The following is a 56848-nucleotide window of genomic DNA, read 5'->3' on the forward strand; positions in this document are numbered from 1 at the left end:
CACCGTTTTTCTGTTCGTTTCCGAGATCATAAGGATCGACCTTTCCGCCATATTGGTTCTGGTTCTCATAGGCTTGCTCAGCTACGCGCCCGGGCTGGAAAATTTGGCGGATGTCACCCTTCTGTTCGACGGCTTCGCATCCAATGCCGTCATCTCGATCATTGCGGTTATGATCGTCGGGGCCGGTCTGGACAAGACGGGGATCATGAACAAGGTGGCTGCCGTCATACTCAAATACGGCGGCAAATCCGAAGGCAGGGTTGTACCAATCATTTCCGGCACCGTTGGCGTCATATCCTCGTTCATGCAGAATGTCGGCGCCGCTGCTCTGTTTCTGCCGGTTGTCAGCCGAATTTCCACACGGTCAGGCATACCGCTGTCGCGCCTGCTCATGCCAATGGGATTCTGCGCCATTTTGGGCGGCACAATGACGATGGTCGGGTCGTCTCCTCTTATCCTGCTGAACGATCTGATCCTGACGGCAAATGACAGTCTGCCAGCCTCTCAGAAAATGGAGCCCTTCGGCCTGTTCTCGGTCACGCCGATCGGTGCGGTTCTGATCCTGACGGGAATTGGTTACTTTCTGCTGTTGGGACGCTGGGTTTTGCCCGAGGCTGAAGGACCTGACAATACGGGTACCGGACAAGGGACACAGGAATACCTGCAAAGGGTCTATGGCCTCAAAGCTGATGTGTTCGAAGTCGTGGTGCCCGAGGACAGCCCCCTGGTCGGCGAGATTCTGGCCGACATCAACCACGAAAACCACCTGTACATCATTTCAACCTTCTATCGCGGTAAAACCTCGATGGTTCAGGTTTTGACAGCGGAAATTGCAGCGCCGTGTCGGCTGGCCATCGTCGGCCGCCGTTGGGAGGTCGAGAAGTTCGCCGAGAAATACGGGCTGACCGTTCTTCCGGACTTGGACATTTTCGTCGAAGAGTTCGCCCCAACCAATGCAGGCGTGGCCGAGGTGGTCATCACGCCTGACAGCAAGCTGATCGGCAAATGCCCCCGCGAGCTTTTGTTTCGCAAGACCTACGGGATGTCGCTGCTGGCCATTCACCGCGGCGAAGAGACGCTGAGCCATGTCGAGACCGAGGATCACGAATCCACACAGATCGGGCTCGAAAAGTTTCAGGCGGGCGACATGCTTGTGGCCCATACCAGATGGGACAACCTGATGCGGATCAAACGAGATCCGGATTTCGTCGTTGTGACGACAGACTTTCCTCAGGACGAGCTGAGGCCGCAAAAAGTCGGCTGGGCCCTGGCATTCTTCGCCATTTCGCTGTCGTTGATCCTGTTCACGGACGTCCGGCTTTCACTCTGTCTTCTTACCGGCGCGGTGGGCATGATGCTGACCCGTGTGCTCAGCGTGGACGAGGCGTACCGCGCGGTCGGATGGAACACCGTATTCCTGCTCGCCTGCCTCATACCTTTGGGACAAGCCGTGCAGAACACAGGCACGGCCGCGTGGATCGCCCAGCAGATCATGATAATTCTGGACGGCTGGCCGCTCTGGTCGCTGCAAACCGGCATCGCCATTCTGGCGACGGCCTTTTCTTTGGTCATGTCCAACGTGGGGGCCACGGTCCTGCTGGTGCCTCTGGCGGTATCGATTGCGGTGGCTGCGGGTGGAAACCCGGCCGTCTTTGCCCTGACGGTCGCCATATCGACCTCGAACAGCTTCATCATCCCAACCCATCAGGTAAACGCGTTGATCATGGGTCCGGCCGGATACAAGGTGATGGATTTCGTCCGCTCCGGCGGAATAATGACGGCGCTGTTTCTGGTCGTCTCGCTGCTCATGATCAACGTCATCTATTAGCGCAAGAGGATCCGGGGTGTTCGGTGGTCTTTCCCATCATCTTGACACGTTCAGTCAAGGCACCCGTTCACCATAGTCTACGCCCCTTGCTAACATACCGTTCGTCGCCCGGCCCATCTCGGGCTGGGTCCCGGTACGCCATGCCGCCCATCGACGCCCACAGGTCGCTTTCCATGCCTCTGCATCATTGTTGCGCGCGACTCGCTTGACAAGCAGGCCAGCGGTGCCGCATGTCCCTTTCGTTGGTGTCGGTGACAGCCGATGAAAAGGGAATGCGTCAACGGTCTTGCCGCCAAACGCAGCCGCCCCCGCGACCGTGAACGGAGAGGATGCCCAATGCCACTGGCCCAAAAGCCGGGAAGGCGGGACATCCGACAGAGGCCCGCCTTTGGCATCCGCAAGCCGGGAGACCTGCCAACAACCGAAGTTGAAACCGGGCGGGGTGTTCCGGTGTCGGGTCCATGACCATTCGTGGCCCGCATGAAACCCCGTCCCCCGCGAAGAGGATTTGGGGGGATGAGAGACATGACCGATACCGCACCAGTCGAGTTGCTGGTCTGTACCACCTGCCGTCGCGGCCTGCCTGTGGAAGATGACACGCAACGCCCGGGCGCTTTGTTACACAAGGCTCTGGAACAGGCGGACCTGCCCGACGGTGTCACCCTGAAAGCCGTTGAATGCCTGTCAAACTGTGATCAAGGCTGTTCGATCGTGTTGCGCGGGCCGGGCCGCTGGACCTTCGTGTATGAAAACCTGAACGAAACAGATCATGTCGACGTCATCGTCGACGGCGCGACCAAGTATCTGGCCACCGAAGATGGTTTGGTGAAATGGCGCGAACGCCCCGAACATTTTCGCAAGAACTGTGCCTCGCGCATTCCCCCCATTGGAGCCTGACATGTCGAACCTCGAAAAACTCCCCGTCACAGTGATCACCGGCTTTCTGGGCTCGGGCAAGACCACTTTGGTGCGTCACCTGATGCAGAACCCACAGGGCAAGCGCCTTGCTGTCGTGGTCAACGAGTTCGGCGATGTAGGCGTCGATGGCGACATCCTGAAATCCTGCGCCATTCCTGATTGCCCGGCGGAAAACATCATGGAACTGGCCAATGGCTGCATCTGTTGCACCGTGGCAGATGATTTCATTCCCACCATCGAGGCCCTGATGGCGTTGGAGCCACGCCCGGATCACATCCTGATCGAAACCAGCGGTCTGGCCCTGCCGAAACCGCTGCTCAAGGCATTCGACTGGCCTGACATCCGCTCGAAGATCACCGTCGACGGCGTGATCGCCCTGGCCGATGCCGAGGCCGTGGCCGCAGGCCGCTTCGCGCCCAATGTCGAAGCAGTGGATGCGCAGCGCATGGCCGATGACTCGATCGACCACGAAACGCCCCTGTCCGAGGTGTTCGAGGATCAGATCTCCTGCGCTGACATCATCCTGCTGACCAAGCCCGACCTCGCCGGCCCAGAAGGCGTGGCCAAAGCGCGCGAGATCATCGCCGCCGAGGCGCCGCGCCCCCTGCCCGTCGTCGAAGTGGCCGAAGGTGCCGTGGACGTGCGCGTTGTGCTGGGTCTGGAAGCCGCCGCCGAGGATGACATGGACGCCCGACCCTCGCATCACGACGGCCATCACGATCACGAGCATGACGATTTCGAAAGCATCATCGTCGAGCTGCCCGAGCAGACCGATCCGGCCCAACTGGTCGCCAATATCGAACGCCTGGCAAATGAACTGAACATCCTGCGCGTCAAAGGGTATGCCGCCGTTCAGGGCAAACCCATGCGCCTGCTGGTCCAGGCAGTGGGTGCCCGCGTGCGTCACCAGTATGACCGCCCGTGGGAACCCGGTGAAGAACGCCGTTCGCGTCTGGTCGTCATCGCCGAGCATGACGATATCAAAGAGGCGGAAATCCGCGAAATCCTCGTAGGTGTGCGTGAGGCCGCCGAGTAAGCCATGCACGTCGTCTTTCGTGAAAGCCACGGGCTCGAGGAAACCGAGACCCCAACCGATCTGGGCCAGAGCCCGGCGGACCTGATGGTGCTGTCCTTTTCGGACAGCGACCTAGGCGCTTTCGCGGCGGGCTGGCATCGTGGTGGCGGACCGGAAGGGCGAATGCCGACCCTGCGGCTGGCGAATTTGACGGCTCTGAAACACCCGCTGTCGGTCGATACCTATGTCGAACAGACGCTTCAAGGCGCCAAGGGCATTCTGATCCGTCTGATCGGCGGGGTGCCCTACTGGGCTTATGGGTTGCAGCAGGTTCTGGCGCTGGCGCAGGCCAAGGGCATCGCACTGGCGGTGCTGCCCGCCGACGGGCGCGCGGACACGCGGCTGGATGACTATTCCACCCTGCCGGTCTCGACCCTGCGGCGTCTGGCGCATCTGTGCGATACCGGCGGCGAGGTCGCGGCACAGGCCGCGCTGGCGCAGATGGCTTTGGCGGCGGGGCTTTATGCCGGTCCGGTGATGGGCGCCAAGACCTTGCCCGAATGTGGCGTGTGGTGTCCGGATCGCGGCGTAATCCCGGTGGAAACCGCATTCGAAGGCAAGACTAAACGAATCCTCGTCACCTTTTACCGCGCTTACCTGACCTCGGCAGACACCGCCCCGATCGCAGCCCTGATCCGCAGCCTGCGCGCCCGTGGATACGCGGCGGTGGGCCTGTTTGCCCCGTCTCTCAAGGCGCCTGTAGCCGCCGAATGGTTGCGGGAACAGGTTGTTGCGCTGAACCCATCTGCCATTGTCAACGCCACTTCGTTTTCGGGAAAAGGCGCGTCGGGAACGTCGCCTCTGGACGCTGCAGGCGTGCCGGTGTTTCAGGTCGCTCTCGCCACCTCGCGCCGCAAAGCCTGGGCCGAGGCGGAACGCGGTTTGTCCCCGGCCGATCTTGCCATGCATGTGGTACTGCCCGAGGTGGATGGACGGATCTCAGCAGGAGTTGCGTCTTTCAAGGAACCCGGAAAACGCGATCCGCATCTGGAATACGCGCGCTTTGCACACCGTCCCGAACCGGACCGGATCGAAGCGATCATCGACCGTGTATCGGGCTGGCTTGCACTGAACGACAAACCCAAGGCAGATCAGATTCCTGCGTTGGTCCTGTCCACCTATCCCGGCAAAGACTGGCAGATGGCCCATGCGGTTGGCCTCGACGCGCTGGCCTCGGCCCAGGCGATGCTGTCCGATCTTGACGAAGAAGGCTATGACATCGCGACTGGCGAGCCGATTGCCGACACTCTTCTGGACGCACGGATTTCGTGGTCGCTTGGGGATTATCAGGATGCGCTTGCGGAATTGCCCGAGACCCTGCGCGCTGATCTGCACACCGTTTGGGGCGCGCCCGAAGATGATCCGGCCTGTGCCGATGGGGCCTTCCATTTCGCCGCGCTTCGGCGCGGCAAGGCGCTGGTCGCGCTGCAACCCGAACGCGGCACGCCCGAGCTGCGGGATGACGACTATCATGACCTCTTGCGCACCCCGCGCCACGGTTATGTCGCCTTCTATCTGTGGCTGCGCAAAGGGTTGGGTGCCGATGCGCTGATCCATATCGGCGCGCATGGAACGCTGGAATGGTTGCCCGGAAAATCGGTCGCCTTGTCTGCCGATTGTTGGCCCGAGGCGCTGATCGGCGATCTGCCTGTAATCTACCCGTTCATCGTGAACGACCCGGGCGAGGCCGCGCAAGCCAAGCGCCGGATCGGAGCCGTCACACTGGGCCACATCCCGCCCCCGATGAAGGAAAGTGGCACGCCGGATCGGATGGTGCGGCTTGAATCGCTGCTGGATGAGTTTTCGAACGCCGACGGGCTTGACCCCAAACGCCGCGACCGCTTGCAGGAAGATATCCGTGATGAGGCGCAGGCGATAGGGCTGGAAAGCGATCTCGGCCTCGATCAGGCTACCTGCACCGCCGAGGCCATCACCCGCATCGACCGCTTTGTCTGTGACATCAAGGAAAGCCAGTTTGGCGACGGGCTGCACATCTTTGGGCGCGTGCCGGAGGTGACGGGCAGTTTCGATCCGGCCCCTTCGGCCCACGCCGAACGCGACGCGTTGATTAAAACGCTCGAAGGCAAGCGGATTGATGCCGGGCCTTCGGGGTCCCCCTATCGTGGCCGGTCAGATGTTCTGCCCACCGGGCGGAACCTTTACACCACCGATCCGCGGTCGGTTCCGACCCGTGCGGCCTATGCTCAGGGTGTGAAACTGGCCGAGGAACTGGTGCGGCGCCATCTTCAGGAAGAAGGCGATTACCCGAAGGGGCTGATCATCGATCTGTGGGGGTCAGCCACCATGCGCACGGCGGGCGAGGAATTCGCCATGGCCTTGCACCTGCTGGGCGTCAAACCCGTGTGGGACAAAGGGTCCGAGAGGGTTTCCGGCATCGAGGTTCTGCCGATCACCGACCTGAGCCGCCCGCGCCTGGACGTGACCCTGCGGGTCTCGGGCCTGTTCCGGGATGTTTTCCCGACGCTGTCCGCTTTGTTTGGCCAAGCGGTTCGCGCATTGGCCGCGCGCGATGAAGCGACGGATTGGAACCCCTATGCCGGGCAGGCGCCGGCAGCGCGGGTCTATGGACCTGCGCCCGGAAGTTACGGCGTCAATATGACCGAACTTTCCGAAGTGTATACCGACGAGGCCCGTGCGCAGGCCGGTGAAGCGTGGCTAGAGGCCAGCTCTTTTGCATTGGAAGGCGAACACATCTCGCAGGACAAGGACGGCATCACCCAACGTGTTGCAAATGCGGACAGCTTTGTCCACTTGCAGGACCTGACCGAAACCGATCTTCTTTTGGCCAACGATTATGCCACGCACGAGGCAGGCTTTGCCGCCGCCAAGAAGATCGCCGGCGGAACCGCGCAGCTGTACCATCTGGACAACACCAACCCCGAAAACCCGCGTGCCCGAACTTTGCGTGAAGAAATCAGCCGAGTCGTCCACGCCCGTGCCGCCAACCCCTGCTGGATCGCCGGAATGCAACGCCATGGTTTCCGGGGGGCGGCCGAAATCGCGGCAACGCTGGATCATATGGCTTCTTTCGCGCATCTGTCTGGCACGGTCGCACCGCATCTTTTTGACCTCTACCACGATGCCACTCTGGGCAACGAAGAGGTCGACGCGTTCCTGCAAGAGGCCAATCCCAAGGCGCGTCAGGCCATGCAGGACCGGTTTCGCGCGCTGCTTGAGGCCGGGCTTTGGAACACGCGCCGGAACTCTATCAGGGCTGATCTGGAGGGATTGAGATGAGTGCACCGATCGTTCAGGGCTGGTGCCCGGGCGCCCATCGTCCGATGATGTCCGGTGACGGTCTGGTCGTCAGGGTCAGGCCCCGGCTGGCGCGTCTGGACGCCGATCAGGCACTGGGACTGTGCGATCTGGCTGACCGCTTTGGCAACGGCTCGATCGATTTGACCAATCGCGCCAATCTGCAATTGCGGGGCGTGGAAGAGGAAGACCATCAGCCTCTGCTCAAAGAGCTTGCCGCGCTGAACCTGCTGGATGCGGAACCCGGTATCGAAATACGCCGCAATATTCTGGTTACACCGCTCTATCAGGCGGGCGATTTGACTGCTCGGCTGACCCATGAACTGATTGACCGGCTTGCGGAGCTGCCGGCCCTGCCGGCAAAGTTCGGTTTTGCAATCGACACGGACCCCGAACGTCTGCTGGCGTCGGATTCGGCTGATATTCGTCTGGAAACCAGTGCAGGCGGCCTGATCCTGCGCGCCGATGGCTGCGAAACCGGGCGGAGCGTGACCGAGACCGACGCCATTGACCACGTGATCACGCTGGCGATGTGGTTTGCCGAAACCTACACGCCCGAGACACGCCGCATGGCGCGTGTCATCGACGCCCTGCCGCAGGAATGGCAAGGATGTGCGCCCGGTTCTGTTGGCGCAAAGCTTCAACCGGGCCCCTGTGAACTGGGTGCCCTTTACGGCGCGGCTTTTGGGTCGCTGCCTGCGCGCAATCTGTATGACCTGATCGAGGACAGCGGCGCTTGCGCCCTGCGCGTCACCCCGTGGCGGCTGATCCTGCTGGAAGGCGGGGCGGCGATACCTGCCCCGGCCTTTGTCGAAAATGGAACCGATCCGTTGATGACCACCGACGCCTGCCCCGGCGCGCCGTTCTGCCCGCAGGCGCAGACCGAGACGCGCGACATCGCCCGGGCGTTGGCGTCGCGGGTGGCCGGACGCCTGCATGTTTCAGGCTGTAGCAAGGGATGCGCTCGCATGGGTCCTGCCGACATCACATTGGTGGGCGCAAACGGACGATTTGATCTTGTCAAACAGGGCCGCGCGGGGGATGAGCCCAGCCAACGCGGGCTCGACCCGGAAACACTCATGACTATGGACTTCACCTGATGCCCTATACATACGAAACCGATGGCGCGGCGATCTACAAGGAAAGCTTCGCCACCATCCGGTCAGAGGCTGATCTGGCCCGGTTTGATGCCGATGAAGAGCAGGTTGCCGTTCGCATGATCCACGCCGCGGGTATGGTCGGACTGGAAGAGTTCGTGCATTTCTCGCCCGGCTTCGTGCAGACGGCCCGCACTGCTTTGGAAAATGGCGCACCGATCCTGTGTGATGCGCGCATGGTCAGCGAAGGTGTCACCCGTTTCCGCCTGCCCGCCGACAACCAGGTGATCTGTACCCTGCACGATGAACGCGTACGCCCGCTGGCTGCCGAGATGAGCAACACCCGTTCCGCCGCTGCGCTGGAGCTGTGGCGGCCGCATCTAGAGGGCGCGCTGGTCGCCATAGGCAATGCGCCCACCGCACTGTTCCATTTGCTGAACATGCTGGAAGACCCGGATTGCCCGCGCCCTGCCGCGATCATCGGCTGCCCGGTTGGCTTCGTCGGCGCGGTGGAATCCAAGGATGCGCTGTGGCAGGCGCAACCGGCGCCATCCTGCATCGTCAAAGGTCGTCTGGGCGGCAGCGCCATCACGGTGGCGGCCATCAACGCCATCGCAAGCCGGGCGGAATGAAGATGGGCACCATATACGGTGTGGGCCTTGGCCCCGGCGACCCGGATTTGATGAGCGTCCGGGCTGATCGCCTGCTGCGCAATGCAAAGCATGTGGCGTATTTCCGCAAACCAGGTCGCAGTGGTCAGGCCCGCAAGATCGTCAACGGGATGATCCCTGAAGGCGCGGTCGAGTTTCCGATGGAATATCCCGTAACCACCGAGATCCCGGTGACAGACCCGCGCTACAACGAATTGCTGGCAGCTTTCTACGAAAACTGCACCGCCCATCTCAAGGCCCTGTCCGAACAGGGCGAGGATGTGGTGGTCTTGTGTGAGGGAGATCCGTTTTTCTACGGCTCGTTCATGCATCTATACAATCGGTTGCGTGACGAAGCTCCGGTCGAGGTTGTGCCAGCCATCACCGGCATGTCCGGTGCGTGGACGGCCACGGGCGATCCGATCACCTGGGGTGATGACGTGCTGACCGTGCTGGTTGGCACCCTGCCCGAAGAAACGCTGGCGGAACGCATGGCTCTGACCGATGCGTTGGTCGTGATGAAAATCGGACGCAACATCGACAAGGTGAAGCGCGCTCTGAAGACCGCTGGCTTGTATGACCGGGCGTGGATCGTGGAATATGCGCAGATGCCGAACCAGACAGTGACCAAGCTGTCCGAAGCCTGCGAGAAGATCACCCCGTATTTCTCGATCATCGTCGTGCACGGTCAGGGGCGGCGACCATGAGCGGCTGGGTCAAGATTGCCGGTCTGGGGCCGGGTGATGAGGCGCTTGTTACACCAGAAGTAACAGCCGCGCTGGCCGAAGCCACCGAAGTTGTGGGCTATATCCCATATGTGGCGCGTATTGCCGAGCGCCCCGGCCTTACACTGCATGCCAGTGACAACCGGGTCGAAATCGACCGCTCGCAACACGCGCTGCAAATGGCTGCCGATGGCAAACGGGTGGTCGTTGTATCCTCGGGCGATCCCGGCGTGTTTGCCATGGCGGCGGCCGTCTTCGAAGCACTGGAAAACGGCCCTGCGGAATGGCGTGACCTTCAGATCGATGTGCTGCCGGGGATCACGGCGATGTTGGCTGCATCCGCGCGCGCGGGTGCCCCGATGGGACATGATTTCTGCGCCATCAACCTCAGCGACAACCTCAAACCATGGTCATTGATCGAAAAACGCCTGCGCCTTGCCGCACAGGCGGATTTCTCGATGGCCTTTTACAATCCCCGCTCGAAGTCTCGCCCGGAAGGCTTTGTAAAAACGCTGGAAATCCTGCGTGAAGAGTGTGAGCCCGAACGTTTGATCCTGTTCGCCCGCGCCGTATCGCGGGCCGATGAAGAGATGCGCATTTCGACACTGGCCGAAGCCACGCCCGACATGGCGGATATGCAGACTGTGGTGATCGTGGGGTCATCCCGAACGCGCGTCATCGAGCGCGATGGCGCACCCATCGTTTACACCCCTCGCTTCACCCCTGGTGAGGATCAGGGATGAGACAGCCAGTCCAGAACCTGTGCGACCTGCGAAAACTCGGTCCGCTTCGGCAGAACCGGGCGGTCGATCATCAGCACGGGCACGCCCAGCGCCCGCGCCGCGTCCAGCTTGGCGCGCGCGCCCGTGCCGCCTGCGTTCTTGGACACGACCAGCTGCGTCCCATGGCGCTGCATCAACGCCCGGTCGTCGGCTTCGGTAAACGGCCCTCGGGCGACGACCACCTCTGCGTTCGGCAAGGGCAGCTCATTGGGCGCATCCACCAGACGCAGCAAATAGCGATGCTGGGGCTGGGCCGTGAAGTCCTCAAGGTGCATGCGGCCAACGGCAAGGAAAACACGCTGAGCATCGCCGGACAATGCGTCGACGGCGGCAGCGATGTCGGGCACATGACGCCAGACATCGCCGGGCTGCGACACCCAGGCCGCGCGGGTCAACGCGGCCAATGGCGCCCGCGTCGCGGCGCATGCCTCGATCGCGTTCCGACTCATCCGGGCCGCAAAGGGATGGGTCGCGTCCACGACATGGGTGATGGCATTCTCATGGATATAGGCAGCCAGACCCTCCGGACCGCCGAAACCGCCGACCCTTACCGGCAAGGGCTGAGGACGCGGGTTTTTCACCCGTCCGGCGTAGGAATACACAGCCGCAATCCCTTGTTGCGAAACAGCTTTGGCCAGCGCGTTGGCCTCGGTCGTGCCACCAAGGATCAGGAGGGTTGTCATGTCTGAATCTCCGTGGCTGACCGTTCTGGGACTGGGCGAAGATGGGTTTGATGGCCTGTCGCCATCCGGCCGTCAAGTGCTGGACCGGGCCGAAGTGATCATGGGGCCGCCGCGCCACCTGTCATTGCTGCGCGAAACAGGGGCGGAGCGTGTCGAATGGCCTGTGCCGTTCTCGGAAGGTCTGCCGATCCTGAAAGGATTGCGTGGCCGGCAGACCGTTGTTCTGGCCTCGGGCGATCCGTTCTGGTTTGGCGCAGGCTCTGTCATTGCGCGCAATTTCGATGCCGGTGAATGGACCGCCCTGCCCGGCCAATCCACCTTTTCGCTGGCGGCTGCCCGGCTCGGCTGGCCTTTGGAAAGCACACTGACCTTCGGCCTGCACGCCGCGCCGCTGACCCGTTTGCGTCCTCATCTGGCACCGGGAGCGCACGCGATCCTGTTGCTGCGTGACGGAAAGGCCGTGGCGGAACTGGCACGGTATCTGACCGAGACAGGCTTTGCCGACTCGGCCCTGCATGTGATGCAGGCCCTAGGTGGCCCGCGCGAAAACATCAGAACAGTCACGCTGACCGAGGCGCTGTTGGGTACGTTCGACCATCCGGTCTGCGTCGGTCTGGAGGTTTCCGGTGCAGGACCTGCCCTTTCCAAGGCGTCTGGCAAACCGGACCACATCTTCGAGACGGACGGTCAGATCACCAAACGCCCGATCCGCGCCCTGACACTCTCGGCGCTTGCCCCGCAACGCGGCGAACATCTGTGGGATATAGGTGGAGGCACAGGTTCAATCAGCATCGAATGGCTGATGTGTGATCCGACCCTTTCCGCGACGTGTTTCGAGCCCCGTGCCGACCGGGCTGAGCGAATCCGCCGAAATGCAGATACATTGGGGCAAGATCGATTGAATGTAGTACACGGAACCGCACCAGAAGCGCTGTCAGGTGTCGACCTGCCGGATGCCGTTTTCATCGGCGGAGGATTGAGCGCCAATCTGCTAGCGTGGCTGCGCGATGCGCTTCCTAAAGGCACACGCCTTGTCGCCAATGCGGTCACATTGGAAAGCGAGGCCCTGCTGGCACGTTGGCACGAAGACTTGGGCGGTGACCTGCTTCGGATAGAACTTGCACAATCAGCCCCGCTGGGACCAAGGCGCGGCTGGAAGTCCGCCTATCCGGTGGTGCAGTGGAGCGTGACGCTATGATCGTTGCTGGCCTCGGTTTCTCCTCTTCCGCGACAGCCGACAGCTTGCGTGAAGCGTTTGACGCGGCAGCCGCAAACCACGACGTCGCCGCCTTGGCAACCGTGGCCGACAAGGAAGGTCATTCGGCCCTGACATCCTTTGCAGAAGAGGTGTCTCTGCCCTTACATTTCGTTGCCGCAGGCGATCTGGCCGGGCAACGCACACTCACTTGCTCGACCCGTAGCCGGGCCACCTATGGCACCGGAAGCGTGGCCGAAGCATCCGCCTTGGCTGCCGCCGGAAAGCTTGTTGGCTCGGGCGCGCGGCTGCTTTCACCCAGACAGATTTCAGACGACCGGCTGGCCACATGCGCCATAGCCATCGGAGGACAAACATGACCGTTCATTTCATCGGCGCCGGACCGGGCGCCGCCGACCTGCTGACGCTGCGCGGGCGCGACATCATCGCATCCTGCCCCGTTTGCCTTTATGCAGGTTCCCTGGTTCCGGAAGAAATTCTTAGCCACTGCCCGGAAGGCGCAAGAATCGTGAACACCGCGCCAATGGATCTGGATCAGATCATGGCCGAGATCGAGGCCGCACATCAGGCCGGCCAGGATGTGGCCCGTCTGCATTCCGGCGACCTGTCGGTCTGGTCGGCGATGGGGGAACAGATCCGCCGCCTCAAGGAAATGGGCATCCCGGTCAGCGTAACCCCAGGCGTTCCGTCCTTTGCGGCGGCTGCGGCGGCTTTGGGAGCCGAGCTTACTCTGCCCGGGCTGGCGCAATCCGTGGTTCTGACCCGGACGCCGGGCCGTGCATCTTCCATGCCCGAAGGCGAGACGTTGGAGAATTTCGCACGCACGGGGGCGACACTTGCCATTCATCTGTCGATCGGCAATCTGGACAACGTCATTGCCGATCTGACCCCGGCCTATGGGGCCGACTGTCCGGTCGCCGTGGTCTATCGCGCAAGCTGGCCGGATGAACGGATCATCCGCGCGACGCTGGGAACGCTCAAAGAGGCGCTGGATGACAGCATCTCGCGGACTGCGTTGATCATGGTCGGTCCGGCACTGGCGGGCGAAGGTTTCGACGAAAGCTGCCTGTATTCGAAAGATTACGACCGCCGCTATCGCCCGCAAAGCGCCGAGAGCCCCTGGTCAAGCTGGAGCCATGGTGATGATTAACCCTCCGGGCCTTCTGATTTCCGCCCCGTCTTCGGGCACGGGCAAGACAACGGTCATGCTGGGCCTGTTGCGCGCGTTGGCCGAGGATGGCCTGACCGTTCAACCGTTCAAGAGCGGACCGGACTATATCGACCCTGCCTTCCACCGAGCCGCGTCCGGGCGGGCTTCGTTCAATCTTGACAGCTGGGCGATGGGCGATCCTTTGTTGAACACGATCTCTGCGCAGGCCGAAGGCGCCGACATCGTGGTGGCGGAAGGTTCGATGGGCCTGTTCGATGGCGTGGCCAAGCCGGGTGAGTTGGGTCATGGGTCCAGCGCCGAGACCGCTGCACGGATGGGTTGGCCGGTTGTGTTGGTGCTGGACGTCGGCGGTCAGGCGCAATCTGCGGCGGCCACCGCGCTGGGGTTCAGGATGTACAACCCCGATCTGCCCTTTGCCGGCGTCATTCTGAATCGCTGTGCCAGCCCCCGGCACGAGCGTCTGACCCGGCTCGGGATGGAACGTGCAGGCCTGCCGGTTCTGGGTGTGCTTCCACGCCGAGGCGATCTGACCCTACCCGAGCGGCATCTGGGGTTGATCCAGGCCGTCGAACACCCGGATCTGGAAAGCGCCATTGTGGGCTATGCCGCATTTCTGCGCGAACATGTGGATCTCGAGGCGATCAAACGGGCGGCTTCCTCAGGCCCCATTGGGCCATCGTCAGACGCGCTGCCGCGCCCTCCGGCCCAGCGGATTGCATTGGCACGGGATGCGGCTTTTTCTTTTACCTATCCACATTTGCTGGAAGGCTGGCGCACCGCCGGGGCCGAAATCCTGCCCTTCTCGCCGCTGGCTGACGAAGCCCCGGCGGCGGATGCCGACCTGGTCTGGCTTCCCGGCGGATATCCTGAACTGCATGCCGGGACGTTGGCTGCTGCAAAAACCTTCCTCGCGGGTCTGCGCAAGCACGCGGAAACAAGGCCTGTGCATGGTGAGTGCGGTGGATACATGGCGCTGGGTCATGCGCTGATCGACAAGAATGGCGTGCGGCATGAAATGGCTGGCCTGCTGGGTTTGGTGACGTCCTACCAAAAACGCAAATTCAACCTGGGCTATCGCAAGGCCGAACTTTTGGCCCCGATGCCGGGATTTGAGCGGAATGCAGCGCTGCGCGGGCATGAGTTCCACTATTCCTCGATCGTGGATCAACCTGACCCGCCGCTGGCCCGTGTGTTTGATGCCGAAGGCGCAGAGGGACCTCAGACCGGCTCTGTTCGCGGCAATGTCACAGGTACGTTCTTTCACCTGATTGCGGAGGCAACTGCATGAGCGGATTTGTGTCTTTCATCGGCTCGGGCCCCGGCGATCCGGAGTTGCTGACGTTGAAGGCCGTCAACAGGATGCAAAAAGCCGATGCGATTTTGTTCGATGACCTCAGCAGCGGGCCGATTCTGAGCCACGCGCGCGAAGACGCCGATCTTGTGGGCGTGGGCAAACGGGCCGGTCGCCCCTCGCCCAAACAGGACCATGTCAGCCGGTTGCTAGTGGACTACGCCCGGACCGGCCAACATGTCGTGCGGTTGAAATCCGGCGATGGCGGCATGTTCGGGCGGCTTGAAGAAGAGCTTGTTGCCCTTCGTGATGCGGGCATTGAATTCGAGATCATCCCCGGCATCCCGTCTGCGGTGGCTGCCGCAGCTGCCGCAGGTATCCCGCTGACGCGCCGTCTGACCGCACGGCGCGTGCAGTTCGTGACGGGACATGACGTCAGCGGCGCGCTGCCGGACGACCTGAACCTGACCGCACTGGCCGATTCTCAGGCCACCACCGTCGTATTCATGGGCAAACGTACTTTCCCGCTTCTGGCAGAAGCGCTGCATTCACACGGCCTGTCATTGGACACGCCTGCCCTGATGGCTGAATCTGTTTCGACCCCGGATCAAAAGCTGACGCGCACCACCATCGGTGCTTTGGCCGAACAGCTAAAATCCGAGATCGGCACGGCTCCGGCCCTGATCCTTTACGGGCCGCTGGCGGAGTTCGAAGATGATTGATCTGAGCCTGATTGGCATCGGCACCGGCAACCCGGATCACGTGACCTTTCAGGGCGCGCAGGCGATCCGGTCGGCCGATCTGATCCTGATTCCCCGCAAGGGCGAAAACAAGGCCGATCTGGCCGGGCTGCGTGAGGACATCATCGACCGGGTAACCGAGACACCGCCAAGGTTAGCCTATTTTGACATCCCAAGGCGCCGGGCGGACGATGGCTATCTGCGCGGCGTGGACGAATGGCACGACGCCATTGCGCTGCGCTGGCACGAGGCGATCGAGGCTCACCCGGGGGCGCAGCACATTGCTCTGCTGATTTGGGGCGACCCGTCCCTGTATGACAGTTCGCTGCGCATTGCGGCGCGGCTGGACCCCAAGCCCAACACCAGGGTGATTCCGGGCATCACGGCCTTGCAGGCTTTGACCGCGGCTCATGCGATCCCGATCAATGATCTGGGCGCACCCTATGTCGTGACCACCGGGCGTCGTATCCGGGATGAAGGCTGGCCTGAAACCGCTTCGAAAGTCGCCGTCATGCTGGACGGGGAATGCTCGTTCCAGTCCCTCAGGATGGCAGAGTATGACATCTGGTGGGGGGCCTATGTGGGCATGAAAGAAGAGCTGCTGATCAGCGGCCCTTTGGATCAGGTCGCGCAGCGGATCCTTGACACGCGCGCCCGCGCCCGAGCCGACCATGGCTGGATCATGGATATCTACGTGCTGAAGAAACGCGACGTGCAGCAGCGCGCGGCGAACACGGATTCGTGACTGCGCAGAACTCTCAAGTCTGGCACACAGGTCAGAGCAAGATACCGGAGACGCGTTGATGAAAGCCTTCATTCCCCTGCTCTGCCTGATCGCGTTGCCCCTGTGGGCTCAGAATGCGCCCGAGGGCTGGGCCGTATACCCAACCCAGAAACCGTATGCGGAACTGGTTGACGCAACCAAAGCCGCGATCAAGGAAAACGGGCTGATCGTCGTGACTCAGGCGGGCCCGACCAAAGCGGCGGCAGCACGTGGGATATCGATTCCCGGAAATCGCGTGATCGGCGCTTTCAACAATGACTACGCCGTGCGGGTTCTGGAAACCTCGGTCCACGCGATGATCGAGGCCCCGATCCGGTTTTACGTTACCGAGAACAAAGACGGGACGGCGAACCTGTCGTATAAAACCCCCAGTTTCGTCTTTGCGCCCTACGCCTCGGAAGGCGGTCAGAACCTGATGGATATTGCAGCAGAGCTTGACTCGACGTTTCAATCGATCGCTGAACGCGCAGTCAAATAGTCACACTGGCGTGAACCGCCTTGCGTCCGGGAACGTCCTCCGCAATCTGCTTGAAACGGTTCTATCGGAGCATGACTGATGCAAGACCCCTCGCCCCGCGCTGCGGATATTCTGGCCCAACGCTTATATGAAGCGGGGTGCCGACACGCATTCGGGATGCCGGGGGGCGAGGTTCTGACGCTGGTCGATGCGCTGGAAAAGGCTGGGATCACCTTTCATCTGACCAAGCACGAAAACTCTGCCGGGTTCATGGCCGAGGCCGTTCATCATCGCGACGGTGCACCTGCGATTCTGGTGGCCACTCTGGGTCCGGGCGCAATGAACGGGATCAATGTGGTAGCGAACGCTTTGCAGGATCGTGTGCCGATGGTCGTTCTGACCGGATGCGTCGATGCGGACGAAGCGTTGACCTATACCCATCAGGTCATGGATCACAGCCGGGTTTATCGCTCGATCACCAAAGGCACTTATACGCTGACAGCCAAAGGCGCGGATATCATTGCCGACAAGGCGGTGTCGCTGGCCATGCAGCCACGACCCGGCCCGGTTCATATCGATGTCCCGATCTCGGTTGCCGACACGCCTGTTAACGGCGTGAAACGCCGCCGGCTGGCCAAGGTCGCGCCGGTCAGCCCCGGTGGGGAATGCCTTGAGAAGGCCCGCCGCTGGGTGGCCGAGGCCGAACGCCCCATCGCCATCATCGGTCTGGATGTCCTCTATGACGACTCGCGCAGTGTCGTGCAGGCGTTCCTGGAGCATTTTGGCATTCCTTTCGTGACGACCTACAAGGCCAAAGGCGTCGTGCCCGAGGATCACGCGCTGTGTCTGGGCGGCGCGGGGCTGTCGCCGCTGGCTGACAAGCATCTTGTGCCTCTGATCGAACAATCGGATCTGGTATTGTGCCTGGGATATGACCCGATCGAAATGCGCCCCGGCTGGCGTGAGATCTGGGATCCGGAAGAAAAGCGCGTCATCGATATCTCTGCCGTGGTCAACGACCACTACATGCATCAGGCTGGATTGAACCTTGTTGCCCACACGGGCGAGACATTGGAGGCAATAGCCAAAGGCAACCCGGCCCGTGAAACATGGCCGGGCAACGAACCCGCGCAGGTCAAAGCCGCGCTGGCAAAGGCCTTCCCCACCGATGAAAGCTGGGGGCCCGCTGCCGTCATTGCCGAAACCCGCGCTGTCCTGCCGCCTGAAACACTGGCCACGGCCGACAGCGGTGCACACCGCATTCTGCTGAGCCAGATGTGGGCGTGCAGCGAAGAACGCGGGCTGATCCAGTCCTCGGCGTTGTGCACGATGGGATGCGCCGTACCCATGGCCATTGGCCTGAAACTGGCCGAACCCGACCGCCCGGTGATCAGCTTCTCGGGGGATGCGGGGTTCCTGATGGTTGCGGGCGAGTTGTCGACAGCGGCTGAAATGGGCGGCAACCCGATTTTTCTGGTCTTCGTGGATGCCAGCCTTGCCCTGATCGAGCTGAAACAACGTCAGCGACAGATGCGCAACACGGGCGTGGATTTCGGCCATCATGAATTTGCTGCCATGGGCCGGGCCTTTGGCGGCAATGGCCATACGGTTCGTAACAGGACAGAGTTGCGCGCCGCACTGGAAGCTGCTGTAAAGGCTGAGACATTTACGGTGATTGCTGCTGAAGTTGAGCGTGGAGGCTATGATGGCCGCATCTGAAGGCCCGTTGAAGGGTGTCAAGGTTCTGGACCTTAGCCGGATCCTGGCAGGCCCAACATGCACGCAGCTTCTGGGCGATCTGGGCGCAAGCGTCATCAAGATCGAAAACCCGGCAACCGGTGGCGATGACACGCGGCAATGGGGCCCGCCCTACGTAAGCGATGCCCAGGGCAACCGCTCGGATCTGAGCGCCTATTTCATGTCTGCCAACCGCAACAAGAAATCCGTGGCGCTGGATATCTCCTCGGCCGAGGGTCAGGCGGAAATCAGACGCTTGGCGTCACATGCGGACATCCTGATCGAGAACTTCAAACCGGGCGGGCTGACCAAATACGGGCTGGACTATGCCACCCTGTCGCAAGAGTTTCCAAGCCTCGTGTACTGTTCAATCTCGGGCTATGGTCAAACCGGCCCGAATGCCAGCAAGCCCGGCTATGACCTGATGGCGCAGGGCTATGGCGGGATCATGTCGCTGACCGGCGACCCCGAGGGCGCGCCCATGAAAGTGGGTGTTGGCATTGCTGACGTGATGTGCGGGATGTATGCAACCGTGGGTATCCTGGCCGCGCTGCGCCACCGCGACTTGACCGGCGAGGGCCAGCAGATCGATCTGGCGCTGGTGGATTCTCAGATCGCCTGGCTGATCAATGAAGGCGTCAACTATCTGACGTCAGGCAATGTTCCGCAACGACGCGGAAACGGGCACCCCAACATCGTTCCTTATGACGTCTACGAAACCGCCGATGGGCACGTGATTCTCGCGGTTGGAAACGACGGCCAATTCAGAAAACTCTGCAACTTCATCAATGCTCCTGAACTGGCAGACGATCCGAGATTTGCGACCAACCCGGCCCGTCTGGAACATCGTGATGCGCTGAATTCGATTCTTCGCCCCGCAGTGAAGGCGCTGGACACCCACACCGTCATTTCCGGTCTGGAGGCTGTCAAAGTGCCCGTCGGCCCGGTGCAGACGCTGGATCAGGTGTTCAACACGGAACAAGTGGCCGCAAGACAGATGCAGATTGCCATGCAGGCCCAGCCGGGTCAGGTCAACCTGATCGGGAATCCTCTGAACCTGTCTCGGACACCTGTAACGTATCGTAACGCCCCACCGGTCTGCGGGGCCGATACTGAGGCTGTTCTGAGCGCCGAAAACCCGTTCGAGGATTGAAATACTTGCACATCTAGGCGACAAGTCGCTGAAACATGCCCTTGAATCGGCGGTTTTTTTCATCTTTTTCGCACACGTCATTTCACCAATTCGAGAGCAGCGTCGATACTGTTACGTCCCTCTCGCACACTCTGGTACATCGAACAGTGTCAAATATCGCAATCAGATTGGACCCAAGTATGAAACAAGACGTTTTCGGACAGATGAACACCCTGACCCAGCCGGCGGCAGTCGAAGCGTGGAATGGTGTTCTGCTTGGGTTCATGGCTCATGCCGCTGTCACGCCCCAGCACTTGGGCAAAGTGCTGGAACTCGAGCCCGACTTCGCGCTGGGTCAAGCGGTCAAAGGTCTGTTCATGGCGCTGCTTGGGCGGCGCGAGATGATGGCGGTTGCTGTCGAAGCGCTGGCTGCTGCCAACGCAGCGATGGAACGTCAACCTGTAACTGAACGCGAACGTCTCTACGTGGATGCGCTGGCCTTGTATCTGGCCGGACAACAGGCACAGGCGGTTCAGAAATTTGAAGCGATTCTGCGTGACCATCCGCAGGACACCCTGGCGATGAAACTAAGCCATGCGACCCGCTTCGTTCTGGGTGATGCAAACGGGATGCGCCGCTCGATCGAGCGTGTGATGCCCGCTTATGAGCCGGACCACCCCGGGCGCGGCTATCTGCTGGGCTGTCATTCTTTCGCGCTGGAAGAAACAGGCGCTTATGAAAAGGCCGAAATCGCGGGCCGTCAGGCGCTGTGGATGGTGTCCGATGATGCCTGGGGCCTGCACGCGGTGGCCCATGTCCACGAAATGACGGGCAATGCGCAGCTGGGCCTTGACTGGCTGGCCGGTCGCGAGGCGGCCTGGGCCCACTGCAACAACTTCCGTTACCACGTGTGGTGGCACAAGGCACTGATGCATCTGGATCTGGGTCAGGTCGATCAGGTGATCGAACTGTATGACAACCATATCCGCAAGGACAAAACCGACGATTATCGTGACATTTCAAACGGCACTTCACTGTTGATGCGGCTTGAACTTGAGGGGGTAAATGTTGGAAATCGCTGGGAAGAGCTGGCTGACCTGAGTGCCGCACGAACGGAAGACGGCTGCCTGATCTTTGCGGATCTGCATTATCTGCTGGCGCTTACCGGTGACAATCGCGCTGATGCCACGGCCAAGATGCTGAACCGCATGAACAAGGATGCGGCCCGCGCCGACGACGACACCACCCGCCGCATGGCAGACCCCGGTATCGCTGCGGCCATGGGCCTGGAGGCCTTTGGCGACGGCCACTATGGAACCGCCTTTGATCATCTGCTCGCGGCGCGCGATTCCATGCAACTGGCCGGTGGCAGCCACGCGCAACGTGATGTATTTGAACGCATTACCATTGATTCCGGCCTGCGCGCGGGTCGCCTGGACGCGGTGGAACGCATTCTGGATGACCGTCGCGCCAAGCGCGCCGGGGGCGAAGACAATTATGCCATCGCGCGTCGCGCCCTGATCGACGCGGCCCGCGACAGCGGTGACGTCCAAAGCGTCCCCGCCGAATAACAAGAAGACCAAGAAGGACAGAAAACGTATGGCGACCATATCGCCCGCTTCTGATTTTGTACCCGCTGCGGCCCCGGCCGCGGCCCCCGCCAGTGCGCGGGATCCGCGTCTGGATTTCTATCGCGGCATCGCGATGTTCATCATCCTGATCGCCCATATTCCCAACGACCCCTGGGCAAAGTGGATTCCTGCCCGCTTTGGGTACTCGGACGCTACCGAGATTTTTGTGTTCTGCTCGGGCATGGCCTCGGCCATTGCGTTTGGCGGGGCATTTCTGCGCAAGGGATGGTGGATGGGCACCGCCCGAGTGGCCTACCGCATCTGGCAGGTCTATTGGGCGCATATTGCCCTGTTCTTCTTTGTTGCAATGACAATGGCCGCGTTGGATCAGACCGGCGCGTTCGAGAAAACCTATGTCTCGTCGTTGAACCTTCAGCATTTCTTCAATGACCCGGCCCCGCAAATGGTCGGGATTTTCACACTGACCTATGTGCCGAACTACTTCGATATCCTGCCGATGTATCTGGTCGTACTGGCGCTTATGCCGCTTTACATGGCGCTCTATCGAGTCAGTTTCTGGCTGATGGCGGCAGTTTGCGTGGCCATCTGGTTCGTCGCGCAAACCGGCGCGCTTGCCCTTCCCGCTGAACCCTGGTCCCAGCGCCAGTGGTTCTTCAACCCCTTCGGATGGCAATTGCTGTTTTTCACCGGCTTTGCCTTCATGCGCGGTTGGATTCCGGCCCCGCCCGTGTCGAAATCCTTGATCTGGGTGGCGATTGCCTTTGTCGTGTTGTCAGCCCCGTTCGGGTCATGGAAAGTCTCCACCTGGATCAACACGGCTGCACCCGAGCTTGGCGCAGTGATCCGCAAGGGCTGGCCCCTGACCGAAGAGCTGCGTGGCAAAACCGAGTTCGGCCTTCTTCGATATGTCCACTTTCTGTCGCTGGCCTATCTGGGATGGGTTGCAGCGGGCGAACACGGCCACCGCCTGATCGCGACGGGTCATGGTGTGGGCGCACGTATCTGGCAAATCCTGCTGGCCGTCGTCACCAAGGTCGGCCAGCAATCCCTTGCCGTATTTGTGTTTTCCATGGCTGCGGCACGGCTGATCGGTGTCGCGCTGGATCAGGCTGGGCGGGATGTCGCCACTGTCTTTGTCGCCAACATTATTGGGTTTGCGATGATCATCGGCGTTGCCTATCTGGCAGCTTGGTTCAAGTCACAACCCTGGAAGTCGAAGAAATGAATTTTTCCCGTCGCGCATTCCTCGTCTCGACGACTGCTTTGGCCTTCGCTCCATCCGCTTATGCGACGAGCGGTGAGACGCCTTTTGACCGCGACTATGTAATCGAGGCGGCCCGCGATCTGGCCAGCCGCCCCTATGTGGAACGCGAGATGGTACCGCAGGAATGGCAGGATCTGACCTATCAGCAGTACCGTTCCATCCGGTTCCGGCTTGACCGGGCGCTGTGGTATGAAACCGAGACGCCCTTCAACGTGGATTTCTTCACCCCCGGCCTTTATTTCCCGCGCACCGTCAAGGTGGAAACGGTCGAGAACGGCATGACCAAGCCGGTCGCCTTCGATCTGGAAATGTTCGACAAGTCAGAAGACGTGCCGCAACTGCCGATCGATGACACGCTGGGCTTCTCGGGCCTGCGCCTGCGCACTGAAATGCACCGCCCCGGCAAGACAGATGAATTCTGCGTCTGGCAGGGGGCCAGCTATTTCCGCGCCATCGGTCTGCACGAGGTTTACGGACTGTCCGCGCGGGGTCTGGCGTTGAAAACCGGCGATCCGGATGGCGAGGAATTCCCCGAATTCATCCGGTTCTGGCTGGAACGTCCCGAACCGGGCCAACGCAACATGGTCGTGCATGCATTGCTGGACAGCCCCAGCGTGACCGGCGCCTATCGTTTCAACGTCACGGCGGGCGCGGATTGCATCATGGATATCGAGGCAACGCTGTTCCCGCGCGAAGACCTGTCCCATGTGGGCATTGCTCCGGGAACTTCGATGTTCCTGTTCGACCAGACCAACCACAGCCGGTTCGACGATTTCCGCCCTGCTGTGCACGACAGCAACGGCCTGCTGATCCGCAATGGCGCAGGCGAAGTGCTGTGGCGTCCGTTGGCCAACCCGACCCGATTGCAGGTTTCATCCTTCGTCGACACAAACCCGCGCGGGTTTGGTCTGATGCAGCGCAAACGAGAGTTTTCGGACTATGCCGATCTTGAAGCCAATTATCACAAACGCCCGGGCCTGTGGGTCGAGCCCCTTGAAGATTGGGGCAAAGGCTCGGTCACGCTGGTCGAGATCCCGGCAGATCAGGAAATCTATGACAACATCGTTGCATATTGGCGGCCCGCTGAACCCTATGCGGCAGGCAGTCAGGTCGACCTGTCCTATCGCCTGATCTGGGGGGAAGAACCCCAGCGCACACCGATGCCACGCGTGATCAACACCTCGATGGGCGAGAACACCTTTGGCGAAGGCCGGCTGGCCATCATCGATTTTGAAGACAGCGAACTGTTCGAGGACCTGGGCGCAATCACGGTCTTTGTGGATTCGCCACATGCGGAAACTTCGGAAGGCGTCTTGCAGCGCAACCCGGATACCGGCGGTCCACGGCTGGCGTTTTCATTCCAGCCCGGCGAACGCAACCATGTCGAGTTGCGCGCACAATTGTTGAAAGACAAACAGCCTGCCTCAGAGGTCTGGCTGTACCGTTGGACCACATGAGCCGCGATCTGCATATCATGCCGCCCGAGGCCCCTCTGGCGATGCCTGCGCAGAACTTCAGCGCACGGTTCCGGGATGCCGATGCGCCTTCCGGTCAGCACAAATCCGCTGCCGGTTTCTGGCGCGCGCTGGCTTTTTCGCCCGCGATGGCCGCCACTCTGGCCTTGCTGTGGGTCATGAGCGACTGGTTCGGCGCGGAAGGCATCAACGTGGTCGAAGCCATCCTTTTGACCTTGATTTCGTTCAACTTCTTCTGGATTTCCTTCACCGTCTGCACTGTTTTGCTGGGCATGGTGTCGCTGGCGAAACAGGAACGGCCTGAGCGTCGGACCGCGGCGCAACCCCTGCGGGTGGCCCTGCTGACCCCGGTCTACAATGAAGTCCCCTGGAACGTGTTGGGCAATGCCCGCACCATGCTGGAGGATCTTCAGGCGCGCGGCGGTAAACACCACTATGCCATGTTCATTCTGTCGGACACGCGCGATCCCGAGATTGCGGCGCAGGAACAGGCCAGCGTCGAAGCACTGCGCACCACCCTGGCACCCGGGCTTGAGCTGTATTATCGCCGCCGCGAACAGAATACCGACCGCAAAGTTGGCAACATCGCCGATTGGGTCAGCCGTTGGGGCGCGGATTGGGATGCCATGCTGGTGCTGGATGCTGACAGCCTGATGACCGGGCGCGCAATCCATCGCCTGACTGATGCACTGGCATGCGATCCGGGTGCGGGCTTGATTCAAAGCTATCCGCAGTTGATAGGCGCACAGTCAGTCTTTGCCCGGATGCAGCAATTTGCAAATGGTGTCTATGGCATCGCCTTTGCCGAAGGTCTGGCCCGTTGGTGCGGGCAAGAAGGCAACTATTGGGGCCATAACGCGATTATCCGCACCAAGGCCTTTGCCACCAGCGCCGGCCTGCCCAAGCTGCGTTCGTTCAGCGGTCAGGACAAGCTGATCATGAGCCACGATTTCGTCGAGGCCGGCCTGCTGCGCCGCGCCGGATGGGCCGTGCGATTTCTGCCGCGTATTCGCGGGTCATATGAAGAAACACCGCCGACCCTCATCGATCACGCCATGCGGGACCGCCGCTGGTGTCAGGGTAACTTGCAACACCTGAAATTGCTGGGTTCTTCCGGATTCCGTGCCGTATCGCGATTCCACATGTTCCACGGCGCGGTCGGCTATCTGATGTCCCCGTTGTGGTTTGCACTATTGTTGATGTGGGCGCTGATCGGTCAGGGTCAGGATGCCTCTGTCCTGCATTATTTCAGCCCCGACAATCCTCTGTTCCCGCAATGGCCCGAGATGTCGGAAACCCGTCACGTGCTGATCATTCTGGTCATGTACGCGATGCTGTTGGCCCCCAAGGTTCTGGGCGTTCTGGCCCTGCCATTGAGCGGTGTACGCTACGCGGATTTCGGTGGCGGGCGCAAATTCCTTGCCTCTTTCCTGGCCGAGGTTCTGTTGTCGATCCTTTACGCTCCGATCCTGATGGTTCAACAGATGATCGCTGTGTTCCGTACGGCTTTTGGCATTCAGCGCGGCTGGTCGCCTCAGGCCCGCGACGGTGGCACCTATGGTCTGCGAACGCTGATCCTGTGCCATGCGCTGGAAACCGTAAGCGGAGTGGCGCTGAGCGTCGGTATCCTGTCCGGTCTGGTGTCGGTCTGGCTGGCCCCGATCGCCATCAGCCTTGCGCTGGCTATCCCGTTGTCCGCGCTCAGCGGTGTCTCGGCAGGTGCCGCGCGCAAGATGGTCGGAATGCGGGAAGACTTCAGCGAACCCGCCATTACCCGGTCAGCGCGCCGCTATCGCGATGAACTGAAGCGACTGGTCGAAGGCAAAGGCAACATGACCCCGGCCGAGTGATCAACTGCCGGGAAGCCCTTCGTACCAATCGATTATCATGTCGGCCCAGCCCGCGGGAACGGTGTGCCCTCCGGGGAACAGAGCAAATTCCAGCGCACTGCCTTCGGCACAGGTGGTCCAGCGGCGGCGCATGAAATCACCCGTCGCGCTGAACCCGGTCGGTTTGTGATCGACACAACCGTTCGCATCGCGCCAGATTTCGAGACCCGCATAGATATCACCCTGCTGAAAGCGTCCTCCGCCCAGCAAGCGCCCTTCCAGCGGCACCACATTGTCGGTCCAGCCATGCGTGTGGAACATGCGGATCGAACCATTGCAGGTTTCGGGGTGCGGGCGCCAGAAACCACCGGAAACCGGGACATAGGCCGAGAACGTATCGGGGCTCTCGCAGGCCAGATAGTTGACCATGAAAGCTCCGGCGGAAAACCCGCCCAGCAGGACACGGTCAGTGTCGATGCCAAACCGCCGTGCCGCGTCTTGCACCGCTTCGGTCAGAAAGGCGGCTTCGTCCCGCTCACCAAAACCGGGATAGAAATTCCAGCTTTTGGTGCCGCCCCGGTCGGGCCTTTCCAACCCCTCAGGGGCCATCACCGCATAGCCGCGCTCCAACAGCGGTTCGACCATCCCGCGATTGCGCATCGTGCCCGACCCGCTGCCGCCATACCCATGCAGGAACACCACCATGGGCGCATTGTCCGCGTCGGGCAGTTCGATGTGATACGCACCCATGGGTGTCTCACAGGTATCCTCTTGACCGGCACACCCCGCGAAAGCGGTCTGCCCGGTCACTGCCAAGGCCAACGCCAGACTGAATTCCCGGATCATCCTGCATCCTCATCATATTTGCGCACCGGCAATCCGGCCCGAACCCATCCCGGCCCTGCGGCCGAACCCAACATACCCTCGGGCACGTCGATCACATTGGTGAATCCAGCTTCGATCAGGCGGTTGCTCAGGCGTGCCGAGCGAACGCCGCGCGCGCAAATCAAGGCCACCGGGGTCGCCGGATCGCCGCCAGCCAATTCCGTCAGTGCTTTGACAAAATCCTCGCGCCGCATGTCCAGCGGCACGGCACCTTCGCCTATGCCCGATGCGCGCCATTCACGCGGCGTGCGGATATCGATCAACAGAACGTTTCCCTTCGAGGCCTGCTCATGGGCCTCGGCAACCGTTATCCGGCCGCCGTCGTGGTCTTCGGGGATCAAACGGTATTCCCTGATCGCAAACCCGCCTGCAATCGCCGCGCATGCGCCGATCAACATCCATCTTCGGGCTCGGTTCACTTTCTCGGCCAAGCTTCAGCCTCCTGTTCGCTGACATGTGTTCTATCACAGATGGTCTGAAACGGGGGCGTTGAAAAACCCGGCCCGCATCAAGATCACGTCATTTTTTCGAATCCTTGCAGAGTTTCTGATGGGGCCAATAGGACTCTGTAAAAAAGTTACAATATCTGGACAGTCGGGAAAATATCCTTACAAAATTGGCTTCACACTGACCGCCCAGACCGGAGTATCGCACTTGTCCCTATTCCTTATCGCGGCCCTTCCCTTCCTCGGCGCTGTTTTTCCTGCCCTGCTGATCCGGGCAGGTCGGAACGCAGCCGCCTCCGCCGCCGGGTTAACCACATTCCTGGCCCTGATGGGCCTGTTGATCCATGCCCCTGCGGTGATGCGCGGAGACGTCGTGACCGCCCGGTTCGACTGGATACCGGGGCTGGGGCTGAACGCGAACTTCATGCTGGACGGCCTGGGGTTTTTGTTCGCGTTGCTGATCCTCGTCATTGGATTGCTCATCATTCTCTACGCACGGTTCTACCTGTCGCGCGAAGATCCGATGGGGCAGTTCTATACCTACCTGCTGCTGTTTCAGGGGGCGATGGTTGGTATTGTCCTGTCCGACAATATCCTGCTTTTGATTGTTTTCTGGGAGCTTACATCGCTCAGCTCATTCCTGCTGATCGGCTATTGGAAGCACCTTCCCGAAGGTCGGCAGGGCGCGCGCATGGCCTTGGCCGTCACCGGCTCTGGCGGCTTGGCGATGATCGCCGGGATGCTGATCCTCGGCAATATCGTGGGGTCTTACGATCTCAGCGTCATTTTGCAGAACAAAGAACTGATCCAGGCCTCACCCTACTACATGCCTGCGCTGATCCTGATCCTGCTGGGCTGTTTTACCAAGTCGGCGCAGTTCCCGTTTCATTTCTGGCTGCCGCACGCCATGGCCGCGCCGACACCGGTTTCAGCCTATCTGCACTCTGCCACCATGGTGAAAGCGGGCCTGTTCCTGATGGCACGGATGTGGCCGGTTCTGGCTGGCACGGATGCGTGGTTCTATATCGTCGCCACGACGGGGCTGGTCACCATGCTGATTGGCGCGTCTATCGCGTTGTTCAAGGACGACCTTAAGGCGCTGCTGGCGTTTTCGACCGTTTCGCATTTGGGCCTCATCACCATGCTGCTGGGCTTTGGCACAAAGATTGCAGCCGTCGCTGCCGTGTTTCACATCATCAACCATGCAACGTTCAAAGCCGCCTTGTTCATGACCGCCGGGATCGTGGATCACGAAACCGGCACACGCGATATCAAAAGACTGGGTGGCTTGCGCCACCTGATGCCGATCACCTTCACCATTGGCACGATTGCCGCCCTCTCGATGGCCGGGCTGCCGCCTCTGAACGGTTTCCTGTCCAAAGAAATGATGCTTGAGGAAACCGTGCACACCACATGGCTGCACTCTCATTACCTGGTGCCGGGGCTGGCGCTGTTGGCTGCGTTGTTCTCGGCCGCGTATTCCTTCCGCTTCGTCAGCCACGTCTTTCTTGGACCTCAGCGGGAAGATTATCCGGCACATCCGCATGATCCGCCCGTTGGGTTGTGGATTGCGCCCGCTTTCCTAGTCGTACTTGTCATTCTGATCGGCCTTTATTCCGCGGCCATTGTCGGCCCATTGGTCGCAGTAGTGTCCAGCACGGTGATCGGCGGCGAGAAGCTTCCGTATTACTCGCTGAAACTCTGGCATGGCTTCACACCGGCGCTTTACATGTCGGTCGTGGCCACGCTGGGCGGTCTATTCCTACTGGCGTTGCACAGACGAGGTGAGCGGATCTGGAACGCCCTGCCCCGCCCCGAAGCCAAGCAGATCTTTGAAGCAATCATAGAAGCGCTGACCCGGCTGAGCCGCTGGATCACCGATGAGATGCACAACGGAGTCCTCAGCCGCTATGCGATCATCTTTGTCGCCTTTACCGTTGGCCTGGGCTATTACGCGTATTCGACCGGAACCATCGGCATTGAAACCCGCGTTCCGCTGCCGGCTCAGATCATTCCGATCATTGGCTGGATCTGCCTTGTGGGTGCGACGCTGGGCATTATGTGGTTCCACCGGAATCGTCTTTTGTCACTGGTATTGATCGGTGTCGTCGGCCTGATCGTTTCGATTGCCTTCAACTATCTCTCGGCCCCGGACCTTGCCTTGACGCAAATCTCGGTCGAGGTGGTGACAATGATCCTTTTGTTGCTGTCGCTGAACTTCCTGCCGACCGAAACGCCCTGGGACAGTTCAGCGGCGCGGCGCTGGCGGGACGCGGCGATTTCCGTGGTCGCGGGCCTTGGCACCGGTGCGTTGATCTACGCGATGATGATGCGCGATTTCGCGTTCCCGACGATTTCAGAGTTCCATCTGGCCAATTCCTACAAAGGCGGCGGCGGCACCAATGTGGTCAATGTGATCCTCGTCGACTTCCGGGGTTTTGATACCTTTGGCGAGATCATCGTTCTGGGCATCGCCGCGCTGATCATCTTTGCGCTGACGGAATCCGTTCTCGGGACAAATGTCCGCAGTTACCTGCTGAACCGCAAACCGCATTGGCCGCAATCCGGGGATTCGCATCCGCTGATGATGGTTGTGGTCACCCGCGTCATGATGCCGATCGCACTGATGGTCGGGGCGTACATCTTCTTCCGCGGGCACAACCAGCCCGGCGGAGGCTTTATTGCCGGCCTGATCGTCGCCATCGCTTATCTGATGCAATACATGGCCAGCGGCTATACCTGGGCCATCGAGCGGCAGAGGTTCTATTACCACGGCACCATCGGCTGGGGTGTTCTGATCGCCGCGGCAACCGGGTTGGGCGCGTGGTTCAACGAACGCCCCTTCCTGACCAGCGATTTCGGCTACATCAACTGGCCTCCGCTTGAGGAATTCGAATGGGCCACCGCCATGCTGTTTGATACAGGTGTATTCCTGGCGGTTCTGGGTGCGGTCATGCTGGCATTGGACAGCCTGTCCCGCTTTGCGTGGCAACCGGGGATGGCACAGGAATTCCCGATGGATATCAATCCCCTGCGAGACAACCCACCGGAAGAGCAACAAGAGAAGGAGCAGGCCTGATGGAAGCGCTCGTAGCCTCTGCCGTCGGTATCATGACCGCCGCCGGGATCTTCCTGATCCTGCGCCGCCGGACGTTTCCGGTCATTCTGGGCCTGTCTCTGATCACATACGCGGTGAACGTTTTCCTGTTCGCGACCGGACGACTGGCGCTGAACGCGCCTGCGGTTCTGAACAAGTACAAGGACGTGCCCTATACCGACCCACTTCCACAGGCGTTGGTCCTGACGGCCATCGTGATCTCGTTCGGGATGACCGCCGTGATCGTGATGATCTCGCTCAGCGCATACCTGTCCGCCAAGAATGACCATATCGACATGACCGCCCAGGACAGTGTTGACGCGCCGGGAGATGACGCATGAACCACTGGATCGTTGCGCCGATCGTCCTGCCCGCGATTCTGGCCCCTTTCATCATCATGGTCCTGCGATACCATCTGGACTTGCAACGTATCTTCTCGGTCGCGGGTGTCGTGGCTTTGCTTGGGATTGCGCTGACAATCACGGCTCAGGCCTCGGGCGGGGACATTCAGGTGTACGAGCTTGGCGACTGGCCCGCCCCCTTTGGCATCGTTATGGTGCTGGATCGCATGTCCGCAATGATGGTTCTGCTGACCGCCCTGCTGGCCCTGCCGATCGTGCTTTATGCCATCGCCTCGGGCTGGGATGACCGGGGCAAGCATTTCCACGCGCTGTTTCATTTCCAGCTCATGGGCGTCTGTGGCGCCTTCCTGACCGGCGACGCCTTCAACCTTTTCGTGTTCTTCGAGGTGCTGCTGATCGCGTCTTACGGCCTTATGACCCATGGCGGTGGCGCGGTACGGTTGAAAGCGGGTGTGCAGTATGTGGCGTATAACCTGTTGGGGTCGACCCTGTTTCTGTTTGCCCTTGGCACGATCTATGGCGTGACCGGAACGCTGAACATGGCGGACATCGCCGTGCGCGTTGCGGAGATCCCAGCCGAAGATACCGCATTGTTGCGGGTTGGTGCGGTGTTGTTGCTGCTGGTCTTCTGCATCAAGGCTGCCGTTCTGCCGCTGCACTTCTGGCTGCCCGCCAGCTATGCCAACGCCCCGCTGCCGGTTGCGGCCCTGTTTGCAATCATGACCAAGGTAGGAGCCTATTCGATCCTGCGAATGTACACTCTGGCCTTCGGTCCCGACGTCGAAGTCACGCAAGGTCTGGTTGGCGATTGGTTGCAACCCGCGGCGCTGCTGACGCTTGCCGTCGGTGCCATCGGCATTCTGGGTTCGCAGCATATTGCCCGCATGGTTGCCTTTTGCGCCATCGCGTCCATGGGTACTTTGCTGATCGCGATTTCACAGTTCACGCCCGGCGCGACGGCTGCCGCCCTTTATTACGTGTTCCATTCGACACTTGCGACCGCGTTGCTGTTCCTCATTGCTGACCTGATCATGGAACGGCAGGGAGGGGCCATAGCCCCCAAGCCGCCGATGCCGCAAAGCGGGTTGATTGCCGCCCTGTTCTTTGTCGGCGCCATCGCGATGGCTGGAATGCCGCCGTTGTCCGGCTTTGTTGGCAAGCTTTTGGTTCTGGACGCTTCGCGTGATGCATCCGATGCCACCTCGGTCTGGGCCGTTATCCTGATTGGATCATTCGTCACCATCGTCGGGCTGGCCCGTGCCGGGACGCTGATTTTCTGGAAAAGCTACGACGCTGAGGTTGTCACAACCGATGAAACCGCCGAAGGCGAAAACGCGTCTGCCGCCGCCGCCCCCGAACCGCAACCCGGCCTTGCTTTTACGGCTGTGTTCGGGGCCGTGGCAGGTCTGGTCCTGCTGACCCTGTTCGCGGGTCCGGCCCTGGAGTACACGAGCAAAACCGCAGAGCAGTTGTTTACCCCTGAAAACTACATCTCTGCCGTCTTGGGAAGGGAAGAGTGATGAAACTGCTGCGCCGAATTTTCCCGCACCCTCACCTGACGATTTTGCTGACGCTTGTCTGGGTTCTGCTAGCGAACAAGCCTTCGCTGAACTCTTTGATCTTTGGCCTGATCCTCGGGATCATCATTCCGTTCGTCACGCAACCCTACTGGCCGGATCGTCCCAAGCTTCGCAACTGGCCAATGGTTGTGGAATACATGCTGGTGGTGCTTTGGGATATCGTGGTTGCGAACGTGACGGTGGCCCGGATCATCCTGTTCAAACGCAATGACAACCGCCAGCCCAACTGGGTCTGTGTCCCGCTTGAGCTGCGCACACCCGAAGCGATCACGGTTCTTGCGGGCACCATCACGATGACTCCGGGCACCGTCAGTTGTGATTTGTCAGCTCAGGGGCATAATCTGCTGGTGCACTGTCTTGATGCCCCCGACCCCGAGGCCGTGCGGGACCAGATCAAACAGCGCTATGAACGTCGCCTGAAGGAGATTTTCGAATGATCGACTACGCGATTTATTTTGCATTTGCCTGTTTCGGTGCGGCGATCATGATGTGTCTGTGGCGTATCATCACCGCTGACGGGGTCGGCACCCGGGTTCTGGCCTTGGACACTATGGTAATCAACACAATCGCCCTGATGATCCTATATGGGTTGGATCAGGGGACCGAGATCTTTTTCGAGGCCGCCATGATCATTGCCATGCTCGGTTTTGTTTCCACCGTGGCCTATGCGCGCTTCATGTTGCGCGGCAACATTATCGAATGAGGGCGGGATGACATTCATCGTGGAACTGCTGATCGCCTTTTTCCTGATCGTTTCGGGTATCTTCGGCTTTGTCGGGTCTTTTGGCATGATCAAGCTGAATGACCCAATGTCCCGCCTGCACGCCCCGACCAAGGCAACGACCTTGGGGGTGGGCGGCGTGCTTCTGGCTTCGATCGTGCATTCTGTTCTTCTGGAAGGAAAGCTGTCCCTGCACGAGCTGCTGATCACTCTGTTCCTGTTCCTGACCGCTCCGATCACGGCCCTGTTCATTGCAAAATGGCACATACACCGGCATGAAAAACCCGAAGACCTGCCGGATGCCGGCGAGGATGAACTTTGGGCCACCCACGCCGTCGAGCAGGTCGAAGACGTTCCGGATCATAGCGCGAATTGAAACCGATGCATATTCCTCCGCTGCCCCTGACCCGCGATCTGGTTCTTGTTGGCGGAGGCCACACCCACGCGCTGCTGCTGCGCAAATGGGGGATGGACCCGTTGCCCGGGGCGCGTGTGACCGTGATAAACCCCGGCCCGACGGCCCCGTATTCCGGAATGCTGCCAGGCTATGTCGCCGGGCATTATGACCGGTGGCGGCTGGACATCGATCTGGTCAGACTGGCCCGCTTCGCAGGCGCACGCGTCATTCTGGGCGCGGTCGATGGAATCGATACCGAACGTCAGGAAATCCATGTTCCCGGGCGTCCTCCGGTGGGTTTCGATGTGGCATCGATCAATGTTGGGATCACTTCGGACATGCCCGCAATGCCCGGCTTTGCGGAACATGCCGTACCGGCCAAACCACTGGGGCCATTCGCGGCAGAATGGGCTGCTTATCTGGCGGGCAACGGCCCTGCCTCGGTCGTCGTGATCGGCGGTGGAATCGCCGGGGTTGAACTGGTCATGGCGATGGCTCATGCGCTCAGGGCCAAGGGTCGGTCAGCGCAGGTTACGCTGATCGACAATGCCATTGCCTTGACGGCCACCAAACCCAAAGCGGCAGAGACGATCCGCCGTGCGATGCAGGATCTTGGTGTAGAGGTGATCGAAAACGCCGCGATCAGCCGGATCGCTTCGGATCACGTCGCTTTGCAGGATGGGCGCAAGATCCCGGCCGGTTTCGTGACAGGTGCGGCCGGAGCCCGCCCCTATGGCTGGATCGAAAAGACCGGGCTGGACCTTGAGGATGGCTTCATCCGGGTAAACAGCTACCTGCAATCCAGCGATCCCGTGGTTTTTGCCGCCGGTGATTGCGCCCATCTTACGGACAATCCCAGACCCAAAGCCGGTGTTTATGCAGTGCGCGAAGCACCGGTTCTGTTCGACAATCTGCGCGCGGCGCTGGGGGCTGGACGGATGCGCAAGTACATCCCGCAGAAAGACTACCTGAAGCTGATTTCGCTGGGCGGCAAATCAGCGCTGGGCGAGCGGTTGGGGTTGTCCCACAGCGGAGCGATGATGTGGAAATGGAAGAACCACATCGACCAAACTTTCATGAACAAGTTCCGGGACCTGCCGCAGATGAAGCCCCCCGCGCTGCCGCGCGCACATGCCGCCGGGCTTGTCGAGGCGCTAGGCGATAAACCGATGTGTGGCGGATGCGGTGCCAAGGTCGGGCGCGGAGCATTGCAGGTGGCGCTGAAATCGCAGCCCGATCCCGTTCGCCCGGATATCATCCCCCTGCCCGGCGACGACGCGGCTCTGCTTCAGACGGGCGGGGTTCGGCAGGTCATGACATCAGATCACCTGCGGGCTTTTACCAATGATCCCGCACTTATGGCGCGCATCGCCGCTGTACATGCCCTGGGGGATGTGTGGGCCATGGGGGCCGCACCTCAGGCTGCCACGGCAACGATCATCCTTCCGCGCATGTCTGCTGCCCTGCAACGCCGTACCATGTCGGAAATCATGTCGATCGCAGGAGACGTCATGCGGGACGCCGGTGCCGATATCGTGGGCGGGCACAGTTCCATGGGTGACGAGATGACAATCGGATTCACACTGACCGGCCTGTGCGACGGCGACCCGATAACGCTGGCCGGCGGGCAACCGGGCGACTGTCTAATCCTGACCAAACCCATAGGAAGCGGCGTTCTTATGGCGGCCGAGATGGCAGGCCAGGCCAATGGTGCCTGGGTCGCCGCAGCCTACCGGCACATGGCGCAGCCGCAGGGAAAGGCGGCCCGCATATTGGCCGGGGCCCATGCGATGACCGACGTGACCGGGTTTGGTCTGGCCGGACATCTGCAAGGTATCTGCGACGCTTCCGGATGCGGGGCCACGATGGATCTGGATGCCGTGGAGTTGATGGATGGCGCGCAGGAACTGACGGACCGGGGTGTTCGATCAACCCTTTTTGCAGACAACCGGGCAATAGCACCTGCCCTGCCCGCCGAGGGCAAAGCCGCCCTGATATTCGACCCGCAGACAGCGGGCGGCCTGCTGGCCGCAGTGGCGGCAAAGGATGCCGATACCGTCCTGGAAGACCTCAGGAACGCCGGATATCCGGCCATGGCAATCGGCGAGCTCACCGATGCACCGGGACTGCGCCTTCAGGACTGATCCAGCAGGGTTTCGATCCGGGTGGCCGCCTCGCTCAGGCCGGCATCGTTAAAAAGGGCGATCTCAATATCGGCCAGAACCTTGACGGAACGGGATCGCCGCGCCTTTGCGTATGCCGGGTCGTAATGCTGCTCCATCAGGGCCTGGGTCAGCACCTGTTTTTGACCTGCTTCGATCAGCTGCATCCAACCATCCACGACCTCGTGCCCGCGATGAAAGCGCAGCGGCGACAACCGGTCCCGCAAACGGTCGCCGTCAGACAGGATGTCGTCGTAGGCCTGAACGAGATAGGCGGCGCGCGCCTCGAGCGGAGCCGTGATGTTCACCCGTGGGGCTGAACACAAAGCGTTCCACAGGCTGGGCGGCAATATCAGGCTGCCGATCTTGGACGATTCCGCTTCGATGACGACCGGGCGCGCCGTATCCATCGCACAAAGCGCCCCTGCTAGGGCCGATTCAAAAGCTTTCTGGCTGGGCTGGCCGCCCGGTCTTTCCCCCAGCAGGGAACCCCGGTGATTGGCCAGCGCTTCGAGGTCAAGAACCTGCACCCCGCGTGACTGCAAACGTGCCAGCAATTCTGTCTTGGCCGTTCCGGTATAGCCATCCAGCGCCACCAACCGATGCGGCAACGGATCATCGTACAAATACGCATTCACCAGCCTGCGGTAGGTGCGATAGCCGCCCTCGATCACATCCGCGCGCCAGCCGATTTGTTGCAGCATCCATGTAAATGACCCGGAACGCTGTCCGCCGCGCCAGCAATAGACCAGAGGGCGCCAGCTGCCTTCGTGGTGGCTTAGATGTTGCTCGATGTGGTTGGCCGCATTGCGGAACACCAGAGCGGCCCCGAGTTTACGCGCCAGAAACGGGCTTTCCTGTACATACATGGTCCCGACACGGGCGCGTTCCTCGTTGTTCAGAACCGGCAGGTTGATCGCGCCTGGCAGATGATCTTCAGCGAACTCTGCCGGGCTGCGCACATCGATGACCGTGTCAAAACCATGCGCATAAAGCTGTGTCAGATCAGAAAAGGTCAGGGCCATGCCGAAGGTCTAGCTTGCCGCGTTTGCAAAGAAAAGGCCGCACGCCCTCACTCGTGCAAAGGCTTGATCAGATCAGGTCCGCTGGCCCGGTTCGAGTTCACGACCGGATCAACGCGATGAAACGTCAGCACATCCTCTGCCCCCGGCTGCATCAGACGAGCAGCGCCCTTTCCCGCTTCTCCCAACCACAATGACCAATGCTCGGGTTCGAGGATCAGGGGCATCCGGTGATGGATGGTGCCAAGTTTTTCGTTGGCCGCCGTCGTCACGATGGCACAGGTGCTCTGACGGTTTTCATCCACCCCCCAGTCCTGCCAGATCCCCGCAAAGGCAGTGGGGGCGCCGTCCCTGCGATGGATGTACCAGGGCAAGCGCTTTCCCTCGTCCGTCTTGGTCCATTCGTAGAACCCTGTTGCGACAATCAGACAGCGACGCGACCGGCAGGCATCGCGAAAGGCAGGCTTTTCCGCCAAAGTCTCGGCACGGGCGTTGATCAGCAAAGGCCCGGCGGTTTCCGTCTTGTACCAATGCGGCAAAAACCCCCAGCGCAGCGCATCCAGACGCCGACCTGAGTCACCACCCCGAACCACATGCACCTGATTTGTCGGACAAACATTGAAGTTCGGCACGGTTGGCAATGCGTTCGCCGGGCGCGCGGAAAACAGCTGCGCCATCGCGTCATTGGGAAGAGTTATTGCAAACCGTCCGCACATGGGTAATGAACCACCGATGCTACATTGATACTGGCACAGGATCTTACGGGGTCATACGGAAAACCAAATAACGCAATCCCTCAAGAGCAAAGCAATGGCCCTTTTGGATGCGGGCAAGCTGCCACAGGCGCTGAAAAAGGCCCAGCTGGGTATCAAGAAATTCCCAAAGGACGCTGACTACCAAGCCATCGCCGGTTTCGTTTTGACCGAAATGAAGCAGTACAGGAAATCCATTCCGCATTTCATTGAAGCCTCGCGGATGAAGCCCGATGATCCACAATTTGCCGAGAATCTGGCTAACGCCTTGATGCAAACAGGGCAAATTGTGCAGGCATTGACCTACGCAGAGAAAAAGATTGAACGATTTCCAAACAATCGGGAACTCACCAGAGTCATCGACGAAATTCAGCGCCAAGGGGAAAACTGGCGATCCATCATCCAGTTCACAACACACAAACTGGCGTCAGATCCGGACAACGCGGAATTGCTTTCAAAGCGTGCCCGCGCCTTCCAAAGCATCGGTTTTGTCGAAGAAAGCACGCGGGATATCCAACGCGCGTACGAGTTGGCACCAAAGAACACAACGATTGCATTGCAAACGGCCATCAATCTGCATCAGGCCGGTGACAGAGCCCAAGCGATCAAAGTTCTGCAAAACATACTGGAAACCGATCCCCAGAACCCGAATGCCCTGTTGCAATCCGCAATATTGACCGCACCGGAAAACGTGCCGCAGATGATCCCTGCGTTGAACGAAGCCATCGCTCAGACAGATCAACCATTGCAAGAGCTCGAGTTTGCCAAAGCACATCTGATCGAAAAAAGCGAAGGCTTGGCCAAGGCGTTGCCGCAATTTGCAAAGGCAAACGCAATCCAACAGAGTATTCTGCCCTACGACCCCGAAATCGAAGAGAACAAAATATCCGATATTCTGAACCTGTTCCCTGAAGGGTCGCCTGGGGTCAGTGCAGAGCAAAACAGTATGCCGGTACCAATTTTTGTTATCGGTCAGCCGCGATCCGGAACCACTTTGATGGAGATGATGCTGAGCTCTGCGCCCGGTATCGCCGGTTGCGGCGAGCTAATGCTGATGACCGACCTTTCCGCCAAGTTTTATTCGTCTGGCACGTCGCTCGATTCAGAAGCCGCGAAGGCGATTGCCCAAAGCTACCTGGACCAGATGCCTGGGATTCCGGCGGATTCAATCGCCTTTGTCGACAAGATGCCGCACAACTATCAAAATGTCGGCTTCATTCTTGCAGCCTTCCCGAATGCCCGGATCATCAACATGTTGCGGGATCCACGCGATGTCGGTTTGTCAAAATGGATCCAGCGGTTCCTAGCAGATGGCATGAACGACACATCCAACCTTGAAGCGATCGCGCATACCGCAAATCTGTATCGCCGTTACATGTCTCATTGGGATAAGCTGTTCGGAAACCGCATTCTGACAATGCCCTATGAAGATCTGGTGGCGGATCCCCTGACCCACAGCCAGCGCGTTGCCGAGTTTTGCGGTATTGAGTGGTGCCAATCCATGGTACATCCCGAAAAGAACACCAGACAGGTGCGAACGGCCAGCGTGGATCAGGTGCGCAACAAGATCTCGACCAAGTCAATCGGACGCTGGCGCGAGGTCGCGGATCAGATCAAACCGATGCTGGATGGCTTTGACCCGGAACTTTGGCCGGAATACGATTTCAGTTGATCAGCAAAAAAAGAAAAGCCGCATCATGGTGACGCGGCTTTTGTTCTTTTCAAAAACAGAGTCACTTCTGCTGGATGCGTCCGTCGACATAAGGCTGGTACGGCGCGTTTTCGGCCAGATATTCCGCGGTTACATCCGCAAGATCCGGACCGAAGTCATAGGCGTTCTTGTCGTCGCCCTCGAACATTGAATACCCATCGCCGCCATTGCGGACGTAGTTGTTGGTTACGGCCAGGTAGGTTTTGTTCGGGTCGATCGGAACGAACCCATCACGCTCGGCGACCATCACATCAATGATACGCCCTTCGTTCGGCGCTACGCTGGGATCCCAGGTAAAGCGCAGGCCTGCCACTTGCGGGAACCGGCCCTTGACCTCTTCCACCTGGCTTACGCCGTTTTCCAGCGCGTCAATAACGGTCTGCCCGGTGATCTCAAAAGTGGACAGCGTGTTCTGGAACGGCAGCACGGTCAGCACTTCGCCCATGGTCACGTCTCCGGGGTCGATAGACGCCCGCAAACCACCCGAGTTCGCGATGGCAATCTGAACGCCCTGATCGGCAACCCGCGCCAGCATCGCATCGGCAACAAGATTGCCCATCTGGCATTCCTGTACGCGACATACAGAGCGATCCCCCTCGATGGCCTCGGCCGCGCTGGCGACAACCTTGTTTCGGATTTCATCCAGAGGCTGAGCAAGTTCCGCGATCCGATCCAATGCGGCCTGATCCTCGGTCACGGTGTTGTCCATGATCAAGGGTTCACCAACCGCTTCGACCACATTGCCGTCATCATCAAACGTGACGTTCAGTTCGCCCAGAAACTTGCCGTAGGCATAGGCTTGAACGATCTGCACACCGTTGACCACCGTCGGATAAGGGCCCACGGCCTTGTCCGATGCATTCGAAAGATAGGTGTTCGAATGGCCGCCAACGATCACGTCGACGCCGCTTGTCTCAGCCGCGACACGCTGATCGACGCCATAGCCCGAATGGCTGAGTACGATGATCTTGTTGACGCCTTCGCCCGTCAGCTTGTCGACCTCGGCCTGAACCGCGGGCACCGGGTCTGAAAAGGTCACGTTGGGACCGGGCGACGCAAGTTCATGCGTATCGATCGGCGTCAGCCCGATCAGGCCAATCTTTTCGCCCCCCACCTCGATCACGGTGGATTTCTTGATGTGGTCAGTCAGAAGTTCTTCGTCGCGAATATCGGCATTGGACATCAGGACCGGGAAATCAACCGAGTCGATAAAGCCACGCAACACTTCCGGTCCGTCGTCAAACTCGTGATTGCCCACGGTCATGGCGTCATAGCCCAGCTTGTTCATGAACTCGGCAGCGACCTTGCCCTTGTAGTACGTGTAGAAAAGGGACCCCTGAAACTGATCGCCGCCATCCACCAAAATCGAATTGTCGGCACGTTCACGTGCGTCTTTCACGGCTGTGACCAGGCGCGCCGATCCACCAAAGCACTTCCCTTCGGCATTGTCTTCCGCATCGCATCCGCTGTCGTATTTGTTGATCGGCTCAAAACGAGCATGAAAATCGTTGGTGTGCAAAATTGTCAACTTGTAGTCGGCTGCCGCAACTCCGGCGGTCAGGCTCAGAACCGCGACTGAAGTCAAAATTCGGGTCTGCATTATGGTACTCCCAGTTATTATTTGTGGTGATCGTGCGCGCATGACGGCAGAGAGTCAAAGAAGAAATCCGACTTGATTCCATCTTCCGCGCGGGGCATCAGGTCCGTATGCTGATTTACAAGATTTTCCGAGCCGAAGAGTGGGCCACCTTGCAGAACCAGGGTGCCTCGGACGGTGCTCCGATCGACGTCGCTGACGGGTTTGTCCACTTTTCCACCGCTGAACAAGCCGCTGAAACAGCAGCCAAACATTTTGCCGGTGTCGATGGTCTGGTTTTGCTGGCCTGTGACGCAGATGCGATGGGCGACGACCTGAAATGGGAGGTCTCGCGCGGCGGTGCCCTGTTCCCGCATCTCTATCGCCAGATCCGGATGAGCGATGTTGCCTGGTCACGCCCTCTGCCGTTTGACGGCACCGCGCACCAGTTCCCAAAGGATATGTCATGACATCCTATATTGACCCGGACCGCGACCAGTTCGAGGCCTTCAAGGCATTGGATCGGGACAAGCCGATCGAAATGCTCAACCTGGTGAACTTTCGGGCCAAGGCGCAGTACCCACCCGCGCATGAACTGGCGGATGCAGACCTGACCGGAGCGCAAGCCTATCAGAACTACGGGGCTGAAACCGCTGCGATCATTGAACGTATCGGGGCACGCATCCTCTGGCGTGGGGTGTTTGAATCAACCCTGATTGGCCCGGCGGACGAGGTGTGGGATGCCGTTTTCATTGCCCGCTATCCGACGGCACATGCATTTTTGGAAATGGTCACCGACCCGGCCTATCAGGCGGCGGTGATCCACCGTCAGGCGGCGGTGGAAACGTCGCGCCTGATCCGATGCGGTTCTGGTGAAGCCGGGGCGACATTCGGATGAAACTGATAGAAAAACTGGGCCTTGCCGCCCTGCACCGCATGGACCCCGAGACCGCCCACGGGATGTCGATCAGGGCGTTGAAGTCAGGGCTTGCTCCTGCACCCGGGCCGGTAACGACGCCGCGCCTGAAAACGGTCGTTGCCGGGCTGACCTTGCCGAACCCGGTTGGGCTGGCCGCCGGGTTCGACAAGAATGGTGAGGTTTTGGCCCCGCTGTCCCGCGCCGGGTTCGGTTTTGTCGAGGTCGGGGCGGTCACGCCGCGCCCGCAACCGGGAAACCCCAAACCCCGCCTGTTTCGCCTGACCGAGGACAAGGCAGCCATCAACCGCTTTGGCTTCAACAATGAAGGCATGGAGGTGATGGCCAAACGGCTGGCAGACCGCCCCAAAGACGCGGTCATCGGCCTGAATCTGGGGGCCAACAAGGACAGCGAAGACCGTGCCGGAGATTTTGTCAAAGTGCTGGCCCATTGTGCCGAACACCTGGATTTTGCAACCGTCAACGTGTCATCCCCGAATACGGAGAAGCTGCGGGATTTGCAGGGCAAAGCCGCTCTCACCGCGTTGTTGAGCGGTGTGATCGAGACACGTGACGCGCTGCCGCGCCCGCTGCCGATCTTCCTGAAAATCGCTCCGGATCTCACCGAGGCGGAATTGCAGGACATCGCCGAAGTCGCACGCGAAACCGGGGTGGACGCTGTGATCGCCACCAACACCACCCTGTCCCGCGACGGGTTGCGCAGCGCGCAGAAAGACGAACGTGGTGGTTTGTCGGGCGCCCCGCTGTTTGAAAAGTCGACCCGCGTACTGGCTCGGCTGAGCAAACTGACGGACGGGGATATCCCCCTGATAGGCGTGGGCGGCATCAGCAATGCCGAGCAAGCCTATGCCAAGATCTGCGCCGGGGCATCGGCCGTGCAGTTCTACACCGCAATGGTGTATGGCGGCATTTCCCTGGCGGCCGACATCGCCAAAGGGCTGGATGACTTGCTGGCGCGTGACGGTTTTGACACTGTATCGCAAGCCGTCGGCAGCAAACGAGAGGATTGGCTGTGATCGAATACTGGCACAACCCCCGCTGTTCCAAATCCCGCGCCGGTCTGGCGCTTTTGGAAGAAAACGATGCACAGGTCTGCGTTCGAAAGTACTTGGAAGACGCGCCGTCAATCGACGAGTTGCGCGCTGCGCAATCCGCCCTTGGGCTGTCGCCGATCGAAATGATGCGCACAGGAGAAAAACGGTTCAAGGAACTGGGTCTGGCCAAAACCTCGCCCGACGAAGATCTGATCCGTGCCATGGCCGAAGACCCGATCCTGATCGAGCGCCCTCTTGCAATTGCCGGAGACAAAGCCGCCATCGGGCGTCCGCCGGAAAACCTGTTGACGTTGCTCTAGGCCACCTGGGCCTCAAGCTTGGGATAGCGCCAGCCCATCGTCACACCACGCGCGATATTGAGAACCATCAGCGCAGCCCACAGGCCGTGGTTGCCGAAGACAGGCACCAGCATGAACAAAGCGACCACATAGATCGCCACCGACTGAATCATCGCGTTTCGCATGGCGCGGGTCCAGGTGGCGCCGATGTAGATACCGTCGAACATCCAGCTTGCCACCCCGATCACCGGGGCGATCGCGGCCCAGAACAGGTATTCGCGCCCGGCTTCACGCACCTGTGGTGAAGTTGACATCAGGTCGATCAGTGCCGGTCCGGCAACGAAGAAAACCGCCGCCAGTAACAGCGCCCCCCCGACACCCCATTGCGAGGCCATGACAGAGGCGCGACGCACCTGATACCTGTCTCTGGCACCGACTGCGCCTCCGACCAGCGCTTCGGCGGAAAAGGCAAACCCATCAAGCGCAAAGGCGGTGATTTCAAGAAATTGCAGCAAAACTTGATTGGCCGCCAGATTCACGTCACCCAGATCCGAGCCAACAAAAAGGAATGTCGTGAACGATCCGGTCAACAGAACCGATCGCAGCATGATATCACCGTTGACCTGCAACATACGCCGCAGCCGGGCGGCATCGAAAACCCGAGCCCAATCGCGCCAGATTCCATCTGCGAACCCATCCCGGCAAAGCCACAACCCCAAAGCCAATCCGGTCCATTCTGCAATCAGGGTGGCAATGGCAACCCCCTCGACCCCCCAGCCAAGGCCCAAAACGAACCACAGGTCTAGACCGATATTCAACCCGTTCATCCAGACCTGAAGGATGAACACGCCGCGCGTACGTTCGACGGCGATCAGCCAGCCGGTAACGGCATATAACGCGATGGTGGCGGGCGCCCCCCAGATGCGGATTTCCAGATAGGATCGGGTCAGGGCTTCGACTTCGGGGCTTGCCGGGGAAAGCGCGAACGCACCCGCAAACACGGCCACCTGCGCAAGGATAAAGAACAGCCCTGCCGCGCCTCCCAGGATCAGGCCGCGCATCAGCAGCGCCCGGGTTTCGACGGTATCGCCTGCCCCGCGTGCCTGCGCCGCCATCCCGGTCGTGCCCATCCGCAGGAAACCGAAGATCCAATAGACTGTGGACAGGATCACAGCCCCGATGCCGACCGCCCCGATCGGGGCCGCCTCGCCCATCTGACCGACAACGCCCGTATCCACCGCACCCAGTATCGGCACGGTGGCATTCGACAGAACTATGGGCACCGCGATCTTCAGCACCCGCCTGTGCGTGATGGGCGCCGAGGTGTCCTGCACGGTCAGCTCTTATCTCTGGGAGGTTGCGGCATCAGGAAATGTCCGGAAGCCTGCGCAAACAGTTTCGCATGGTTATCCTGCCAGGCTTCGACCCGGACCGAGGCATACCGCCGCCCGGATCTGCTGATGAAGGCCCGTGCATATGCGTCCCGTGGAAGGCCCGAGCGCAGATAGTCGACGGTAAAGTCGATGGTCTTGGGAAAGCGGATATTCGGGTCGGTCACAATCGCCTCTCCGTCGATCTCGCCACTTTCGATACGTGGGAACATATGTTCCCAACTTAGGGTGATGACAGCGGTCACTTCGAGGAATGCCGCGGTTACACCGCCGTGAATCGCAGGCAGAAACGGGTTGCCGATCAACTTGTCGTCGAAGTTCAGAACACCGGTCAGTTCGTCCCCGCGCCGGTCGAAGCTGATATTGAGAAAGCGGATATACGGGACGCCGTCAACCAGCGCTCGCAACGCTGCATCGCGTCGCTGCTTGACCACCTGCATTGGTTCGGGACGAGGTCTTGCCATGTTATTTCCCCTCAACCGTAAAGGACCCCGAGGCCGTGGCCACCGGCAGGTCTTTGTCATGGTCCATAGCCGTCGCTCGTACAAACGCCACGTTCCGCGTGATGTGATAGCAGACGGCGTGCGCTGTAACCGTCTGACCCGGTGTCGCCGCGCGCATGTAGTCAATGCGCAGATCAATCGTGGCTGTCCCGCCGGGGGCCGACGGGTGGCTCATCACGGCAGCACCGCAGCACGTGTCCAGAATTGTGGAAATCGCCCCACCGTGAATTACCCCTGTGCGCGGATCACCGATCAGATCCTCATTGTAGGGCAACGTGATCTCTGCCTCGCCCTCTCCGATCTGCGTGAGCTTGAGGTTCAATGCCCGCGCATGGGGGATCGCCTCGATAAACTGGCGGGCTAAAACTGTCTTGTCGACCATAGGTTTGCGTCCTGTTCTCTGCCCGTCCTTTATGAGCCGCTGTTTCCGCAAAGGGCAAGCCCACCTGTTGCGCTTGGGATCGGGACCGCCTAGGTTGCTGACAAGGAGATCGGGAATGTCCAACAACCGTTTGTCATTCAAAGAGATGTGCGCCGAGTTCGACGTGACCCCGCGCACTCTGCGCTATTACGAATACATCGAGCTTTTGCAACCGGACCGTGAAGGTCGGTCTCGGTTTTACGGCCCGCGCGAATGCGCGCGGATGAAGCTGATCATGCGCGGCCGCAAGTTCGGATTCCCCCTGGAAGAGATCCGCCAATGGCTTTTGATCTACGAAGATCAGGGCAATGAGGCGCAAATGGCCACCTTCGTCGAGATGGCGGATCGCCAGATGAGCGAGCTTCAGCAGCAGCGCCAGCAACTGGACGAAGCCATGGACGAGCTCAAGCGTCTGCGCGACCAGACGGCCAAGTCCTTGGGATAGCCGCCCCCAATCCGAAAATTCGAATTGATCACCCTGAATCTGCGCAAGCAGATGCGCGGTGTTTCCGCAATTGCGACAGCTTTGGCGGGAAATTCCGCATGACGCTACGGAAAGAAAATTGCGTCAGACCGTGCTTACGTGACCGGATGTTACGTCAACTTTGAAATGACGCAGCGTCTGGATTACGTAAACGTCACTCTCGTGTTGTAAAGCGCGTACCAACTGCGCAACTCATATCTCATGACGCCAGTGACGAGAGTATGACGAATGACCGAAGATGTGATGACCATCCGTGAGATGTGCGAGACCTATGATGTCACGCCACGCACCTTGCGGTTCTATGAGGCCAAGGAACTTCTGTTCCCGATCCGTGAAGGCCAGAAACGTCTGTTCACCAAGCGTGATCGGGCGCGGCTCAAACTGATCCTGCGCGGCAAACGATTTGGGTTCAGCCTGGAAGAAATTCGGCAATTGCTGGATTTGTACCATGTCGGCGACCAGCAGGTCACACAGATGACCCGCACCTATGAAATCGCGTGCGAGCGTCTGGAGGACATGGAAGCGCGCCGCGAAGAGCTGACGCAGGCCATCGACGATCTGAAAGAGCAGTTGCGCTGGGGCGAGAAAGTCATCGCCTCGATGAAACAGGAAAAGAAGGCAGCCGAGTAACCTCGACCTGTCATCCGGACATATGAATTAAGGGAGCTTCACATGCCCGTTTACAACGCGCCAACCAAAGACATGCAGTTCATCCTGCACGACGTACTGCATGTCTCGCAGTCGGACATACCCGGCTATAACGAACTGGAAGCCGAGTTTACCGGCGCGGTTCTGGAAGAAGCTGGCAAAGTTGCCACCAATGTTCTGCATCCGCTGAACGTGGTTGGCGACACCGAAGGGTGCCGGTTGGAAAACGGTATTGTGTACACCCCGACCGGGTTCAAGGAAGCCTTCGAGCAGATGAAGGAAGGCGGCTGGACTGGCCTCGACATGCCGGAAGAGTATGGCGGCCAAAACATGCCCTATGTGCTGGGCACTGCTGTGGGTGAGATGTTCTCGGGCTCTAACCAGGCCTTCACCATGTACCAGGGCCTGACGCACGGCGCGGCCTCGGCGATTCTGGCGCACGGAACGGACGAGCAGAAGAACAAGTACCTGCCCAAAATGGTCAGCTGTGAATGGACCGGTACCATGAACCTGACTGAACCGCATTGCGGCACCGATCTGGGCCTGATGCGCACCAAAGCGGAACCGCAGGGCGACGGCAGCTACAAAATCTCGGGCCAGAAGATCTTTATCTCGGCTGGCGATCACGACATGGCCGACAACATCATCCATCTGGTGTTGGCGAAGATTCCGGGCGGCCCCGAGGGTATCAAAGGCGTATCGCTGTTCATCGTCCCCAAGTTCATCGTCAACGAAGACGGCTCTTTGGGCGAACGCAACGGCGTCTCGGTCGGCAAGATCGAAGAGAAAATGGGCATCCACGGCAACTCGACCTGCGTCATGAACTATGACGAAGCCACCGGCTGGCTGCTGGGCGAAGAGCACAAGGGCATGCGCGCCATGTTCACCATGATGAACGAAGCGCGTCTGGGTGTGGGTATGCAGGGCCTGTCGCAGGCCGAAGCGGCGTACCAGAACGCTCTGGAATATGCCAAGGATCGTTTGCAGGGGCGCGATGTGACCGGTGTCAAAAATCCGGATGGTCCGGCCGATCCTCTGATCGTGCATCCTGATATCCGTCGCAACCTGATGGATCAGAAAAGCTTTACCGAAGGCGCGCGCGCGTTCATCCTTTGGGGCGCGACCATGATCGACAAGGCGCACCGCGCAGGAGACAAGGATGCGGACGGGCTCATCTCGCTGCTGACCCCGGTCATCAAAGGCTTCCTAACCGACGAAGGCTACGACATGACCGTTCAGGCGCAGCAGGTCTATGGGGGTCATGGTTACATCGAAGAATGGGGCATGTCGCAATACACCCGCGATGCCCGGATCGCCATGATCTATGAAGGCGCCAACGGTGTACAGGCGTTGGACCTTGTTGGCCGCAAACTGGCGCAGGATGGCGGTAAGCACGTCATGGCCTTCTTCGACATGGTCAAAACCTTCTGCAAGGAAAACTCAGGCCAGAACGAGGCTTATGACAAAGCCTTCATCGAACCGCTGAAGGCTGCGTCTAAGGATCTGCAGGCGGCTGGTATGTATTTCATGCAGGAAGGCATGAAAAATCCGAACAACGCGCTGTCCGGTTCCTATGACTTCATGCACATGTTCGGTCATGTCTGCCTGGGCCTGATGTGGGCCCGTATGGCCAAGGCCGCACAAGAAGCGCTGGACAGTGGCACGTCGGACAAAGAGTTCTACGAGACCAAGATCGACACCGGCCGCTTCTACATGGCCCGCCGTCTGCCCGCCACGGCGTTGCATCTGTCGCGCATTCAAACTGGCGCAGATACGGTCATGGCGCTGGAGGCTGCAAACTTCTGATCTTTCTCCGGTTCCGGGGCCCCGCCCCGGAGCCGGTTTTCGGAGGAGATACAATGCCAAAACGATTTCGCCTGACCCGCCGATTCCCGGTCGCCATGACCGAGGACGGCTATCGAAAGCTCAGGGCTTTTGCCCGTGAGGCAGGATTAGATGAAGGCGAAGCGCTGTCTTTTCTGTTCGAAAATTTCAACAGCGTCATTGATGAAGACAACCTTACCCATCGATTGCGTCTTTTCAATTCCGAGTTGGAGGCGCGCAAGCGCTAGGCACCAGAACCGCCAAGCTAGGATGAAAGATGCACTAAACGCCACGGGAGGGGCGATTGCATGACCATAAAACTGCACTGCTTCGGAGAAAGCGGCAATTCCTACAAGGCCGCTCTGGCGCTGGAAATGTCTGGCCTCGATTGGGAACCGGTCTTTGTCGATTTCTTCAACGGCGTCACCCGAAGCCCCGAGTTCCGTTCGGAAATCAACGTGATGGGCGAAGCGCCCTTCATGGTCGATGACGATTTCCAAACCTCCCAATCCGGTGCCATTCAGGCCTATGTGACTGAAAAATCGGGCAAGTTCGGAGGCAAAAACCGGGAAGAGAACTATGACATCCTGCGCTGGGTGCTGTGGGACAATCACAAGCTTAGCTCGATGGCGGGCCTGACCCGGTTCCTGATCAACTTTCTGCCTGAACAGCATCGCAACCCGGATGTGATCGCCTTCAACCAGGGCCGCCTGAAGGCCGCTTATCAGGTGCTGAACGCGCATCTGGAAGGCCGTGACTGGATCGTCGGCGACGGCGTGACCAACGCCGATCTCAGCTGCTGCGGCTATCTGTATTACCCCGAACCATTCGGCTTTGACCGTGCCGACTGGCCCAACATCGACGCCTGGCTGACTCGCCTGTCCGAACAGCCCGGCTGGAAACACCCCTATGACCTGATGCCCGGCAACCCGTCGGATCGAGCTTGAGGAGAAGACCCATGACCGAAGCTTATATTTATGACGCCCTGCGCACCCCGCGCGGCAAGGGCCGCAAGGATGGCAGCCTGCACGAGGTAACCTCGGTACGCCTGTCCGCCCTGACCCTGAACGCGATGAAGGAACGCAACAACCTGGAAGGCCACGCCGTCGAGGACGTGATCTGGGGCAACGTCACGCAGGTGATGGAGCAAGGCGGCTGTCTGGCACGTTCGGCGGTTCTGGCCTCGGATCTGGACCAGTCGATCCCCGGCCTGGCGATCAATCGCTTCTGCGCGAGCGGGATGGAAGCCGTGAACCTGGCCGCAAACCAGGTCAAGGGCGGCGCGGGCGACGCTTATATCGCCGGTGGCGTCGAGATGATGGGCCGTGTTCCCATGGGCAGCGACGGGGCGGCGATTGCCGTTGACCCCTCTCTGGCGATGGAGACCTACTTTGTGCCGCAGGGCATCTCGGCCGACATCATTGCCACAGAATACGGGTTCAGCCGCGATGACGCAGACGCTCTGGCGGTTGAATCGCAAAAGCGCGCGGCCGAAGCTTGGGCCGACAACCGGTTCGAAAAGTCGATCATCACAGTGAAAGACCAGAACGGCCTGCCCATTCTGGACCGCGACGAGTACATGCGCCCAGGCACCGACATGCAAAGCCTTGGCGCGCTGAACCCGTCCTTCCAGATGATGGGCGAGCAGATGCCTGGCTTCGACAAGGTGGCGATGCTGAAATACCCACATCTTGAGCGGATCAATCACATCCACCATGCGGGCAACAGCTCGGGCATCGTGGATGGCGCTGCGGCCGTGCTGATCGGCAACAAGGAATTCGGCGAGAAATACGGCCTGAAACCGCGCGCCCGCATCAAGGCCACCGCCAAAATCGGTACCGACCCGACCATCATGCTGACCGGCCCAGTTCCAGTGACCGAGAAAATTCTGGCCGACAACGGCATGAAGATCAGCGATCTGGACCTGTTCGAAGTGAACGAAGCCTTCGCCTCGGTCGTACTGCGGTTCCAACAGGCGTTTGATGTCGACCCGGCGTTGGTGAACGTCAACGGCGGGTCAATTGCGATGGGTCACCCGCTGGGCGCAACCGGTGCGATCATCATCGGCACCTTGCTGGATGAACTGGAGCGTCAGGACAAGGAAACCGGTCTGGCCACGCTTTGCATTGCGTCCGGCATGGGTGCGGCAACGATTATCGAGCGGGTCTGATGCCCAAGCTGGATCTCTCTCAGATCCCGTTCAAGGGGGGCTCGTCCTATCCGGGCAAGCTGGCCGAGGCGACCGCTGGTCGTTTCGTGCAGCGCGTCGGGGATGCGGGCGGGTTGACCCAATACGGGGTCAACATCGTGCGGCTGGAGCCTCAGGGCCTCTCGTCGCTGCGCCACTACCATATGGAGCAGGACGAGTTTGCCATCATGCTCAGCGGCAAATGCGTGCTGATCGATGACGATGGTGAGCATGAGATGCTGCCCGGTGACTGCGCCGCTTGGCCCGCTGGTGAGGCCAATGGCCACCACCTTGTGAACAAGACCGATACGCCCGCGACCTTTCTGGTGGTGGGCACACGGACCCCGACCGAGACTGGCTATTACAGCGACATAGACATGATGGTGAAGGATGATGAAAACGGATTCTCTTTCACCCGGAAAGACGGCAGCCCGCTGACGGCTGACCAGATTGGAGATGACAATGACTGATTTCACTCTGACCAAAGACGCGGACGGCGTCGCCTTTGTGACCTGGGACGCCCAGGGAAAATCCATGAACGTGCTGACCCGCGAGGCTTTTCAAGAAGTCAGCCAACTGATTGATCAGGCCCTGAGCGACGACGAGATCAAAGGTGTTGTCATTACCTCGGGCAAGGAAGGCTCGTTTGCCGGCGGAATGGACCTGAACACATTGGCCACTATCCGTCAGGAAGCGGGGGACGAACCTGCGCAGGCGTTGTTTGATTTCGTCATGGGCGGGCATCACATCCTGCGCAAACTGGAATTGGCGGGCATGGACCCCAAGACCAAGAAAGGTGGCAAGCCCATCGCCTGCGCGATCAACGGAACCTGCGCCGGGATCGGGACCGAGATCGCACTGGCCTGCCATCACCGCGTCATGACCAGCAATCCAAAGTCCAAGATCGGGCTGCCCGAAATCCTGCTGGGCATCTTCCCCGGCGGCGGCGGCACCATTCGTTACAGCCGCATGGTGGGAGCCATGGCGGCGGCCCCGGTGCTGCTTGAGGGCAAGATGATGGACCCGGCCAAGGCCAAGGGCGCGCAGTTGATCGACGCAGTTGCCGACGATCCGGTTGCCGCTGCCAAGGAATGGGTTCTGAATGCCAAGGACGCCGACCTGGTGAAACCCTGGGACGCGAAGGGATACAAGATGCCCGGTGGTGCGCCCTACCATCCTGCCGGTTTCATGACCTTCGTGGGCGCGAGCGCCATGGTTCATGGGAAAACGCAAGGCGCCTTCCCCGCGGCCAAAGCCCTTCTGAGCGCAATCTATGAAGGCGCGCTGGTCGACTTTGACACCGCTTTGAAAATTGAAGCCCGCTGGTTCACCAACGTTCTGATGAACCCGTCCTCGTCGGCGATGATCCGGTCACTGTTCCTCAACAAGGAAGCGCTTGAAAAAGGCGCGGTCCGTCCGAAAGGTGTGCCCGATCAGCGTGTTAAGAAGATCGGCGTTCTGGGCGCTGGGATGATGGGGGCCGGTATCGCGCTGGTTTCGGCCCAAGCTGGCATGGAAGTCGTTCTGGTCGACCGCGATCAAGAGGCGGCCGACAAAGGCAAAGCTTACACCGAAACCTATCTGGACAAGGGTATCAAGCGCGGCAAGGTCACAGCCGAAAAGAAAGAGGCCATGCTGGCCCGCATCACGTCGACACCGGATCTGGACCATCTGAATGGGTGTGACCTGATCATCGAAGCCGTGTTTGAAGACATGGGCGTAAAGGCCGAGATGACCAAAAAGGTCGAGGCAATCATCCCCGAGGACTGCATCTTTGCCTCGAACACCTCGACCCTGCCGATCACCGATCTGGCCAAGGCAAGCGTGCGTCCCGACCAATTCATCGGCATCCACTTCTTCTCTCCGGTCGAGAAGATGTTGCTGGTCGAGATCATAAAGGGCAAGGAAACCGGTGATCGCGCCGTTGCCAAGGCGCTAGACTACGTGCGCCAGATCCGCAAGACGCCGATCGTGGTCAACGATGCGCGCTTCTTCTACGCCAATCGCTGCATCATTCCGTACATCAACGAAGGCGCACGGATGATCACCGAAGGCGTGAGCCCCGTGCTGATCGACAACGCTGCGCGTCAGTTGGGCTTTCCGGTTGGTCCGATCCAACTGACCGATGAAACCTCGATTGATCTGGGGGCCAAGATCGCTCGGGCGACCAAGGCAGCCATGGGCAATGCCTATCCGGAAAGCCCCTCGGACGATCTGATCTTCTGGATGGAAGAACAGGGCCGCCTGGGCCGCAAGGCGAATGCCGGTTTCTTCGACTATGACGAGAAGGGCAAGCGCGTCGAATACTGGAAGGGCCTGCAAGACAAGTATCCGCTTGCCGATGACCAGCCTGACCTGATCGAAGTGCAGGAACGTCTGATGTTTGCTCAGGTTCTGGAAGCTGTCCGCGCGCTGGAAGAGGGTGTTCTGGAAGACATCCGTGAAGGCGACGTGGGCGCCATTCTGGGCTGGGGCTTTGCGCCGTGGTCCGGTGGTCCGCTCAGCTGGCTCGACATAATCGGTACGCCCTACGCAGCCGAAAGATGTGATCAGCTGGCCGAGAAATATGGCGAACGCTTTGCCTGCCCTCCGCTGCTGCGTGAGATGGCAGAAAAGGGTCAAACCTTCTACGGGCGTTTCAACCCCGAAGCAAAGGCTGCCTGAATCAGTGACGCAGGCGCGTGAGATCACGCGCCTGCATCGTTTTTGTCAGTGTTTGGTTAGATCTGCCATTCGGGCCGCAGAAACAGCACCGGCGCGTTTGGACGCCCCGGTCGACCCGGCCGCCTGACCCCAGAGGGCGGACGGATCGGAAATATCGGTTCCTGCGGAATGGGTGCAGGCAGGGCACCCAATGGGTTGGCAAGGGCTGACATATCTCCCCTGCTTGCAATCAGGTTGACCAGCTTTGGGCCGGTCTCTTCATCGGCGACATCGTAACCAGCCCCGCTGACCCTGCCGCGCATGTTAAACAGGCCGGAAGGGCAGTAAGCTTGCAGGCCGCCCTCGATAAAGATCACCTGATCTTCGTCGAAAAACAAGGAACGGACCTCGAACGACGATCCCGGTGCCTGCGACATAAGCCGACCCACGCCATTCAGCAGTCTTGCGGATACGACGGAACATCCGCTGACATTGGCATCAAACTGCGACAGGTTCAGAGCGATGCCCTGCTCGGGCATCAGCCAAACGGGGCGCCCATTATACGCGGCGCGTGCCGGAACGAAAACCGGCAAATACTCGGAACGGCGCTCTTCGGCAGGAATGACCACGACGCTGGTCGAGATGCGGCGCACCTCTTTGAACCCGTGATCCAGAGTTCGGACGAGATCGCCGACTGCAATGCGCTCAACCGGTTTCCATCCGCTGGTTGTCGCAACCTTCGTGTCGCTCAAAAAACCACCACGGCGCGCGTTCACGGCATGGTTCAAACTGGTTGGATCAGTGTCGGACGACTGATCAAGATAAACAGAAATACTCGTAACTTCAGACACGTGCCTAACCCCCTTTGGCACAAACTCACTATGCCAAACAGCTAACATCAAAAATCGGGGCTGTCTTATTTCAGACATATTTTTGCCCATTTTGGGCCGTCACAGCGCATTTCCGGGGCGATTTGGTAAACACTTGCAAGACATAAACAGGCTTTTGTGCAATTTCCGAAACGGTCAGCATGAATGGATCTTACGAATCCATTTGCACCTGTTCCGTTGAAATGAACCTGCTTGTTGAGGTTGCAGCGTGCAAAAAACGTTGGCAGAGCGCTATTGTACGTGTCAGGCAAAATCTTGCTGGGTGGATGACCGCCTGGCCCGCCAGCCCAGCAAAACCCCTGCCGTCGCGATCAGGACAATCCCGGACACTTGCATCAAATCGAGGGTCTGACCCAGTGCGACGAATGCAAAGAGCGGCCCGAAAATCATCACCGAGTACTCGAACACGGCCACGTAAGAGGTCTCGCCTATCTGATAGGCTTTGATGAGCATGAAGACCGCAATCGTCGACCCGACCGCCTGAATAACAATCCATTGCAGCGCGGGCCCCACTTCCCAGACCCAACCCCGTGTAACAAAGCCGTCCGGCCCGTCCAGCGTGGCAACGGGTGCAAGAGTGAACAAGGCGGCGCCCACGCCCCCCGACAGCCCAAGGGTAATGACCATCGCAGCCAGCATCGCAACCGTGCTTTCACGCGCGCAATATGTCCGCGTCATGATCGAACTCAAGGCATAGAAAAAACCTGCCGCAACTGGAAAAACCGAACGCATGTCAAATTCGACAGGGTTTGGCTGCAAAACCAGAAGAGTGCCCGAAAAACCGACCAACACAGCCAGAATGCGCCACGGCCCGATCTTTTGCCCAAGCGCAATGGACGAAATCAACAGCACGAAAATCGGCGAGGTGAACAACCCTGCCAGAGCTTGCGCAATCGGCATCATCGACAGCGATGCAAAATAGAAAAACATGGCCGTCGTAATCAGAAGACTGCGTAAGATGACCGCCCTCCACCGTTGCGGCCTCAGCCCGCCCAGCCCCAATAGGGACAGCCCGACAATCAGCGGCAGCATCAGCAATGCCCGCATAAAATGGAACTGCCACAGCCCGACCGTCTCGGCCAGCAGGATCACAACATTGTCGATCACGCCGATAATTGCCATTGCTGCTACCATAAGGGCTGAAGCCAGCACCGGAGAGGTGGTCGTATCTGCCTGCATGTTCGCGCCCTTGTTGCGATCAAAGATCGGCGATCTTTTTCATGACGGGTATCCAGCACAAATCGGAATACCTGCGCAACAGGTTTGCGCACGGCGTTTTCACCATGCTAAGCTGCGGCAAAACAATTTCGAGCAGACCCCAACCAGATGACGGCCCTGAAACAGTACCAGCGGATCGAAGCCACCGGTCTGTGGCGCCCTTCGCCCGATGAACAGCGGCGCGAAGTTGTGGTATCGATTGGCAAGGCGACCCTGACCATCTCCGATTTCAATGACAGGGCTTTGACGCATTGGTCTTTGGCGGCGCTTGAAAGACAGAACCCCGGTGTCTTTCCGGCTGTTTTTTGCCCCGACGGTGATCCGGATGAGACACTGGAACTGGGAGAATCCGAAACCACGATGCTTGAAGCGATCGATCGGCTGCAACATGCCATCGAACGTTCGCGCCCCCATCCCGGCCGTTTGCGCTGGATGAGCGTCGGAGGCGTTGTGGCCGCGGTTCTGGCCGTATTGTTGTTTTGGCTGCCCGGTGCGTTGCAAAACCATGTTGTCTCGGTCGTGCCCGAAATCAAACGACAGGAAATCGGAGACACGATACTGCGTCGGATCGAGCGCGTCTCGGGACAGGCCTGCTCGTCTGTGGATGCGCAGGCGTCACTGGATCGGTTGGCCAGTCGTACGGGCGTACGGCAGATCATTATTCTGCCCGCCGGCGTTCAGGACAGTCTCAGCTTGCCGGGTGGCACCGTTCTGTTGAACCGGGCGCTGGTTGAAGACCACGAAGACCCTGCTGTCGCAGCAGGTTATGTTATTGCAGAACGCGCGCGGGCGGCGCTCAACGACCCGCTGGATGATCTGCTGGACAGAACCGGAGCGGCCTCGGCCTTTCGGCTGTTGACGACCGGGGAACTGACACCTGAGATCATCGACACCTATACCGAACAGGTCCTTTCGCAGCCCCGACCTTCCCTTCCGGACGATGACTTGCTGGCGATGTTCTCGCAAAGCGCCCTGCCCTCTACCCCTTACGCCTATGCTCAGGACATTACCGGTGAATCAGTACTGGGTCTGATCGAGGCCGATCCCATGGCCGGCCGGACACTGGAACAGGTGTTGCCGGACCGTGATTGGGTCCGGCTACAAAACATATGCGGTGAATAAGCCGGGTTACTTGGTTCCGAACATCCGGTCGCCCGCGTCACCCAGACCCGGCATGATATAGCCTTTCGAGTTCAGCTCGCGGTCCAATGCGGCAGTGACGATGTGCACATCCGGGTGCGCCTCTTTCATACGCGCCACACCTTCCGGCGCGGCCAACAGGCACAGAAACCGGATATCCGTCGCCCCCGCCTCTTTCAGCAGGTCAATCGCCGCGGCCGAGCTGTTGCCGGTGGCCAGCATCGGATCCACCGCGATAACCAAACGGTCTTTCAGGCTCTCGGGTGCCTTGAAGTAATACTGCACGGGCTTCAGCGTTTCTTCGTCGCGATACAGACCGACAAAGCCGACACGCGCAGAGGGAACAAGCTCCAGCACCCCATCCAGCATTCCGTTTCCGGCACGCAGGATCGACACCAGCGCCATTTTCTTGCCCGCCAGTATGGGAGCGTCCATCTCTTCCATCGGCGTTTCGATATTACGCGTGGTCAGGGGAATGTCGCGCGTGACCTCATAGGCCAGCAGCAGCGTTATTTCGCGCAGCAACTGCCGGAACACGGCGGTCGAAGTGCCCTTGTCCCGCATGAGCGTCAGTTTGTGTTGCACCAGAGGGTGATCGACGATGGTCAGATGTTCGCTCATGTTTTCTCCAGTCTCTTCTTGACCCGCGCACGGGTGGCGTCATCGCAAAAGGCCGCTTCCAGGGCGGTTTCGTTCAGGGCCGCAAAATCTTCGGCCTCCCAGCCGAAAGCTGCGTTCAGCATTTCATATTCCCGCCGCATGGTCGTGTGAAAAAATGGCGGGTCATCCGTTGAG

55 protein-coding genes and 1 riboswitch (2 of these 56 running past the window's edge) are annotated in these 56848 nt (G+C 59.9%); of the genes, 42 read left to right on the top strand and 13 right to left on the bottom strand.

The genetic code is table 11. The annotated features are described in order from the left end of the window. The 8 genes from I9184_RS07925 to cobJ form a co-directional block, all read left to right on the top strand. Positions 1-1828 carry the 3' portion of an SLC13 family permease gene (locus I9184_RS07925; RefSeq protein ID WP_171633868.1) on the top strand. 29 nt of this gene lie to the left of the window's left edge, so the window shows 1828 of its 1857 coding nt (coding positions 30-1857); its start codon lies beyond the left edge, outside the window; it ends in the stop codon at positions 1826-1828. Between the two features lie 226 nt (positions 1829-2054). Next, a riboswitch (cobalamin riboswitch) is annotated at positions 2055-2262 on the top strand. Between the two features lie 91 nt (positions 2263-2353). Next, positions 2354-2725: a DUF1636 domain-containing protein gene (locus I9184_RS07930; RefSeq protein WP_171633608.1), complete on the top strand. Its 372-nt coding sequence runs from the start codon at positions 2354-2356 to the stop codon at positions 2723-2725. A gap of 1 nt (position 2726) precedes the next feature. After that, a complete protein-coding gene (cobW, locus tag I9184_RS07935) occupies positions 2727-3782 on the top strand; it encodes a cobalamin biosynthesis protein CobW (RefSeq protein WP_171231961.1) in 1056 nt (351 codons plus the stop codon). Between the two features lie 3 nt (positions 3783-3785). Continuing rightward, the gene (cobN, locus tag I9184_RS07940; RefSeq protein WP_209833599.1) at positions 3786-7079 is read left to right on the top strand and encodes a cobaltochelatase subunit CobN; all 3294 of its coding nucleotides are present in this window, start codon (positions 3786-3788) and stop codon (positions 7077-7079) included. After that, a complete protein-coding gene (locus tag I9184_RS07945) occupies positions 7076-8197 on the top strand; it encodes a cobalamin biosynthesis protein CobG (RefSeq protein WP_209833601.1) in 1122 nt (373 codons plus the stop codon). Before cobN ends, I9184_RS07945 begins: the two co-directional genes overlap by 4 nt. After that, positions 8197-8826: a precorrin-8X methylmutase gene (locus tag I9184_RS07950; protein ID WP_209833603.1), complete on the top strand. Its 630-nt coding sequence runs from the start codon at positions 8197-8199 to the stop codon at positions 8824-8826. The genes I9184_RS07945 and I9184_RS07950 overlap by 1 nt, the downstream gene beginning before the upstream one ends. Continuing rightward, positions 8823-9551: a precorrin-2 C(20)-methyltransferase gene (locus I9184_RS07955; protein ID WP_171633615.1), complete on the top strand. Its 729-nt coding sequence runs from the start codon at positions 8823-8825 to the stop codon at positions 9549-9551. The genes I9184_RS07950 and I9184_RS07955 overlap by 4 nt, the downstream gene beginning before the upstream one ends. Beyond that, positions 9548-10312, top strand: coding sequence for a precorrin-3B C(17)-methyltransferase (cobJ, locus tag I9184_RS07960; protein WP_209833605.1), 765 nt, complete (start codon positions 9548-9550; stop codon positions 10310-10312). Before I9184_RS07955 ends, cobJ begins: the two co-directional genes overlap by 4 nt. Here the strand turns inward: cobJ and I9184_RS07965 are convergent. Further along, on the bottom strand, positions 10303-11034 hold the full coding sequence (locus I9184_RS07965) for a cobalt-precorrin-6A reductase (RefSeq protein ID WP_209833607.1): 732 nt from the start codon (positions 11032-11034) through the stop codon (positions 10303-10305). The genes cobJ and I9184_RS07965 overlap by 10 nt on opposite strands. Between I9184_RS07965 and cbiE the strand changes: the two genes are divergently transcribed. The 13 genes from cbiE to mdoH all read left to right on the top strand — a co-directional run bounded on the left by cbiE (position 11033) and on the right by mdoH (position 25743). Further along, positions 11033-12232, top strand: a complete 1200-nt coding sequence (gene cbiE / locus I9184_RS07970; protein WP_209833609.1) for a precorrin-6y C5,15-methyltransferase (decarboxylating) subunit CbiE — start codon at positions 11033-11035, stop codon at positions 12230-12232. The two genes, I9184_RS07965 and cbiE, sit on opposite strands and share 2 nt — an antisense overlap. Next, positions 12229-12609, top strand: coding sequence for a cobalamin biosynthesis protein (locus tag I9184_RS07975; RefSeq protein ID WP_171633625.1), 381 nt, complete (start codon positions 12229-12231; stop codon positions 12607-12609). The genes cbiE and I9184_RS07975 overlap by 4 nt, the downstream gene beginning before the upstream one ends. Further along, complete coding sequence (gene cobM / locus I9184_RS07980; protein ID WP_171633627.1) at positions 12606-13400, top strand: precorrin-4 C(11)-methyltransferase; 795 nt, start codon at positions 12606-12608, stop codon at positions 13398-13400. The genes I9184_RS07975 and cobM overlap by 4 nt, the downstream gene beginning before the upstream one ends. Then, entirely contained in the window at positions 13387-14709 is a 1323-nt protein-coding gene (locus I9184_RS07985) for a cobyrinate a,c-diamide synthase (RefSeq protein WP_209833611.1), read from the top strand. Before cobM ends, I9184_RS07985 begins: the two co-directional genes overlap by 14 nt. Then, the gene (cobA, locus tag I9184_RS07990) at positions 14706-15434 is read left to right on the top strand and encodes a uroporphyrinogen-III C-methyltransferase (RefSeq protein ID WP_209833613.1); all 729 of its coding nucleotides are present in this window, start codon (positions 14706-14708) and stop codon (positions 15432-15434) included. Before I9184_RS07985 ends, cobA begins: the two co-directional genes overlap by 4 nt. Next, the gene (gene cobF, locus I9184_RS07995; protein ID WP_171633636.1) at positions 15427-16197 is read left to right on the top strand and encodes a precorrin-6A synthase (deacetylating); all 771 of its coding nucleotides are present in this window, start codon (positions 15427-15429) and stop codon (positions 16195-16197) included. Before cobA ends, cobF begins: the two co-directional genes overlap by 8 nt. Before the next feature lie 58 nt (positions 16198-16255). Further along, positions 16256-16714: a DUF302 domain-containing protein gene (locus tag I9184_RS08000; protein WP_171613504.1), complete on the top strand. Its 459-nt coding sequence runs from the start codon at positions 16256-16258 to the stop codon at positions 16712-16714. A gap of 78 nt (positions 16715-16792) precedes the next feature. Further along, positions 16793-18412: a thiamine pyrophosphate-binding protein gene (locus I9184_RS08005; RefSeq protein ID WP_209833615.1), complete on the top strand. Its 1620-nt coding sequence runs from the start codon at positions 16793-16795 to the stop codon at positions 18410-18412. Then, positions 18399-19583: a CaiB/BaiF CoA-transferase family protein gene (locus I9184_RS08010; protein ID WP_209547179.1), complete on the top strand. Its 1185-nt coding sequence runs from the start codon at positions 18399-18401 to the stop codon at positions 19581-19583. The genes I9184_RS08005 and I9184_RS08010 overlap by 14 nt, the downstream gene beginning before the upstream one ends. Before the next feature lie 179 nt (positions 19584-19762). Continuing rightward, positions 19763-21133, top strand: a complete 1371-nt coding sequence (locus I9184_RS08015) for a tetratricopeptide repeat protein (protein WP_171633645.1) — start codon at positions 19763-19765, stop codon at positions 21131-21133. 28 nt (positions 21134-21161) lie between these two features. Next, complete coding sequence (locus tag I9184_RS08020) at positions 21162-22379, top strand: OpgC domain-containing protein (protein WP_209833617.1); 1218 nt, start codon at positions 21162-21164, stop codon at positions 22377-22379. Beyond that, entirely contained in the window at positions 22376-23875 is a 1500-nt protein-coding gene (locus tag I9184_RS08025; RefSeq protein ID WP_209833619.1) for a glucan biosynthesis protein G, read from the top strand. Before I9184_RS08020 ends, I9184_RS08025 begins: the two co-directional genes overlap by 4 nt. Then, positions 23872-25743, top strand: coding sequence for a glucans biosynthesis glucosyltransferase MdoH (mdoH, locus tag I9184_RS08030; RefSeq protein ID WP_171723595.1), 1872 nt, complete (start codon positions 23872-23874; stop codon positions 25741-25743). Before I9184_RS08025 ends, mdoH begins: the two co-directional genes overlap by 4 nt. Here mdoH and I9184_RS08035 read toward each other — a convergent pair whose 3' ends face one another. Further along, positions 25744-26568, bottom strand: coding sequence for a PHB depolymerase family esterase (locus I9184_RS08035; protein WP_209833621.1), 825 nt, complete (start codon positions 26566-26568; stop codon positions 25744-25746). Then, entirely contained in the window at positions 26565-27038 is a 474-nt protein-coding gene (locus I9184_RS08040; protein WP_348539513.1) for a rhodanese-like domain-containing protein, read from the bottom strand. The genes I9184_RS08035 and I9184_RS08040 overlap by 4 nt, the downstream gene beginning before the upstream one ends. A gap of 223 nt (positions 27039-27261) precedes the next feature. On the opposite strand from I9184_RS08040, the gene I9184_RS08045 reads away from it, so the two are divergent. Genes I9184_RS08045 through selD form a run of 7 tightly spaced genes read left to right on the top strand, consistent with a single transcriptional unit; the run spans position 27262 to position 35354 of the window. Next, positions 27262-30132: a monovalent cation/H+ antiporter subunit A gene (locus I9184_RS08045; protein ID WP_209833623.1), complete on the top strand. Its 2871-nt coding sequence runs from the start codon at positions 27262-27264 to the stop codon at positions 30130-30132. Beyond that, positions 30132-30491 carry a Na+/H+ antiporter subunit C gene (locus I9184_RS08050; RefSeq protein WP_171633661.1) on the top strand — a complete coding sequence of 120 codons (360 nt, stop codon included), beginning with the start codon at positions 30132-30134 and terminating at the stop codon, positions 30489-30491. Before I9184_RS08045 ends, I9184_RS08050 begins: the two co-directional genes overlap by 1 nt. Further along, on the top strand, positions 30488-32032 hold the full coding sequence (locus I9184_RS08055; RefSeq protein WP_209833625.1) for a monovalent cation/H+ antiporter subunit D: 1545 nt from the start codon (positions 30488-30490) through the stop codon (positions 32030-32032). Before I9184_RS08050 ends, I9184_RS08055 begins: the two co-directional genes overlap by 4 nt. Then, positions 32032-32529 (top strand): Na+/H+ antiporter subunit E, encoded by a 498-nt coding sequence (locus tag I9184_RS08060; protein WP_209833627.1) that lies wholly within the window; start codon positions 32032-32034, stop codon positions 32527-32529. The genes I9184_RS08055 and I9184_RS08060 overlap by 1 nt, the downstream gene beginning before the upstream one ends. After that, a complete protein-coding gene (locus tag I9184_RS08065) occupies positions 32526-32795 on the top strand; it encodes a K+/H+ antiporter subunit F (protein WP_152457439.1) in 270 nt (89 codons plus the stop codon). Before I9184_RS08060 ends, I9184_RS08065 begins: the two co-directional genes overlap by 4 nt. A 7-nt stretch (positions 32796-32802) precedes the next feature. Then, entirely contained in the window at positions 32803-33189 is a 387-nt protein-coding gene (locus tag I9184_RS08070; RefSeq protein ID WP_171633669.1) for a Na+/H+ antiporter subunit G, read from the top strand. Between the two features lie 5 nt (positions 33190-33194). Beyond that, complete coding sequence (gene selD / locus I9184_RS08075) at positions 33195-35354, top strand: selenide, water dikinase SelD (protein ID WP_209833629.1); 2160 nt, start codon at positions 33195-33197, stop codon at positions 35352-35354. On the opposite strand, the gene mnmH is transcribed toward selD, so the two are convergent. Both mnmH and I9184_RS08085 read right to left on the bottom strand, forming a co-directional pair. Next, complete coding sequence (mnmH, locus tag I9184_RS08080) at positions 35345-36397, bottom strand: tRNA 2-selenouridine(34) synthase MnmH (RefSeq protein WP_209833632.1); 1053 nt, start codon at positions 36395-36397, stop codon at positions 35345-35347. The two genes, selD and mnmH, sit on opposite strands and share 10 nt — an antisense overlap. Before the next feature lie 47 nt (positions 36398-36444). Next, a complete protein-coding gene (locus tag I9184_RS08085; protein WP_209833634.1) occupies positions 36445-37110 on the bottom strand; it encodes an SOS response-associated peptidase in 666 nt (221 codons plus the stop codon). A 94-nt stretch (positions 37111-37204) separates the two neighbouring features. Here I9184_RS08085 and I9184_RS08090 point away from each other — a divergent pair, with 94 nt between their 5' ends. Then, positions 37205-38818, top strand: a complete 1614-nt coding sequence (locus tag I9184_RS08090; protein WP_209833636.1) for a tetratricopeptide repeat-containing sulfotransferase family protein — start codon at positions 37205-37207, stop codon at positions 38816-38818. Positions 38819-38879: 61 nt separating this feature from the next. Here the strand turns inward: I9184_RS08090 and I9184_RS08095 are convergent, their stop codons facing one another. After that, positions 38880-40457 carry a bifunctional metallophosphatase/5'-nucleotidase gene (locus I9184_RS08095; RefSeq protein WP_209833638.1) on the bottom strand — a complete coding sequence of 526 codons (1578 nt, stop codon included), beginning with the start codon at positions 40455-40457 and terminating at the stop codon, positions 38880-38882. 107 nt (positions 40458-40564) lie between these two features. Here I9184_RS08095 and I9184_RS08100 point away from each other — a divergent pair, with 107 nt between their 5' ends. From I9184_RS08100 to arsC, 4 genes are read left to right on the top strand one after another with little or no spacing between them, the layout of a single operon-like run. Beyond that, positions 40565-40903: a DUF952 domain-containing protein gene (locus tag I9184_RS08100; protein ID WP_209833640.1), complete on the top strand. Its 339-nt coding sequence runs from the start codon at positions 40565-40567 to the stop codon at positions 40901-40903. Further along, positions 40900-41331 carry a DUF1330 domain-containing protein gene (locus tag I9184_RS08105; RefSeq protein ID WP_209547141.1) on the top strand — a complete coding sequence of 144 codons (432 nt, stop codon included), beginning with the start codon at positions 40900-40902 and terminating at the stop codon, positions 41329-41331. Before I9184_RS08100 ends, I9184_RS08105 begins: the two co-directional genes overlap by 4 nt. Next, positions 41328-42386, top strand: a complete 1059-nt coding sequence (locus I9184_RS08110) for a quinone-dependent dihydroorotate dehydrogenase (RefSeq protein ID WP_209833642.1) — start codon at positions 41328-41330, stop codon at positions 42384-42386. The genes I9184_RS08105 and I9184_RS08110 overlap by 4 nt, the downstream gene beginning before the upstream one ends. Beyond that, positions 42383-42724: an arsenate reductase (glutaredoxin) gene (arsC, locus tag I9184_RS08115; RefSeq protein WP_209833644.1), complete on the top strand. Its 342-nt coding sequence runs from the start codon at positions 42383-42385 to the stop codon at positions 42722-42724. The genes I9184_RS08110 and arsC overlap by 4 nt, the downstream gene beginning before the upstream one ends. Here arsC and I9184_RS08120 read toward each other — a convergent pair. From I9184_RS08120 to I9184_RS08130, 3 genes are read right to left on the bottom strand one after another with little or no spacing between them, the layout of a single operon-like run. Further along, complete coding sequence (locus I9184_RS08120) at positions 42721-44037, bottom strand: MATE family efflux transporter (protein ID WP_171723605.1); 1317 nt, start codon at positions 44035-44037, stop codon at positions 42721-42723. The genes arsC and I9184_RS08120 overlap by 4 nt on opposite strands. A gap of 2 nt (positions 44038-44039) precedes the next feature. Continuing rightward, a complete protein-coding gene (locus tag I9184_RS08125; RefSeq protein ID WP_152457427.1) occupies positions 44040-44558 on the bottom strand; it encodes a PaaI family thioesterase in 519 nt (172 codons plus the stop codon). 1 nt (position 44559) lies between these two features. Further along, positions 44560-44979 carry a PaaI family thioesterase gene (locus I9184_RS08130; protein WP_152457426.1) on the bottom strand — a complete coding sequence of 140 codons (420 nt, stop codon included), beginning with the start codon at positions 44977-44979 and terminating at the stop codon, positions 44560-44562. Positions 44980-45094: 115 nt separating this feature from the next. Here I9184_RS08130 and I9184_RS08135 point away from each other — a divergent pair, with 115 nt between their 5' ends. The 8 genes from I9184_RS08135 (at position 45095) to I9184_RS08170 (ending at position 52826) form a co-directional block, all read left to right on the top strand. Further along, complete coding sequence (locus tag I9184_RS08135; protein ID WP_117869541.1) at positions 45095-45463, top strand: MerR family DNA-binding transcriptional regulator; 369 nt, start codon at positions 45095-45097, stop codon at positions 45461-45463. 267 nt (positions 45464-45730) lie between these two features. Continuing rightward, the gene (locus tag I9184_RS08140) at positions 45731-46132 is read left to right on the top strand and encodes a MerR family DNA-binding transcriptional regulator (RefSeq protein ID WP_152457424.1); all 402 of its coding nucleotides are present in this window, start codon (positions 45731-45733) and stop codon (positions 46130-46132) included. A 42-nt stretch (positions 46133-46174) separates the two neighbouring features. Then, the gene (locus I9184_RS08145) at positions 46175-47956 is read left to right on the top strand and encodes an acyl-CoA dehydrogenase C-terminal domain-containing protein (protein ID WP_209833646.1); all 1782 of its coding nucleotides are present in this window, start codon (positions 46175-46177) and stop codon (positions 47954-47956) included. A 53-nt stretch (positions 47957-48009) separates the two neighbouring features. Beyond that, positions 48010-48222 carry a hypothetical protein gene (locus I9184_RS08150; RefSeq protein WP_152457422.1) on the top strand — a complete coding sequence of 71 codons (213 nt, stop codon included), beginning with the start codon at positions 48010-48012 and terminating at the stop codon, positions 48220-48222. Positions 48223-48282: 60 nt separating this feature from the next. After that, positions 48283-48921 (top strand): glutathione S-transferase family protein, encoded by a 639-nt coding sequence (locus I9184_RS08155; RefSeq protein WP_171723608.1) that lies wholly within the window; start codon positions 48283-48285, stop codon positions 48919-48921. Positions 48922-48932: 11 nt separating this feature from the next. Then, positions 48933-50144, top strand: a complete 1212-nt coding sequence (locus I9184_RS08160; RefSeq protein ID WP_171633703.1) for an acetyl-CoA C-acetyltransferase — start codon at positions 48933-48935, stop codon at positions 50142-50144. Continuing rightward, entirely contained in the window at positions 50144-50632 is a 489-nt protein-coding gene (locus I9184_RS08165) for a cupin domain-containing protein (protein WP_209547121.1), read from the top strand. Before I9184_RS08160 ends, I9184_RS08165 begins: the two co-directional genes overlap by 1 nt. Further along, a complete protein-coding gene (locus I9184_RS08170) occupies positions 50625-52826 on the top strand; it encodes a 3-hydroxyacyl-CoA dehydrogenase NAD-binding domain-containing protein (protein WP_209833648.1) in 2202 nt (733 codons plus the stop codon). The genes I9184_RS08165 and I9184_RS08170 overlap by 8 nt, the downstream gene beginning before the upstream one ends. Positions 52827-52882: 56 nt before the next feature. Here I9184_RS08170 and I9184_RS08175 read toward each other — a convergent pair whose 3' ends face one another. Together I9184_RS08175 and I9184_RS08180 are read right to left on the bottom strand one after the other, a co-directional pair. Next, on the bottom strand, positions 52883-53656 hold the full coding sequence (locus I9184_RS08175; protein ID WP_348539514.1) for a Hint domain-containing protein: 774 nt from the start codon (positions 53654-53656) through the stop codon (positions 52883-52885). Between the two features lie 282 nt (positions 53657-53938). Continuing rightward, the gene (locus I9184_RS08180; RefSeq protein ID WP_209547115.1) at positions 53939-54874 is read right to left on the bottom strand and encodes a DMT family transporter; all 936 of its coding nucleotides are present in this window, start codon (positions 54872-54874) and stop codon (positions 53939-53941) included. A 147-nt stretch (positions 54875-55021) separates the two neighbouring features. Between I9184_RS08180 and I9184_RS08185 the strand changes: the two genes are divergently transcribed. After that, the gene (locus I9184_RS08185; RefSeq protein ID WP_171723611.1) at positions 55022-56035 is read left to right on the top strand and encodes a hypothetical protein; all 1014 of its coding nucleotides are present in this window, start codon (positions 55022-55024) and stop codon (positions 56033-56035) included. 6 nt (positions 56036-56041) lie between these two features. Here I9184_RS08185 and upp read toward each other — a convergent pair whose 3' ends face one another. Continuing rightward, positions 56042-56674 (bottom strand): uracil phosphoribosyltransferase, encoded by a 633-nt coding sequence (gene upp / locus I9184_RS08190; RefSeq protein ID WP_171633718.1) that lies wholly within the window; start codon positions 56672-56674, stop codon positions 56042-56044. Then, positions 56671-56848: the end of an adenosine deaminase gene (locus I9184_RS08195; protein WP_171723612.1), read on the bottom strand. 809 nt of this gene lie beyond the right edge of the window; the window shows 178 of its 987 coding nt (coding positions 810-987); its start codon lies off the right edge, out of view; it ends in the stop codon at positions 56671-56673. The genes upp and I9184_RS08195 overlap by 4 nt, the downstream gene beginning before the upstream one ends.

This window comes from Ruegeria sp. HKCCE3926, assembly GCF_017872515.1.
GTDB lineage: Bacteria > Pseudomonadota > Alphaproteobacteria > Rhodobacterales > Rhodobacteraceae > Ruegeria.

Coding starts and splice junctions, on each gene's coding strand:
- I9184_RS07950 (WP_209833603.1), top strand. CDS start 8,197: ATGCCCTATACATACGAAACCGATGGCGCGGCGATCTACAAGGAAAGC.
- I9184_RS08160 (WP_171633703.1), top strand. CDS start 48,933: ATGACCGAAGCTTATATTTATGACGCCCTGCGCACCCCGCGCGGCAAG.
- I9184_RS08140 (WP_152457424.1), top strand. CDS start 45,731: ATGACCGAAGATGTGATGACCATCCGTGAGATGTGCGAGACCTATGAT.
- I9184_RS08110 (WP_209833642.1), top strand. CDS start 41,328: ATGAAACTGATAGAAAAACTGGGCCTTGCCGCCCTGCACCGCATGGAC.
- I9184_RS08165 (WP_209547121.1), top strand. CDS start 50,144: ATGCCCAAGCTGGATCTCTCTCAGATCCCGTTCAAGGGGGGCTCGTCC.
- mnmH (WP_209833632.1), bottom strand. CDS start 36,397: ATGGCCCTGACCTTTTCTGATCTGACACAGCTTTATGCGCATGGTTTT.
- I9184_RS08005 (WP_209833615.1), top strand. CDS start 16,793: ATGCAAGACCCCTCGCCCCGCGCTGCGGATATTCTGGCCCAACGCTTA.
- I9184_RS08095 (WP_209833638.1), bottom strand. CDS start 40,457: ATGCAGACCCGAATTTTGACTTCAGTCGCGGTTCTGAGCCTGACCGCC.
- I9184_RS08065 (WP_152457439.1), top strand. CDS start 32,526: ATGATCGACTACGCGATTTATTTTGCATTTGCCTGTTTCGGTGCGGCG.
- I9184_RS08180 (WP_209547115.1), bottom strand. CDS start 54,874: ATGCAGGCAGATACGACCACCTCTCCGGTGCTGGCTTCAGCCCTTATG.
- upp (WP_171633718.1), bottom strand. CDS start 56,674: ATGAGCGAACATCTGACCATCGTCGATCACCCTCTGGTGCAACACAAA.
- cobM (WP_171633627.1), top strand. CDS start 12,606: ATGACCGTTCATTTCATCGGCGCCGGACCGGGCGCCGCCGACCTGCTG.
- I9184_RS07985 (WP_209833611.1), top strand. CDS start 13,387: ATGGTGATGATTAACCCTCCGGGCCTTCTGATTTCCGCCCCGTCTTCG.
- cobJ (WP_209833605.1), top strand. CDS start 9,548: ATGAGCGGCTGGGTCAAGATTGCCGGTCTGGGGCCGGGTGATGAGGCG.
- I9184_RS08050 (WP_171633661.1), top strand. CDS start 30,132: ATGGAAGCGCTCGTAGCCTCTGCCGTCGGTATCATGACCGCCGCCGGG.
- I9184_RS08015 (WP_171633645.1), top strand. CDS start 19,763: ATGAAACAAGACGTTTTCGGACAGATGAACACCCTGACCCAGCCGGCG.
- I9184_RS07965 (WP_209833607.1), bottom strand. CDS start 11,034: ATGACAACCCTCCTGATCCTTGGTGGCACGACCGAGGCCAACGCGCTG.
- I9184_RS08135 (WP_117869541.1), top strand. CDS start 45,095: ATGTCCAACAACCGTTTGTCATTCAAAGAGATGTGCGCCGAGTTCGAC.
- I9184_RS08020 (WP_209833617.1), top strand. CDS start 21,162: ATGGCGACCATATCGCCCGCTTCTGATTTTGTACCCGCTGCGGCCCCG.
- I9184_RS07945 (WP_209833601.1), top strand. CDS start 7,076: ATGAGTGCACCGATCGTTCAGGGCTGGTGCCCGGGCGCCCATCGTCCG.
- I9184_RS08060 (WP_209833627.1), top strand. CDS start 32,032: ATGAAACTGCTGCGCCGAATTTTCCCGCACCCTCACCTGACGATTTTG.
- I9184_RS08000 (WP_171613504.1), top strand. CDS start 16,256: ATGAAAGCCTTCATTCCCCTGCTCTGCCTGATCGCGTTGCCCCTGTGG.
- cobA (WP_209833613.1), top strand. CDS start 14,706: ATGAGCGGATTTGTGTCTTTCATCGGCTCGGGCCCCGGCGATCCGGAG.
- cobF (WP_171633636.1), top strand. CDS start 15,427: ATGATTGATCTGAGCCTGATTGGCATCGGCACCGGCAACCCGGATCAC.
- I9184_RS08055 (WP_209833625.1), top strand. CDS start 30,488: ATGAACCACTGGATCGTTGCGCCGATCGTCCTGCCCGCGATTCTGGCC.
- I9184_RS08130 (WP_152457426.1), bottom strand. CDS start 44,979: ATGGTCGACAAGACAGTTTTAGCCCGCCAGTTTATCGAGGCGATCCCC.
- I9184_RS08010 (WP_209547179.1), top strand. CDS start 18,399: ATGGCCGCATCTGAAGGCCCGTTGAAGGGTGTCAAGGTTCTGGACCTT.
- selD (WP_209833629.1), top strand. CDS start 33,195: ATGCATATTCCTCCGCTGCCCCTGACCCGCGATCTGGTTCTTGTTGGC.
- I9184_RS08185 (WP_171723611.1), top strand. CDS start 55,022: ATGACGGCCCTGAAACAGTACCAGCGGATCGAAGCCACCGGTCTGTGG.
- cobN (WP_209833599.1), top strand. CDS start 3,786: ATGCACGTCGTCTTTCGTGAAAGCCACGGGCTCGAGGAAACCGAGACC.
- mdoH (WP_171723595.1), top strand. CDS start 23,872: ATGAGCCGCGATCTGCATATCATGCCGCCCGAGGCCCCTCTGGCGATG.
- cobW (WP_171231961.1), top strand. CDS start 2,727: ATGTCGAACCTCGAAAAACTCCCCGTCACAGTGATCACCGGCTTTCTG.
- I9184_RS08070 (WP_171633669.1), top strand. CDS start 32,803: ATGACATTCATCGTGGAACTGCTGATCGCCTTTTTCCTGATCGTTTCG.
- cbiE (WP_209833609.1), top strand. CDS start 11,033: ATGTCTGAATCTCCGTGGCTGACCGTTCTGGGACTGGGCGAAGATGGG.
- I9184_RS08025 (WP_209833619.1), top strand. CDS start 22,376: ATGAATTTTTCCCGTCGCGCATTCCTCGTCTCGACGACTGCTTTGGCC.
- I9184_RS07930 (WP_171633608.1), top strand. CDS start 2,354: ATGACCGATACCGCACCAGTCGAGTTGCTGGTCTGTACCACCTGCCGT.
- I9184_RS08145 (WP_209833646.1), top strand. CDS start 46,175: ATGCCCGTTTACAACGCGCCAACCAAAGACATGCAGTTCATCCTGCAC.
- I9184_RS07955 (WP_171633615.1), top strand. CDS start 8,823: ATGAAGATGGGCACCATATACGGTGTGGGCCTTGGCCCCGGCGACCCG.
- I9184_RS08125 (WP_152457427.1), bottom strand. CDS start 44,558: ATGGCAAGACCTCGTCCCGAACCAATGCAGGTGGTCAAGCAGCGACGC.
- I9184_RS08100 (WP_209833640.1), top strand. CDS start 40,565: ATGCTGATTTACAAGATTTTCCGAGCCGAAGAGTGGGCCACCTTGCAG.
- I9184_RS08085 (WP_209833634.1), bottom strand. CDS start 37,110: ATGTGCGGACGGTTTGCAATAACTCTTCCCAATGACGCGATGGCGCAG.
- I9184_RS08090 (WP_209833636.1), top strand. CDS start 37,205: ATGGCCCTTTTGGATGCGGGCAAGCTGCCACAGGCGCTGAAAAAGGCC.
- I9184_RS07975 (WP_171633625.1), top strand. CDS start 12,229: ATGATCGTTGCTGGCCTCGGTTTCTCCTCTTCCGCGACAGCCGACAGC.
- I9184_RS08155 (WP_171723608.1), top strand. CDS start 48,283: ATGACCATAAAACTGCACTGCTTCGGAGAAAGCGGCAATTCCTACAAG.
- I9184_RS08170 (WP_209833648.1), top strand. CDS start 50,625: ATGACTGATTTCACTCTGACCAAAGACGCGGACGGCGTCGCCTTTGTG.
- I9184_RS08150 (WP_152457422.1), top strand. CDS start 48,010: ATGCCAAAACGATTTCGCCTGACCCGCCGATTCCCGGTCGCCATGACC.
- I9184_RS08105 (WP_209547141.1), top strand. CDS start 40,900: ATGACATCCTATATTGACCCGGACCGCGACCAGTTCGAGGCCTTCAAG.
- I9184_RS08035 (WP_209833621.1), bottom strand. CDS start 26,568: ATGATCCGGGAATTCAGTCTGGCGTTGGCCTTGGCAGTGACCGGGCAG.